Below are 57,671 nucleotides of genomic sequence, written 5' to 3' on the forward strand. Positions count from 1 at the left end.
GCACGGGGGGGGCCCCCCCCACCCCCCCCCCCCCCCGGGGGGGGCCCCCCCCCCCCCCCCGCGCCCCCCCCCCACCGCCGAGGGCTGCTCCGTGGCTACTTCTTGCCCTTGGAGCCGCCGCCGTCGTCACTCGAAAGGACCGAGATGAAGGCCTCCTGCGGCACCTCGACGGAGCCGACCATCTTCATCCGCTTCTTGCCCTCCTTCTGCTTCTCCAGCAGCTTGCGCTTACGCGAGATGTCACCGCCGTAGCACTTGGCGAGGACGTCCTTGCGGATGGCGCGGATGGTCTCGCGGGAGATGACCCGGGATCCGATCGCCGCCTGGACCGGGATCTCGAAGGCCTGCCGCGGAATGAGCTCCCGCAGCTTGGCGACCAGGCGCACCCCGTACGCGTACGCGGCGTCCTTGTGCGTGACGGCGGAGAACGCGTCGACGCGGTCGCCGTTCAGCAGGATGTCGACCTTCACCAGGTCGGAGGCCTGCTCGCCGGTGGGCTCGTAGTCCAGGGACGCGTAACCGCGGGTCTTGGACTTCAGCTGGTCGAAGAAGTCGAAGACGATCTCGGCGAGGGGGAGGGTGTAGCGGATCTCCACCCGGTCCTCGGAGAGGTAGTCCATGCCGAGGAGGGTGCCGCGGCGGGTCTGGCAGAGCTCCATGATCGCGCCGATGAACTCGCTGGGCGCGAGGAGCGTGGCGCGCACGACGGGCTCGTAGACCTTGTCGATCTTGCCCTCGGGGAACTCGCTCGGGTTGGTGACCGTGTGCTCGGTGCCGTCCTCCATGTCCACGCGGTAGACCACGTTGGGGGCGGTGGCGATGAGGTCGAGCCCGAACTCGCGCTCGAGCCGCTCACGGATCACGTCGAGGTGCAGCAGCCCCAGGAAGCCGACGCGGAAGCCGAAGCCGAGCGCGGCCGAGGTCTCCGGCTCGTATACCAGCGCGGCATCGTTGAGCTGCAGCTTGTCGAGGGCCTCGCGCAGGTCCGGGTACTCCGAGCCGTCCAGCGGATACAGGCCCGAGAACACCATCGGCTTCGGGTCCTTGTAACCGCCGAGGGGCTCGGTCGCGCCCTTGTTCAGCGAGGTGATCGTGTCACCGACCTTGGACTGACGGACGTCCTTCACGCCGGTGATGATGTAGCCCACCTCGCCGACGCCGATGCCGTCGGCCGGGGTCATCTCGGGGGACGACACGCCGATCTCGAGCAGCTCGTGCGTGGCCCCGGTCGACATCATCCGGATCCGCTCACGCTTGTTGAGCTGGCCGTCGACGACTCGTACGTACGTCACGACGCCCCGGTACGAGTCGTACACCGAGTCGAAGATCATCGCGCGGGCGGGCGCGTCCGCGACACCGACCGGCGGCGGGACCTCGGCGACGACCTTGTCGAGCAGCGCCTCGACGCCCATGCCGGTCTTCGCGGAGACCTTCAGCACGTCCTCGGGGTCGCAGCCGATGAGGTTGGCGAGCTCCTCCGAGAACTTCTCCGGCTGGGCGGCCGGGAGGTCGATCTTGTTGAGCACCGGGACGATCTTGAGGTCGTTCTCCATCGCCAGGTAGAGGTTGGCGAGGGTCTGCGCCTCGATCCCCTGCGCCGCGTCGACCAGGAGGATCGTGCCCTCACAGGCCGCCAGCGAGCGCGAGACCTCGTACGTGAAGTCCACGTGGCCCGGCGTGTCGATCATGTTGAGGACGTGGGTACTGCCCTTGTCGGGCCCCTCGGTCGGGGCCCAGGGCAGCCGCACCGCCTGGGACTTGATCGTGATGCCGCGCTCTCGCTCGATGTCCATCCGGTCGAGATACTGAGCACGCATCTGCCGCTGCTCGACCACTCCGGTCAGCTGGAGCATCCGGTCGGCGAGCGTCGACTTGCCGTGGTCGATGTGCGCGATGATGCAGAAGTTGCGAATCAGAGCCGGGTCGGTGCGGCTCGGCTCGGGCACATTTTTAGGGATCGCGGGCACGCAGGGTCCTGTCTCTTGAGGCCTTCTGCCTCAGGTCGGCCTCGGTTGGGATCAATACGTAGCCTCCATGGTCCCATGCGCGGGGGGCTGCGCTCGGTTTGGGCCGCCTGGATGACGGCTGATACCGTGGGCAGCTGTGTCTCTTGCCCTCTAAGCCCGAGGCACGCACTCAGTGACAATCACCGGTACGGGACCCTCACCGGATCCGTGCCTGAACCTGCAAAGGCTCATTTCGTGGCGAACATCAAGTCCCAGATCAAGCGGATCAAGACCAACGAGAAGGCTCGGCTGCGCAACAAGGCCGTGAAGTCCTCCCTCAAGACCTCGATCCGCAAGGCCCGTGAGGCCGCTGCCTCCGGTGACGTCCAGAAGGCCGTCGAGGCGCAGCGCGCTGCCGCGCGTCAGCTCGACAAGGCCGTCTCCAAGGGCGTCATCCACAAGAACCAGGCCGCCAACAAGAAGTCGGCGCTTGCTTCGAAGGTCGCGTCCATCCAGGCCTGAACCTGAACTGATCTGCCGTCGGTAGGACCCGGGCGGGCCCTCTCTCTCCGCCCCCGACCGACACCCAAGAGCCCGCACGCGATCTGCGTTCGCCACGCGGGTGCGGGCTCGCACAACGCTTGACCCGATGCCCCGCCCTTCCCCAGGGCGGGGCATCGGTGCGTTCTGCTGCGCATCTACAGCCCGTCCGGCGCTTAACTCCAGCCCGTCCGGCGTTTGAGGACACGGCCGAAGGCCGAGGGGGTCTGGGGCGCAGCCCCAGGGACGGGACGGGAAGGGGCGGCGGGGGCGACTTCCCCCGGCGACGCGCTGACGCGCTACCCGCGCCCGCCGCGCGCCCGGGCAGCCCGCGCCACGGTCACGACGGCCTTCTCCAACGCATACTCGGGATCGTCCCCGGCCCCCTTGACCCCCGCATCCGCCTCGGCCACCGCCCGCAACGCAACAGCGACCCCGTCCGGCGTCCACCCCCGCATCTGCTGCCGCACCCGATCGATCTTCCACGGCGGCATCCCCAACTCCCGCGCAAGATCCGCCGGCCGCCCCCCACGCGCGGACGACAGCTTCCCGATCGCCCGCACCCCCTGGGCCAACGCCGACGTGATCATCACCGGCGCCACCCCGGTAGAGAGCGACCACCGCAGCGCCTCCAGCGCCTCGGCCACCCGCCCCTCCACGGCCCGGTCGGCGACGGTGAAGCTGGACGCCTCGGCGCGCCCCGTGTAGTACCGCCCGACGACGGCCTCGTCGATGGTCCCCTCGACGTCGGCGGCGAGCTGCGACACCGCGGACGCCAGCTCCCGCAGATCACTCCCGATGGAGTCGACGAGCGCCTGGGAGGCCTCGGAGGTGGCGGACCGCCCGAGCGCCCGGAACTCGCTGCGCACGAAGGCCAGCCGATCCGAGGCCTTCGTCATCTTGGGGCAGGCGACCTCCCTGGCCCCGGCCTTGCGCGCCGCGTCCAGCAGGCCCTTCCCCTTGGCACCACCGGCGTGCAGCAGCACCAGCGTGATCTCCTCGGCGGGCGAGCCGATGTACGCCTTGACGTCCTTGACCGTGTCCGCGGACAGGTCCTGCGCATTGCGTACGACGACGACCTTGCGCTCGGCGAACAGCGAGGGACTGGTCAGCTCGGCCAGCGTCCCCGGCTGCAGCTGATCGGAGGTGAGATCCCGGACGTCGGTGTCCGCGTCCACGGCGCGCGCGGCCGCCACGATCTGCTGCACCGCGCGGTCGAGCAGCAGATCCTCCTGCCCCACCGCGACGGTGAGAGGAGCGAGCGGTTCGTCGTTTGCAGTCTTCCTGGCCATCGCGCCAAGCATCCCACGCGCCACTGACAACCCCGCCCCCACGGAACGGAGCCGGGGCCGGGGGCCGGGGGGGCGGGGGCGGGGGCGGGCGCCACTGGCCCGGGCACGGGGCCGACGGGCCCAGCCCTACGGTTCCTCGCGCCAGCCCTCCCACTCGGCCGCGAACTCGTCGAGCTCCGCGGCGGCCAGCCGCCCGGACGCGTCCTCGACGACCAGCAGCCACTGCGCGTCCTCGGCGTCGTCCTCACCGGCCAGCGCGTCCCGTACGAGCTGGGGTTCCTCGGCCACTCCGAAGCGCTCACGGAGCGCCTCCGCGGCCTCCTCTGCGGCGTCCCGGTCGGGCAGCACCAGTACGTGTCTCACATCGCTCACGCCACCATTTTCCGGCACGCCGGCGGCGCCGCCGCACGGGGCCGGCGGGTCGGCGGGTCGGCGGGTCGGCGGGTCGGCGGGTCAGCTCTTGGGCACGACCTGTATGTCGAGGTCGATGCGGACGCTGGAGCCGACGACGGCGATGCCCCTCGCCAGCATGGTCTGCCAGCTCACGGTGAAGTCGTCGCGGTGCAGCTCCGTGGACGCGCGGCAGGCGGCCCGGGTCTCGCCCTCCATGCCGGTGCCCACGCCCAGGTACTCGGCATCCAGCGTGACCGTCCGGGTCACACCGTGCAGCGAGAGCGCCCCGGTGACCGCCCAGCGGCTGCCGCCCTTGTGCACGAAGCGATCGCTGTAGAACTCCAGCGTCGGGAAGCGCTCGACGTCGAGGAAGTCCGCGGACCTGAGGTGGTCGTCGCGCATCTTGACGTTCGTGTCGATGGACGAGGCGTCGATGACGACGTGCATCGCGGAGTCCTCGACCCGCTCGCCCACCCGCAGCACACCGGCGAACGTGTTGAACCGGCCGTAGACCCGCGCCATCCCGATGTGCCGCGCCGTGAACCCGATCGAGGAGTGCGTCGGTTCGACCTCCCAGTCCCCCGGCGTCGGCAGCGGCGGCGGCGCGGACACCTGGAGCGTGACGTCACCGAGCGCCGCCTGCCCGCCCTCGGCCACGGTGGCCCCGCCGCGGAACGGCGCGTACCCCTCGGCCGACACCGCGAGCCGGTAGTCCCCCGCGGGCACGGTCGCCACGAACGAGCCGAACGGGTCGACGCCCCCGCTCACCACCTTGCGCCCCATCGCGTCGTTCACCTGGAACTCGGCGCCGCGCACCGGCTCGCTCACGGCATCGATGATCCGGCCGCTGAGCACCCCCGCGCCCGGCGGCATCGCCCTCCCCCCGAGGGCACTCGACTCTACTGACCGGTTAGTACGGTTTCTCCATCGGAGGCCGAACATGTCCTACCCACCCCAGAACGCCTGGACAACTACCTGATCTGCTGCATTCGACAAGCATTCGATCATCGTGTGCGGTTTCGAGGCAACATGCGCCCACATGACAAGAACACCGCCCTGAGCAGCATCGGAGCAGAGCCTCAGCAGCACCGACCGTGCTACGGGAACACCCGGAGCTCCCCGCCACCCCCTCCCACGACCGCGACCGCCCCGTCCCGGTCCGTCCTGAGCACGGCCGCACCGCGCGCCCGCAGCGCCGCCAGCGTGCTGGGGGCCGGGTGGCCGTACGGGTTGTCCCGGCCCACCGAGAGCAGTGCGACGCGGGGCGCGGCCCTGCGCAACAGCTCCGGATCCTGGTACGCCGAGCCGTGGTGGGCGACCTTGAGCACGTCGACCTGGGGCAGCCGGGCCCCGGCGGGCGTTCTCAACAGGGCGCGCTGCGCCGGTGGTTCGAGGTCGCCGAGGAGCAGCAGGGTCAGCCCCGCGACGCGGACGAGCAGGGTCACGCTCGCGTCGTTCGGCCCGTCCGGAGTCGGGGCCGGGTCCGGCGGGGGCCACAACACCTGCCAGTCGAGCGGGCCCGCCCTGCGCCGCTCCCCCGCCACGGCGCGCACCACCGGGACCCCGCGCCGGGCGGCCTCCCTCCGCACGAAGGCCACTTGGTCCGGCGGCTCCTCGAACCCGCTCGTCTCGATCTGCCCGACGGCCCTCCCCCGCAACACCCCCGCGAGCCCGGCCACATGGTCCGCGTGGAAGTGCGTGAGCACCACCGCCGGGACCCGGGTGACGCCCAGCGAGCGCAGGCACCGGTCGACGAGCAGCGGGTCGGGGCCGGCGTCCACCACCACCCCGGTCCCCGCCCCCGCCGCGAGCACCAGGGCGTCGCCCTGCCCCACGTCGCACATGGCCAGCCTCCATCCGGCCGGCGGCCAGCCCGTGACGCCCCGCACGAGCGGCGCGGGCCGTGTGACCACCAGGACGAGCAACAGCGCGCAGACCCCGCAGATCCACGGCGACGCGAGTGCTCTGCGCCCCACGAGCACGAGAACCGCCGTGCCGAGCGCGAGCAGCGCCCCGCCGCGCCAGCCACCCGGCCAGTCCATCCCGCTGCCGGGCAGGGCGGCCCCGGTCCTGGCTAGGTCCGCGATCCACCCCGTGGGCCAACCAGCGCACCAGGCAAGGGACTTCGCCACCGGCATCGCGAGCGGCGCCGTCGCCAGTGCCGCGAACCCGAGCACGGTCGCGGGCGCGACCGCGAACTCCGCGAGCAGATTGCACGGCACCGCCACCAGGCTCACCCGCGCCGCCAGCACCGCGACGACCGGAGCGCACACCGCCTGCGCGGCAGCGGCGGCCGCCAGGCCCTCGGCGAGCCGTGCCGGCACCCCGCGCCGGCGCAGCGCCGCGCTCCACCGCGGGGCCAGCGTCAAGAGCGCGCCCGTGGCGAGCACCGACAGCAGGAACCCGTAACTCCGCGCCAGCCACGGGTCGTAGAGGACGAGCAGCAGCACCGCCGTGGCCAGGGCGGGGAGCAGGGATCTGCGGCGCCCGGTGGCCACGGCGAGCAGCGCGATCAGCCCGCAGGACGCGGCCCGCAGCACGCTCGGCTCGGGCCGGCACACCACGACGAAGCCGAGCGTGAGGGCCCCGCCGAGCACCGCGGTCGTCCGTAACGGCAGACCGATCCGGGGTGCGAGTCCGCGCCGCTCGACCCGTTGCGCCATGCCCGGCGGACCGATCAACAGGGCAAGCAGAATCGTGAAGTTGGCCCCGCTGACCGCCATGAGGTGCAGCAGATCCGTCTCCGCGAAGGCGGCGTACAGCTCCGGTGTCACACGCGCCGTGTCGCCGACGACGAGCCCGGGCAGCAGTGCGCGCGCATCCGCGTCGAGCCCGCCGGTGGCCTCGCGCAGCCCCGCCCGCAACTCCCCGGCCACCCGCTGCGGCCGGCTCGGAGCCCCCACGACCCGAGCCCGCTCCCCACTCCCGACCCGCAGCACCGCCGCGACCCGATCGCCTTCGACCATCGGCGGCGCGAGACTTCCCCGCACCCGCACCCGAGTGCTGGGCAGCACCGCCAGCCAGGAACTGCCGTTTACTTGCGACGACTTGCCGGGCGGGCGCGGAGACGCAGCCCCTCTGCCGCCGCCTCGCCTCTCGTCTCCCTCTCCGCCTCCGCTGTCCCCCTTGCCTCCACCACCCACCACGACCAGCACAGGCGCCCTCGTCCGCACCGTGCCCCCGTCCGGGCCCGTCACCCGCACCACATCCGCCTCCACCAGCACCGACGTCGGCGTCGCATGGTCCCCGCGGATTCTCGGCCGGGTGAGCCTGGGATCGGAGGTCACCTCCAACTCGACGTCCACGCGGGCGAATTCGGCCCCGAGCTCGGGCACGGGCCCGCGCCGCAGGTCGGCCCCGTGCAGCCCGGCGGAGGCCGCCGCCGCGGCGATGCACAGGAGCAGCGCCGCCGCCGACGGGCCACGCCAGCGCCGCGCCGCACGCCCGACCCCACCACGCCCCGCGACCAACAGCCCCGCCCCACCGACCGCACACGCCACCGCCACGAGCCCCGCCCACCACGGCGAACCGGTCACCATCAGCGCCGCCGTGCCCCACGCCGCGAGCGCGGGCGGCACCAATCGCAGGTCCAGCGGCCCCTCTTGGCGAGGATGCGCGTCACCGAGCCGCCCGACCGTGGGCCCCGACTCCCGGCCACCCCTCACGATCGGGCGATTCACGACCCGGCGATTCGCGACTGGCCGATTCACGACCCGGCGACTCACGGTTTGGCGACTCACGGCCGTACGGCATTCTGCAGGTCCTCGAAGCGCCGATCACCGATGCCATTGACCTCCCGCAGCTCGTCGACGGAGCGGAAACCGCCGTGCTCCGTGCGGTAGTCGACGATGTGCTGCGCAAGTACGGGGCCGACGCCCGGCAAGGTGTCGAGCTGTTCCAGGGTGGCCGTGTTGAGCCCGATCGGACCCGCCGGGGCCGACGCCCCCGCCGGCCCGCCCGACGGCGCGGCGGCCGCTGCCGCCGCCGGCGCGCCCACCACGACCTGCTCACCGTCCACGAGGAGCCGCGCCCTGTTGAGCCCCTCGGTGTCCGTACCGGGGCGCAGCCCACCGGCCGCCCGCAAGGCGTCCGCGACCCGGGCCCCGGCGGGCAGCCGATGGATCCCGGGCCTCCGCACCTTTCCGCTGACGTCCACGACGACCCCCGCGGCACCGCTCTCCACGAGCCCCGACCCCGCCCCCGGTCCCGACCCCTGCCCCACCGCCGTCGGCGATGCCCCGCCACCCGAGGGCCCCACGGCTCGCGGCGCCGCCGCCCGCACCGTCTCGGGCGCCCGCACCGGCTGCGTACGCCCCGCCCAGAAGTGCTGCACCGCGAAGAGCCCCACCACGCCGACGAGAACGGCCAACGCCAGGGCCCCACGCCGCTCGACCCCGCACCGCGTCTGCACCCACAACGGCAGGCGGTCCCGCACGGCGAGCGCGGCACGCTCCCGCCAGGAGGGCGCCGGCGCCGAAGGAGGCTCGACCGACGACTCGGGCTCACGCGCCCACGACGGACCAGCGGCAGCCTCCGGCACAGGCACCCGCGCCGGCCGCGCCGACGGCGCCCCCGGCCCCGGTGGCGCGAACAGCGCCTCCGCCCGCAGCCGGGTCCGCTCCGCCTCGACCCGCCTGCGCCGCGCGCGCCGCCGCACCAGATGCCGCTGCCTCGCGCGACTGTCCGACGCGGGTCCGCGCCCCGGCCCGCTGGAGATGTGTGTCGTTCGTGTCCGTGATCGAAGTGCCATGTCACGAGACGTTAGGCACCGCGCCACCAACAAGTGGATCTTGCCCAATTCCCGGGGATTACCCAGCAGTTGTGGACAACTCCGTCACCCACACGGCCGACGAAGCAGGCAACCAGGCCCCGCCGCCCTACGTCCGCGGCGAGACCACGGCCCCCAGCAATCCCGGCCCCGTGTGCGCCCCGATCACCGCCCCCACCTCGCTGACATGCAGCTCGGCCAGGCCCGGCACGTGCTCACGCAGCCATTCCGCGAGCGCCTCCGCCCGCTCCGGCGCGGCCAGATGGTGCACGGCCACGTCCACCTGCGCGCTGCCCGCCCGCTCGGCCACGATCTCCTGGAGCCGCGCGATCGCCTTCGACGACGTGCGAACCTTTTCCAGGAGTTCGATGCGGCCGCCGTCGAGCTGGAGCAGCGGCTTGACCGCGAGCGCGGACCCGAACAGCGCCTGCGCGGCGCCGATCCGGCCGCCCCTGCGCAGATAGTCCAGCGTGTCGACGTAGAAGTACGCGGAGGTGCCCGAGGCCCGCTTCTCCGCCGCGTTCACCGCCTCGTCGACGGTGCCTCCCGCGTCGGCCGTCTCCGCCGCCGCGAGCGCGCAGAAGCCGAGGGCCATGGCCACCATTCCGGTGTCCACGACGCGCACCGGGACCGGGGCCTCGCGCGCGGCCAGCACCGCGGCGTCGTACGTCCCGGAGATCTCGGCGGACAGGTGCAGCGAGACGATGGCGGTGGCGCCGGCCTCGGCCACCTTGCGGTAGGTCTCGGCGAACTGCTCCGGGCCGGGTCTCGACGTCGTCACCGACCGGCGCTTCTGCAGCGCCTCCGCGACCGAGCGGGCGGAGATCTCCGTACCCTCCTCGAGCGCCCGGTCACCCAGGACCACGGTCAACGGCACCGCCGTGATGCCGTGGCGCTCCATCGTCCGCTGCGGCAGGTAGGCCGTTGAATCGGTGACGATCGCGACATGGCGGGACATGCACCGGAGGTTACCTGCCGAGGTGCTCCGGCGGCAGCCCGGCCCCTGCCTCCCGGCCATCGGACGACGCGCGTGGGTGGACGATCAAGTCGTGCTCTCCGGACGGGGTTTCTTCTCCCACGGATACGCGGGGCGTACACCTGGCGGAGTGATCGCGGCCCGGTTCTGCTCCTGATCCCGCCCCTGCCTGCGGTCCGTCCCCGGTGCCTGCCACGCGGGCTCCGGCTCGGGTCCTGCCCCGGATCCCGCTCGGGAGCCCGGCTCGGTCGTCCAGTGCCGCAGCGCGCCCGCCTCCAGGTCGATCTGCGAACTCAGTGCGTCGAGGTCGTCGCTCGCGAAGCGGCCGGCCCGGTCGCGGGCCGCGTGCCGTAGCGCGTCGGCGGACCGCGTGATCTGCTCCGTACGCGTCCTGAGCTCCGGCAGCACGCGCGCCACCTGCCCCTTGTCGGGCTCGCTTTCCAGGCGCTTCAGCTCGGCGTCCACCTCGTGCCCGTGCGCACTCAGGCGCTCGAAGAGGCCGAGGGACTCCTTGAGCGAGGCGTCCTCGGCCACGCGCGCGTGCAGCGCGTCCTGCGTGGCCCGCATGGAGGTGCGCAGATGCAGCCGCAGCTGCGCCAACTCGGCCGCCGTGCCGGGCTGCACATAGCTCTTGGCGCGCAGCGTGGTGTCCTCCACCGCCCGCCGCGCCTGCTCGACCTTGCGGTCCACCCCGCGCTTGGCCGCGCCGACCGCCTTCACCGTCACGTACCCGCCGAACGCCAAAAACGCGACGAAGATCAGCGCAATGATCAATAGCACGGCTTCCATAGCGCGCTCTCCTCAAGGTCGCCCCGCCCAACCGGTCTCTCCACCGTAAACGGAGCGGGCAGGCCGAGGGTTCCAGCGGAACCCCCAACCTGCCCGTAGGGAACAACCCTGAGCCCGTGTCCCGAAGCTACGCGGGCACGATGTTCACCAGCTTCGGCGCCCGCACGATGACCTTGCGGATGCCGGCGCCGTCCAGCGCGGCGACGACCTTCTCGTCGGCCAGGGCGATCTTCTCCAGCTCCTCGTCGGAGATCGACGGGGGGACCTCCAGGCGGGCCTTGACCTTGCCCTTGATCTGGACGACGCAGGTCACGGCCTCGTCGACCACGTACTGGGGGTCGGCGACCGGGAAGTCCTGGTGGACCACGGAGTCGCTGTGGCCCAGCTTGCGCCACAGCTCCTCGGCGACGTGCGGGGCCAGGGACGCGACCAGCAGCACCAGGCGCTCGGCGACGGAGCGCGGCAGCGAGCCGCCCGCGTACGACTTGACCAGGTGGTTGTTCAGCTCGGTGACCTTGGCAATCGCCGTGTTGAACCGCATGCCCTCCAGGTCGCCGCGCACGCCGTCGATCGCCTTGTGCAGGGCTCGCAGCGTGGCCGGGTCGATGTCCGCCTCGGGCACGTCGACGACGGTGACCTCGCCGGTCGTCTCGTCGACGATATTGCGCCACAGGCGCTGCAGCAGCCGGAACTGGCCGACCACCGCGCGCGTGTCCCACGGCCGGGAGACGTCCAGCGGGCCCATCGCCATCTCGTACAGGCGCAGCGTGTCCGCGCCGTACTCGGCGCAGATCTCGTCCGGCGTGACGGCGTTCTTCAGGGACTTGCCCATCTTGCCCAGCAGGCGGGTGACCTTCTCGCCCTGGTAGTAGTACGCGCCGTCGCGCTCCTCCACCTCGGCGGCCGGTACGGCGATCCCGCGTGCGTCCCGGTAGACGTACGCCTGGATCATGCCCTGGTTGTACAGCTTGTGGAACGGCTCGGCCGACGAGATGTGGCCCAGGTCGAACAGCACCTTCGACCAGAAGCGCGCGTACAGCAGGTGCAGCACGGCGTGCTCGGCGCCGCCCACGTACAGGTCGACACCGCCGGTGGGCATGCCCTCGCGGGGTCCCATCCAGTACTGCTCGATCTCCGGGTCGACCAGCTTCTCGCTGTTGTTCGGGTCCAGGTAGCGCAGCTCGTACCAGCACGAACCCGCCCAGTTGGGCATCGTGTTGGTCTCGCGGCGGAACTTGCGCGGCCCCTTGCCGTCGCCCAGGTCCAGGGTGACGTTGACCCAGTCCTCGTTGCGCGACAGCGGCGTCTCGGGCTGCGTGTCGGCGTCGTCCGGGTCGAAGGTGCGCGGGCTGTAGTCCTCGACCTCGGGCAGTTCCAGCGGCAGCATCGACTCGGGCAGCGCGTGGGCGATGCCGTCCTCGTCGTAGGCGATCGGGAAGGGCTCGCCCCAGTAGCGCTGACGGCTGAACAGCCAGTCGCGCAGCCGGAAGTTGACCGTGCCCGCGCCGATGCCCTTGCGCTCCAGCCACTCGGTCATGCGGGCCTTGGCGTCGGCGACACCCAGGCCGTCCAGGTTCACCTCGTCGCTCGCGGAGTTCACCAGCTTCGCGTCGCCCGCGACGAACGCGTCGTCCCAGGTCGAGGGGTCGGTGCCGCGGTCGTCGCTCGGCTCGACCACGCAGCGCATGGGCAGCTCGAAGGCGCGCGCGAAGGCGAAGTCGCGGCTGTCGTGCGCCGGCACGGCCATGATCGCGCCGGTGCCGTAGCCCATCAGTACGTAGTCGGCGATGAAGACCGGGACCTGCTCGCCGCTGACCGGGTTGGTCGCGAACGCGCCCGTGAAGACGCCGGTCTTGTCCTTGGCCTCGGTCTGGCGCTCGACGTCGGACTTGGCGGCGGCCTGCTTGCGGTAGGCGGCGACGGCCTCGGCGGGGGTCGCGTGACCGCCCGTCCACACGTCGTGGGCGCCCTCCGGCCAGGCGGCCGGGGTGATCTTCTCGACCAGGTCGTGCTCGGGGGCCAGCACCATGTAGGTGGCGCCGAACAGGGTGTCCTGGCGGGTGGAGAAGACGGTGATCTTCTCCTCGCCGGAGCCATCGGCGTCCGGAACCGCGAAGTCGATCCGCGCGCCCTCGGAGCGGCCGATCCAGTTGCGCTGCTGCAGCTTGATCGCCTCGGGCCAGTCCAGGCCGTCCAGGTCGTCGATCAGGCGGTCCGCGTAGGCCGTGATGCGCATGTTCCACTGGCGCAGCTTCGACTTGAAGACGGGGAAGTTGCCGCGCTCGGAGCGGCCGTCGGCGGTGACCTCCTCGTTGGCCAGGACGGTGCCCAGGCCCGGCGCCCAGTTCACGGGCGCATCCGAGGCGTACGCCAGGCGGTACTCGCCCAGGATGTCGGCGCGCTCCGCCTCGTTCAGCTCGCTCCAGGAGCCGCCGCCGGGAACGGCGCGCTCACCGGTCTCGAACTGCTTGACCAGGTCGGCGATCGGACGGGCCTTCCGCAGGTCGTCGTCGTACCAGGAGTTGAAGATCTGCAGGAAGATCCACTGCGTCCACTTGTAGTACTCCGGGTCGATCGTGGCGAACGACCGGCGCTTGTCGTGGCCCAGGCCCAGCCGGCGCAGCTGCACCTTCATGTTGACCATGTTGGCCTCGGTCGACGTGCGCGGGTGGGTGCCCGTCTGCACGGCGTACTGCTCGGCGGGCAGGCCGAACGCGTCGAAGCCCAGGGTGTGCAGCACGTTGTGGCCCGTCATGCGCTGGAAGCGCGCGAAGACGTCCGTGGCGATGTAGCCCAGCGGGTGGCCGACGTGCAGGCCCGCACCGGAGGGGTACGGGAACATGTCCATGATGAACTTCTTGGGCCGCGACGCGACCTGCGGGTCGCCCGCCAGGTCACCGCTCGGGTTCGGCGCCTCGTACGTGCCCTCGGCGTCCCAGAAGTCCTGCCAGCGTGCCTCGATGTCGGCGGCCATGGCCGCCGTGTAGCGGTGCGGCGCGACCGCCGCCTCGGAAGCGGCGGCGGAATTCGTCTCGCTCATGATCCTCAAAGCTCCATCGATTGTCTCTGCCAGCGGCCAGTGCTCAGGAAGTCCCGTGCTTAGGAAATGAAAAAACCCCTCGCACAGGAGGGGACGCCGCGCCGATTCCGACCTCACGCCCTGGGGGCGGGTCGGGACTGATCAGCGCGGCTCGCTAAGCAGAAGGCGTACGGCACGCATGGCGTCAGGGTACCGCAGCCCTCGCTCGGCCCGCGACGGGCTTCCACGCGCCCCACCGCACCCCAGGGATTACTCGGCGTACCGCCCACTATCGGGACAACGCAAAGACCAAACATCTCGTAGATAACAGCGAGATAACTCAAACCTCGTACTGCCCGGTATGCCTCGATCTAGAGTGCGGGCCGTGGGACCACCGTGCCGAACCGTTCGGAGTCACCCCCATGAACCCTCGAACCCCTCACTCCCTGAACTCCCTTCGCACACCGAGGAGTTCACGTACTCCCGGTGCCAGCCGTCGCAGGAGAACAGGGCTGCTCATCGCGGGAGTCCTCCTCCTGTTACCCGTGCTCGTGTCCACGGGAAGCGACGCCGTGCGGGCGACGCTCGACTTCGGCGCGGGCGTGCTCTGCCTGGTCTCGCTGACCGCGTCCGTCGTCTGGGGCCTGGTCGCCTCCGACCGGGTCTTCCTCACCTCGCGGCAGCGGCTGCTCGCGCAGGCCGTGCACCGGATCACCGCGGTCTCCTCGCTTGTCTTCCTGCTGCTGCACATCAGCGTGAAGCTCGCGCTCTCGCACGTGACGCTGCTCGGTGCGCTGATCCCGTTCTCCGGGGGCTTCAACGGCAGCGCGGGCCTGGTCGGACTGGGCGTGACCGCCGGACTCCTCATGATCGCCACGGGCGTCACGGGCGCGCTGCGCAGCTCCATGGCCTCCCCCGCCCGGCTCGCCACCCGCTGGCGCGCGACCCACATGCTCGCCTACCCGGCCTGGTGCTTCGCCCTCATGCACGGCCTGTACGCGGGCCGCCCCGCGAAGGCGTACGTGACCGTCCTGTACTGCCTGGCCCTGGTCGCGGTCGCCGGCGCGATCGCGCTTCGGGCGTCACCGCAGGCGGTACGGCGCAAGGTGGCGGTGCGCATCCTCGAATTCCTGGACGCCGGACCGCGCGCGGGCGGCACCAGGCGGGCCGGGTCGCCCCTCCCACAGCCCCGCAGCGAGCCCGCACCGGCCGCCCCGGGGCCCCGCCCGGAGCCCGCACCGCAGCCCACCTTCGAACCCGCTCCCCCGCCACAGGCCGACATCGGCTTCGCGGCCGCCTACCGCGCGGTGTCCTCCCTCCCCCGCGAGGAGCTGCCCACACAGTCGGTCCCGTACGTGCAGCAGTACGCGGAACCCGTGCCCCCCATGCCGGCCGCCCCCACCGAGCGCTGGCCCGCCCCCTCCCCGCCACCACCGGCCCCAGCCCCGCCCTCCCAGTACGACCCGACGTACGACACCCCCTACGGAGGCGTGCCCGGCTACCCCGCCTCCTACGGGGACGGCGTGAACACCGGCGCCTACGAAGACGTCTATAAGGAAGCACCCGACTACACGGAAGCGCCCGATCCCACTGAACCGCTCCCCGGCCCCTACCAAGCACCCGCTTCCGGCGAGCCCTGGACCATGCCCTACGGAGGCACGCAGTGAACACCGCACTGCCCGACGTCCCGGAGGTCCGGGTCGTCGGACTTCCCCAGCTCACTTCGGGGTTCGACCTCGTGGAGCGGCTCGACCTCGACATGCACCTGAAGGTGCACGGCCCGCTGCAGCCCATGGCCGGAGAACCGCTCGCACAGCTGGCCCAGGCGATATCCCTGCGCGGTCGCGGCGGCGCGGGCTTCCCCTTCGCCAAGAAGCTCCGCGCGGTCGCGGAGTCGGCGATCCGGCGCGGAGTGCGCCCGGTGGTCGTCGTCAACGGCAGCGAGGACGAGCCCGCCTGCCGCAAGGACACCGTGCTGATCAACCGGGCCCCGCACCTGATCCTGGACGGCGCCCTGCTCGTCGCTGAGGCGATCGGCGCGCGCACGCTCGTCATCGGCGTGACCCGCGACAGCACCGAGGCGTCGATGCAGGCGGCCCTCGCCGAGCGCGGCCTGACGAACCGTCGGGGCGCACCGCTGCGCGCACGCGTGCAGCGCAATCCGGTGCGCATGGTCACCGGGGAGTCCTCGGCCCTGATCCGCTCGGCGGACGGCGGCCCGCCCATGCCGCCGGGCCGCAAGGTCCGCGCCTCCGACTCCGGCGTCGGCGGCGCCCCCACGCTCCTGTCGAACGCGGAGACCTTCGCCCAGCTCGCCATCGCGACCCGCACGGGGGCCGAGCGCTACTGCCGCACGGGCCTGCACGACGAGCCCGGCACGGTCCTGTTGACGCTCTCAGGGGCGGTCGCCCGCCCGATGGTCCTGGAAGTGCCGTCCGGCGTCCCGCTGCGCTACGTACTCCAGCTCGCGGGCGCTCCCCCGCTCCCCCAGGGCGTCCTCACGGGCGGCTATCACGGCAAGTGGCTGGACGGGGTCGGCGCGCAGGACGCCATCGTCTCCCGCGCCTCCCTGGAGGCCTCGGGCGGCGCCCTGGGCGCCGGGGCGATCCTGCCGATCGGGCCCGACACCTGCCCGCTCGGCGAGGCCCTGAAGGTGGCGCAGTGGCTGGCCTCGGAGAGCGCGGGCCAGTGCGGGCCCTGCTACCTGGGGCTGCCCGCCGCGGCGCGCGGCCTGGAGGACGTGCTGAACGGGGGCGGCCCGACCGCCCTGGAGGCGCTGCGCGAGGTCACGCACGCGGTGAAGCGGCGCGGGGCGTGCAAGCACCCGGACGGTTCGGCGGCGTTCATCGAGTCGACGATCTCGGCGTTCACGGACGACCTGGCCGCGCACGTCCTGGGCGCCGGCTGCGGCCGCCCGGTGCTCGGTGTGCTGCCGCTGCACGCGGAGGCACCGGCGGCCTCGACGCCCAGCGGCAAGCGGCTCGCCGTCGACTGGACGCTGTGCCGGGGCCACGGCCTGTGCGCGGACATCGTGCCGGAGCTGCTGCAACTGGGACCCGACGGCTTCCCGACGGTCGCGGAGGCGGCGGTCCCCGCCTACTCGGAGGCGAACGCGGTACGGGCCGTGCGCCGCTGCCCCGCGCTGGCGCTGCGGATCGAGGAGGACGCCTCCGCGGCCCCGCAGGACCGGAGGCCGGCACGCCCCGCACTCCCGCCCGGCCGCAGCCGCGCCCGGAGGTAGCCGACACAAACGAAAGGCGGGCCATCCGAATCGGATGGCCCGCCTTCACGTTCCTGTGGAGCTAAGGAGAATCGAACTCCTGACCTCCTGCATGCCATGCAGGCGCTCTACCAACTGAGCTATAGCCCCGTGCTTTGGTCCTCCGGGGCTTCCTTGTCGGTCTCCCCGGCGGCGTCGCCAACATTACACGGTCACCGGGGTGCATCACCAAATCGTTTCCCTTCCGCCCCCTTCTGTACGGAAAAGTCGCCGTTGACGGCTACTAGTGTTCCCTCATGTGACTGTGCTCGCCCTGCCCCGCACCCGCCACGCACCGGCTGCGCTCGGAGCCTGCCTGCTCTCGTTCGCGGCCTTCGTGATCGCCCAGCACGCGGCCGACGTCTCGATGATCGATCTGATGGTCTACCGGGCGGAGGGCTGGACGGTCCGCACAGGTGGCGACCTGTACGCGATGCGCGCGACCTACGCCGACCTGCCGACCACCTACCCGCCGTTCGCCGCGCTGCTGTTCCTGCCGCTGACGTTCCTGGACGTGGTGACCATGAAGGTCGCCGCGACCGCCCTGAACCTCGCCCTCCTCTTCGGTCTCGTGCATCTCTCCCTGCGTCTCGTGCGACGCCACGCGCGCGTGGAGCACGCGTTGTGGGTGGCGGCCGCCGCCGTGTGGTGCGAGCCGGTGTGGACGACGCTGCGCTACGGGCAGGTCAATCTGCTGCTCGCCGTGCTCGTCCTGTGGGACCTGACACGCCGTCCCGGGCACCGCTGGACGGGCGTGGGGATCGGCATCGCGGCGGCGATCAAGCTGACGCCCGCGCTGTTCGCCGTCTTCCTGTTGTGCACGGGGCTCGCACAGTTGGCGCGGGGCGGGGCCTGGCGGCCCTGGGTGCGCGGGGCCTGTGTGGCGGTGGGCTCGTTCGTCTGCGTGACCGTGCTGACGGCCGTCGTCCTGCCGCACGACTCCCGGCACTTCTGGACGCGGATGGTCTTCGAGTCGGACCGCCCCGGCCACGCCGAGGAGACCGGCAACCAGTCGCTGCGCGGCGTACTGGCCCGGCTGCTGCACACCGGAGATCCCGGGGCCTGGTGGGCGCTTGCCGCCGTCGTGACGGCCGTCGTCGGACTCGCGGTCGCGGTCGCGGCGGCGCTGCGCGGGCGCCGCGCCCAGGCGGTGGTGGCGTGCGCGACGACGGCACTCCTGGTCAGCCCGGTCTCGTGGTCCCACCACTGGGTCTGGTGCGTGCCGTTGGCGCTGCTCGTGTGGGAGTCGGGCCGCCAAAAGGCCGCGCTCGCCCTGGCCTTGACGTTCTGCACCTACGCGCTGTGGTGGGTGCCGCACACCGACGGGCGGCCCGAACTCCACCAGAACGTAGGGCAGTCGATGCTTTCGGCGCTCTACGTAGGAGTGGCCTGCGCCTTCGTGGCGTACTCCGCGGTCAGGCTCTGGCGAACGAATAGAAGCGCTTGAGCGTGCAGTGCTCGTCCAGGAGCCGGCCGTAGATCGGCTCGCCCTCCAGCTCGCGGTACGTCTCGATCGGGTCGCCTTTTATGATCAGCGCCCGCGCGCATTCCTCGCACCAGTACTGGTAGTCGGGGTTCAGCGGCTCCATGTCACGGACGATGGGCGTACCGCTGCCGCACCAGTCGCACTTCCTCCTGTGTGCACCCATGTGTTCCGCTCAGCTCCAGCTGTGGCCGCAGGCCGTGCACACGTACGAGATCCCGCCGTTGTCGCCGAGCATCTGCGCGACGTGGGAGGAGCCGCAGGACGGACAGTTGAGGGACGGGACGTCTTCGGAACCGGCCGGGGGCTCGGCGGATATCGCTGCCATGCCGAGGAAGCGATCGGCTTCCTCGTTGATGCTCAAGGGCATCGCGCACTCCCTCCCCAGCGGGCCGCCTTCGTCGGTCGGACACAGCCCCGTTCCGGCCGTCCGATTCTGCCACGGCGGAAGCGACCCGGTCAGCGACGCCCGCGTACCAGTCCGGACACGACGTCCGCTGAGGTATACGCCCCGGGCGCCCCGGGCAGTTCAACCCGGCCGAAAATCGGCAACGAAAAATCCCGCCCCTTACGGGACGGGATCTTTGATTCCTGTGGAGCTAAGGAGAATCGAACTCCTGACCTCCTGCATGCCATGCAGGCGCTCTACCAACTGAGCTATAGCCCCTCGCGTTCTTCCCCCTCCGGGCTTTCCCCCGGCGGGCCGAACAAGAAGAACTTTAGCCTGCGACCTGCCGGAAAGTGAAATCCGGCCCCGGGCGCCTAGTCGTCGTCGCCGAGGACGGGTTCCGGCAGGGTGCCCGCGTTGTGCTCCAGCAGACGCCAGCCGCGGGCGCCCTCGCCGAGGACGGACCAGCAGCAGTTCGACAGGCCGCCGAGCCCCTCCCAGTGGTGGGACTCCAGGCCGAGCAGCCGGCCGATGGTGGTGCGGATGGTGCCGCCGTGGCTGACCACGACCAGCAGGCCGTCGTCGGGCAGCTTGTCCGCGTGCCGAAGCACTACGGGGGCGGCCCGGTCGGCGACCTCGGTCTCCAGCTCGCCGCCACCGCGACGCACGGGCTCGCCGCGCTTCCACGCGGCGTACTGCTCGCCGTACCTGGCGATGATCTCCTCGTGCGTGAGGCCCTGCCACTCACCGGCGTACGTCTCGCGCAGGCCCTCGTCGTACGTGGCTTCGAGGCCGGTGAGCGCGGTGAGTTCGGCGGCCGTGGCCGCGGCCCGCCTGAGGTCGGAGGCGACGATCGCGTCCGGCCTCAGGGAGGCGAGCAGCCGGGCCGCGCGGCGGGCCTGGCCGACGCCGTCCTCGGTCAGCTCGATGTCCGTGGTGCCCTGGAAGCGGCGCTCCAGGTTCCAGGAGGTCTGGCCGTGCCGCCACAGGACGACGCGCCGCCCCCGAGGTGAGGCGCTGGTCACAGCACCTCACCACCGAGCTCACGCATCTCCTCGGCGGCGGCCTCGCGCTCCTTGGCGTGCTCCTCGCCCTTGCCGCGGGTGGCCTTGGCCTCCTCGGGCAGGTCGATCTCGGGGCAGTCCTTCCACAGGCGCTCGAGGGCGTAGAAGACGCGCTCCTCGCTGTGCTGGACGTGGACGACGATGTCGACGTAGTCGAGCAGGATCCAGCGGGCGTCACGGTCGCCCTCGCGGCGCACCGGCTTGGCGCCGAGCTCCTTGTTCAGCTTCTCCTCGATCTCGTCGACGATCGACTTGACCTGGCGGTCGTTGGGCGCCGACGCGAGCAGGAAGGCATCCGTGATGGACAGCACATCGCTGACGTCGTAGGCGATGATGTCGTGCGCGAGCTTGTCTGCGGCCGCCTGCGCGGCGACGTTGATGAGCTCGATGGAACGGTCAGTGGCGGTCACTACAAGGCTTTCCGTAGGCGGTCTGAATCCCCTGAAAGATCCCTCAGGGGGGTACCCCAAGGGTCTCACGGCCCGCCGACACGCCTCACGGCCTTACCGGCGGCCCCACGCGCGCGGGGCGCCGGGCCACCGGTGGGCGGTCACTGACCGGTGTAGTTCCGGCCCAGCACCACGGAGACGTCCGCGTTCCTCGCCGCCTTGCCCTTGGTCACGGCCGACGTCGGCAGGCCCAGGGTCTTGGCGACCTCCACGGCGTCCTTCTTGTGCGAGGCGTCCGCGTACGTCACCCGAGAGCTCGCGATCGCCGTTCCGGTTCCACCGGACACGAACGTGTAGCCGCCGTTGACCAGGGCGACGCGGGCCTTCTCGGTGCGGGCCTTGTCACCGGTGGCGTTCTCGATGCCGACGCGCAGCGAGTCACCGTTGGACGGGGACTTCACGGTGCCGCCCAGCACGTTCTCGACCACCGAGTCCGCGGTGGACCGGGAGATGGCGCCGCCGGGCTGCACCGGCAGCACCTCGCTCTTGTAGTCGCCCTCCTTGGCCCGGTCGGCGAGCTTGGCGAGGAAGGCGCCGAGGTCCTTCTCGGTCAGCGACGGGTCGAGGATCTGGGCGAGCGTCTGCACGGTCGTCGTCGCGGCCTGCGGGTCGGACGACAGCTTGCGCAGCACGCCCTGCATGACCTGACCGAACCGCTCGAGCTGCGCCGTCTGCGGCTCGCCCTTGGCCCGGTACGTCGCGTACGCCACGGCCGCCGGGCCGCTGAGGGTCTGGTCCGCGCCCTTGTGGACGAGCACGGTGCCCTTCTTGGCGGGGTCGGGCACGGTCGCGTTCGTGGTGACGTCGATGTTGCCGACGAGCTCGACGAGGTTGTTGAGGTACGGGGTGTCGAGCCGCCAGGTGCCCTGGATGTCGGTGCCGAGCAGGGTGTCGAGGCCGTCGCTTGTGCCGGAGGAGCCGTCCTCGTCGACGGACTTGGCGAGCGTGGTGCTCGTACCGTCCTCGTCGGACAGGGCGAGGGAGTTCGGCAGCAGGACGGAGGTGGCCCGCTTCGTGGTGGTGTTGTTCACGAGCAGCGCCGTGGACGTCTCCCCGCCCTTGGTGTTGTGCAGGTGGACGACGATGACGTCACGGTTCTGCGGACCGACCGCGGAGGCCGCACCCGCCTTCGCCGCATCCTTCGAAAGGAACGGCAGCTTGCCCTGGTACCAGAGGTAGCCGGCGCCGCCGACCAGGCACAGGGCGAGGACGACGACGAGGGCGATGCCCCGGCTGCGGCTGCGGCGCCGCGCCTCCTCGCGCCGCTCGGTGCGCGATTCGGTGAACTTCAGCCAGTCGATGACGTCTTCGGAGTCCTCGTCCGGCTCCTCAACGAACTCGAACTGCTCGGTGCGGTAGTCGCGATCGGGCTGCTGGGCCTGCTGCGGCGCGGGCGCCGGGGCCTGCTGCGGGATGTACGCGGTGGCCTGCTGAGTCTGCTGGGGCTGCTGCGGCTGTTGGAACTGCTGCGGCTGCTGAGGCTGCTGGTACTGCTGCGGTGCCCCGCCGTAGGTGTCGTACGACGGGGACTGCTGGGGCTGTTGGTGCTGCTGCCCGGTCGGCTGCTGCTGCCCGCCCGCGTACGGGTCGTAGCCGTACCCATACGCGGAGTTGTGCTCGTACGACGGCGCCTGCTGGACCGGCCGGTAGACCGGCTGGCCGAACTCGTCATAGCCGACCAGTTCGTAATTCTGCTGGTCGTAACCGTCGTATCGGTCGTTCACCGATGCCCCTCTCGGCGGTGCAGGGTTCAGTCGCCTCGGTACAGCTGGCGCTTGTCGATATAGCGCACCACACCGTCCGGCACCATGTACCAGATGGGGTCACCCTTGGCGACCCTGTCGCGGCAGTCCGTGGACGAGATGGCGAGGGCGGGAACCTCGACGAACGAGACGCCGCCCTCCGGCAGACCCGGGTCGGCGAGCGTGTGGCCCGGCCGGGTGACTCCGATGAAGTGTGCCAGGGAGAACAGTTCCTCGGTGTAACGCCAGGTGAGGATCTGACCGAGAGCGTCGGCACCCGTGATGAAGAAGAGGTCGGCATCGGGGTTGAGCTGACGCAGATCGCGCAGCGTGTCCGTCGTGTACGTCGGACCACCGCGGTCGATGTCGATGCGGCTCACCGAGAACTGCGGGTTCTCGGCGGTCGCGATGACCGTCATCAGATAGCGGTCCTCGGCCGGAGAGACCTTCTTGTCGCTCTTCTGCCAGGGCTGCCCGGTGGGTACGAACACCACCTCGTCGAGGTCGAACTGCGCGGCGACCTCACTTGCCGCCACCAGGTGTCCGTGGTGGATCGGGTCGAACGTTCCGCCCATGACGCCGAGGCGTCGCTTGGCCGGTGAGGCCCACTCGCGATCCGGGCCGCCGGCCGGGCTGTTGACCGGGCCGGTAGGCATGTCCTGCGCTCCCATGCGTGCAGAGCCTACTGGCCCGTTCCCAGTGCTTCCGTCCGGGTCAGCGGTCGCGGTTGAAGCGGGTGGTGATCCACAGCAGCAGGATCAGGATGATGAAGGCCGCACCGCCCGTCACGAGGGGGCTGAGGCTTTCGTGGTTGCCGCCGTTCTCGCCCTCGGCAGCGAGAGTGGCGAGCTGGGCAGCGGTGCTGTGGAGGCTCATCTTCAGCAGGACCTATCCGGTGTGGGATCGGGATAAAGACTTCTGACCCATCGTAAGCGGTGGGGTCAGTCGTCGCTCTTGTAGCCCCGCAACAAGAACCAGGCGAGGAGGGCCGCGCCCAGCACGCCCACAATCAGCACGGTGCGCAACAGGTTCCCCGCGCCCTGCTCGGACGCCGCACTGATGACGTGATCGATGTGCTCCATGACGGTTCGCTCCTTCGGTGTGCTGCCCCGTCACGGTATATCCGCCTAGTGTGGACTCCACCTTGGGGGCACACCGGATACGGCGGGACACGTCGCACACACGGAACATGGGGGAAGTCGGATGCCCGACGAACCGAACGAGCAGCACGAGAACGTACCCAGCAGGCAGCGCCGGCGCTTCCCGGGGATCTCCTCGCGGGCGTACGAGCACCCCGCGGACCGCTCGGCGCTCGTCGCGCTGCGCAAGCTCAGCGGGTTCGACACGGTCTTCAAGGCGCTGAGCGGACTGCTGCCCGAGCGCAGCCTGCGCCTGCTGTTCCTGTCGGACTCGGTGCGGGTGTCCGACGAGCAGTTCGCGCACCTCAACACGATGCTGCGGGACGCCTGTTACATCCTGGACCTGGAGAAGGTCCCGCCGATGTACGTCAATCAGGACCCGCAGCCGAACGCGATGTGCATCGGCCTGGACGAGCCGATCATCGTCGTCACCACGGGACTTGTGGAACTCCTCGACGAGGAGGAGATGCGGGCCGTCGTCGGCCACGAGGTGGGCCACGCGCTGTCCGGCCACTCGGTGTACCGGACGATCCTGCTGTTCCTGACCAGCCTCGCTCTGCGCGTCGCGTGGATCCCGCTCGGCAACCTCGCGATCATGGCGATCGTGACGGCGCTGCGCGAGTGGTTCCGCAAGTCCGAACTCTCCGCGGACCGAGCCGGGTTGCTGGTCGGCCAGGACCTCCAGGCGTCGATGCGCGGCCTGATGAAGATCGCGGGCGGCAACCATCTGCACCAGATGAACGTGGACGCGTTCCTCAAGCAGGCCGAGGAGTACGAGGCCGGGGGCGATCTGCGCGACTCCGTGCTGAAGATCCTCAACGTGATGCCGCGCTCGCACCCGTTCACCACGGTGCGCGCCGCCGAGCTGAAGAAGTGGGCGGAGAGCCGCGACTACCAGCGCCTGATGGACGGTCACTACCCGCGCCGCACCGAGGACAAGGACACCTCGGTGACGGACTCGTGGCGCGAGTCGGCCTCGCACTACACGGATTCCGTGAAGACGTCGAAGGACCCGCTGATGAAGCTGGTCAGCGACATCGCGGGCGGCGCGGGCGACCTGGGCGGCCGGATGCGGCGCGGTTTCGGCGGCTTCGGCGGCACGGGTGGCGGGGGCGCCAGCGGGAACCACGGCACCGACGACGACAGCAACGGCACGGGCAACGGCAACGGCGAGCGCTGATCCCGAAGCCCGAACCGGCTGACCCCGCAGAGCGGACTACACGTGCGGCTGCGCGTCCGGCGCGAGCGCGCCGCACAGCGCGGTCGCACTGTCCGTCGCGTACGGGTCGGTGCCGGCCGGTCCGCCCTTCTTCGCGCTCTGGCCCGCGAGCAGCGGATGCAGGTACCCGGCGGAGTCGGACGAGCAGGCGAGCGGGCCCGCCTGGACGTACGAGACCAGCAGCTCGGTCTGGTGGTTGCGCAGGTCCTGGCGGTCGAAGCGGAAGTGCATGGAGCGGCGGACGGTGAACAGGGAGGCCTTGGCCTTCTTGCCGTCGGCCGCCTTCGCCGTGGGCCGCAGCGCGTAGACGAACGTGTGGTCCGAGGTCACTTCGAGGGTGTTCGCGTCGGTCTCGGCCACATGCAGCGCGCCGCGGACCCGGATGCGCGAATCGGCGAGGGCGGCCTGCGACGGGTCGAAGCGGACGAGCCAGCCGGTGGCCGCGTGCCGCCCGTCGGTGACCGGCCTGTTGACGCTCTGGTCGAACTGCGGGAGCTGCTGCGGGTCGATCAGCATCCGCACCGGGCGCACGGCGCCGCGCGTGAGCACGTCGGGGTCGAGCGAGGAGTCGACGAGGTAGTCCTTGGCCGTCGTCAGCGCGGTGACGACCTGGCTGTCGGAGAAGTGCGCGGTGGCCTTGGGGTCGTCCGGGAGATCGATGGCGCGGGCGGCGTACTTGAACCGGGCGGCGGGGCTGTGCTCGTACAGCTCGTGCACGGACTCGGAGCCGGGGACGCGGCCCGTCGGGGCGAGGGGTATGACGGTCATGCGCAGCGGTTCGGTGTTCCGGGCGACCGGGGCCGTCCGGTACGGGCTGCGTACGCCCATGTAGACCGCGGTACCGAAGGCGACCACGATCAGGACGACGAGTATGACGGCCTGCCGGGTGAGGCCCCGGCGCAGCACGGGCAGGCGGCGCACGGCCGGCGAGTGGTCGCCGATGCGCTCCTGCGCGGAGAACTCCTGGAGCCGGGCAGCCTTGACGAACGATTCGTCGAACACGACGGATCGGTACTCTTCCTCGCTGCCGCCACTACCGGGACCGCTGTCCGGTGTCCCCTCCGGTGGGTCTCCTGGCCCGCTCATACCTTCAGGGTAGGTCTCCCCGACGCCAGGTAAACGCCCTGGTGCACGGTCAACTTCCAAGGCCCCCGTGCGAGCGCCCCGAGCGCCCCCTCACGGGGTCCGCGGAACGGCCGAAACCGCCGGTTGCGAATAGTCCGCGGAGGCGGAGGGCGAGCCCGGAACGTTCTTCTCCAGTTCGGTCGTCGCGGGCGGCGGGACCTCGTCCTGGCTGCCCGAGGACGCGCCCCGGTAGACGGCCGTGAAGGCGAGGGCGACCATGCCGATGCCCATCAGCAGGGCGAGCGCCCAGGCCACGGGCCTGCGCCAGCGGATACCGCCCGCGGGACGGCTTTCGCGGCCGAGCTCCTCCTCGTACAGCTCGTCCGACTCGTCCCCGTAGCAGCCGAATTCGCCGTCTTCGCCGCGGCCGTACCCGTCCACGTCGTCGTAGAACTCGTCGTCGGGAGACGGCCGGATGCGGGTCCTGCGGGCCTCGGCCTCCTGGGCCTCGGCGCGCGCCTGCGCAGCGGCGAGCAGCCGCTCGACCGCGGTGGGCTCATGGACCTCGGCAGCCTTGATGAAGTCCTCGTCGAAGACCACGGAGGCGAACTCTTCGTCCCAGCCCCCGCGGTCGTGGTCGTCGTCGGGCTCCCAGCCGTCCGGGAACGGCGAGCCCCCCACGTCCTCCGGCACCTGTCCAGCGTAGACCGAAGGGGTCAATTTGGGCAGACGGTACGGGAATTCACCGGGTGCGAACCGTGCGCGTCGGCGGGTGTCAGCGGGTGTGGCCGTCGCCCGTGACGATGTACTTCGTGCTCGTCAGCTCCGGCAGCCCCATGGGTCCGCGGGCGTGCAGCTTCTGCGTGGAGATGCCGATCTCGGCGCCGAAGCCGAACTGGCCGCCGTCGGTGAACCGCGTCGAGGCGTTGACCGCGACGGTCGTGGAGTCGACGAGCTGCGTGAAGCGGCGGGCGGCCTGCTGCGAGGTGGTGACGATGGCCTCGGTGTGGCCGGAGGACCACAGGCGGATGTGCTCGACGGCCCGCTCCATGTCGTCGACGACCGCGGCCGCGATGTCGTAGCTGAGGTACTCGGTCTCCCAGTCGTCCGGGGTCGCCTCGACGACCTCCGCCTTCGACTTCGGGGCGTACGCGAGGATCCGCGGGTCGCCGTGCACGGTGACGCCCGCCTCGGCGAGCGCGTCGAGGGCGCGGGGCACGAACGCGTCGGCGATGTCCTGGTGGACGAGGAGCGTCTCGGCCGCGTTGCACACGGAGACGCGGTGCGCCTTGGAGTTGACGAGGATGTCGACCGCCATGTCGAGGTCGGCGTCGGCGTCCACGTAGACGTGGCAGTTGCCGGTGCCGGTCTCGATCACGGGGACGGTCGAGTTCTCGACGACGTTCTTGATGAGCGAGGCGCCGCCGCGCGGGATGAGCACGTCGACGAGGCCGCGGGCGCGCATCAGCTCGGTCACCGAGTCGCGGCTCTCGCCGGGGACGAGCTGGATCGCGTCGGCGGGCAGCCCCGCGCCGCCGACGGCGTCGCGCAGCACGCGCACGAGCGCGGTGTTCGACTCGTACGCCGACGAACTGCCGCGCAGGAGCACCGCGTTGCCCGACTTGAGGCAGAGGGCGGCGGCGTCGACCGTGACGTTCGGACGGGCCTCATAGATGATGCCGACGACGCCGAGCGGGACGCGGACCTGGCGCAGGTCGATGCCGTTCGGGAGGGTGTTGCCGCGCACGACTGTGCCGACCGGGTCGGGCAGGGCGATGACGTCGCGCACGTCGGAGGCGATCGCGCGGACGCGCTCCGGGGTGAGCGTGAGCCGGTCGATGATCGCCTCGGGGGTGCCGGCCTCACGGGCCTTCGCGATGTCCTTGGCGTTGGCCTCGACGATCTCGGAGGTGCGCACCTCCAGCGCGTCCGCGATGGCGCCGAGGGCGTCGTCCTTCTCGGCGCGCGGCAGCGAGGCGAGGTCGTGGGCCGCGGACCTGGCGCGGTACGCGGTCTGGGTGACCGGGGTCATCGAGTCGTACGGGGTGAGCGGCAGCGTCATGCTCCGCAGGATATCGGGGGCGTGGGGGCGGTCCAGGGGGTGTTTCGGGGGGTGAGACGTGGCTTGAAATGGCCTGGGGCACAGGGGGTGAGGTTTCCGCCTCGGGGCGGCTACTTGGTGTTGCGCGCGCCCACGCGGCGGAGCCGCAAATCGACACAGCCCCGCGCCCCTTGGCTCAGAACGGGTGGACGCCGACCGGAGTGGCCGGCAGGGGGCCGTAGCCCTCGGCGATGCGTTGGTGGTAGGTCTGGCGGTCGATGACCTCCAGGCCGACGATTTCCCAGGGTGGGAGCTGCGACGTGCGGCGGTGTTCGCCCCACAGGCGCAAGGCCACCGCCGCCGCGTCGTGCAGGTCGCGGGCCTCTTCCCAGTAGCGGATCTCCGCGTGGTCCACCGCGTAGCGGCTCGTCAGCAGGAAGGGGTGGTCGTGCGCGAGCTGTTCGAGGCCGCGGCGGACCTCCGCGAGCGGCGCCTCGGCGCCGGAGACGCTGAGCGTGACGTGCCACAGACGGGGGCCTTGCTCGGCGCTCCCCTCAGCGGCCTCCCCCGCGGTGTCCTCCTCGTACGCGTCTCCCGCGGCCACGCTCGTCAGCGCCCGCTCCGCCGACCCTCGGGGCCCTGTGGACCCGGCCCCCGGGCGCGCTCGTCTCACGACGGCCTCCTTTGCGCAATGGTCGTGCGGACCTTCCCTGAATGAACTCCCTGCCTCAAGAGTTGAGCAGGACACGGAGCTTCTTGGGGCGGTTTTGGGGAAGGTCCCCCACGGGTGGCAGGCTTTCGGCCTTTCACACAGGGGATTTCGAAGGCGCGCGGCCCGTTTCAAGCCTGGAGGATGACCAGGTCGTCCCTGTGTACGACTTCCCGCTCGTAGGCGGGACCGAGGTCGCGGGCCAGCTCACGCGTGGAGCGGCCGATCAGCTGCGGGATCTCCTTGGCGTCGAAGTTGACGAGCCCGCGGGCGACCGCGCGCCCCCGCTCGTCGCGCAGCTCGACCGGGTCGCCCGCGCCGAACTCGCCCTCCACGGCCGCGATCCCGGCGGGCAGCAGCGACTTGCGCCCCTCCACCACGGCTCGTACGGCGCCGTCGTCGAGGGTGATCGCGCCCTGCGGCGTCGAGGCGTGCTGGAGCCAGAGCAGGCGGTCGGCGCTGCGGCGGCCCGTGGAGTGGAAGTACGTGCCGGTGTCGCGGGCGGCGAGGGCGTCGGCGGCGTACGAGGCGGAGGTGAGGACCACCGGGATGCCGGCGGCCGCGGCGATCGAGGCGGCCTCGACCTTGGTGACCATGCCGCCGGTGCCGACGCCCGCCTTCCCGGCGGAGCCGATCTTGACGTGCGCTATGTCGGCGGGGCCGCGCACCTCGGCGATGCGGGAGCTGCCGGGCTTCGCGGGGTCGCCGTCGTAGAGGCCGTCGACGTCGGAGAGGAGCACCAGCAGGTCCGCGTGCACGAGGTGGGCGACGAGGGCCGCGAGCCGGTCGTTGTCGCCGAAGCGGATCTCGTCCGTGGCCACCGTGTCGTTCTCGTTGACGATCGGGAAGGAGCCCATCGCCAGGAGCTGGTCGAGGGTGCGCGACGCGTTGCGGTGGTGGGCGCGGCGGGCCATGTCGTCGCTGGTCAGCAGGACCTGGCCGACGCGGACCCCGTAGCGTGCGAAGGAAGCGGTGTAGCGGGCGACCAGGAGGCCCTGTCCGACGCTCGCCGCGGCCTGCTGGCGGGCGAGGTCCTTGGGGCGGCGGGTCAGGCCCAGTGGGGCGAGTCCCGCGGCGATGGCACCGGAGGAGACGAGGACGATCTCCTTCTCCCCGCCTCCGCGCTGCTTCGCCAGGACGTCGACGAGCGCGTCGACGCGGTCGGCGTCCAGGCCCCCCGCCGCCGTGGTGAGTGACGACGATCCGACCTTGACGACGATCCGGCGGGCATCCGCCACGCCCTGCCGTGACGTACCCGGCCCTGCCCCAGTTGTAGCCCCTGACATGCCTGGCAATGTACGTGACCTGCCCCTTCGACCGCTCCTGGGTTTCGAGGTGCGGACAGGGCCGTGGACGCCGGGTAACCAAGAGAGGGAGTTGGTCCCTGTCCTTTCACGCCATTTGCCCTTGTTTCCCCTGCTTACAGGCCTGGAGGATTGCTAGCGGGCCACTGAAAGTCATACGGTCAGTGGTCAGCATTCCGCGAGGTGGACCTCCCCCACGGTCCCCCCACCCTCCGAGACCCCCTGCCAGGAGCCCAGCCCGTGCCCTCCGCCGGACGTGCCTCGCGCCGCCTCGTGCAGCTTTCCGCGCTGTTCACGATGTTCGCGCTCTATGTGGCCCAGCTCGTCAGCGCGCTCGTTCCGTACGTTCCCGTCTTCGTCGCCGCGAGCGCGGCCGGACTCGCTCTAGACACCTACCTGCAGTACAAGCAGCCGGGGCTGCTCTCGCTGCTCGGCAAGATCCGCTTCGACGTCACGGTGCGGCAACTGCTGCGCGACATGCTGATCTTCGTCGGTCTGCTGCGCATCAGCGGCATCAACCCGCTCGACGAGCAGGCTCCGCTGCTGGTCATGGTGCTCGCCATGTACCTGCTGCACTTCGCCTGCCAGGCGGCCGCGGTCCTCGTACGCCGCTCTCGTACGCTGCCGATCGTCACGCGCAACATCGACGCGTCCGCGCTGAACCTGTGCAAGTCGCCGCCGCGCCTCCTTGCCCGGCGCGCGGCGCACCGCCTGCTGACCTTCGCGATCCCGTCCACGCTCGGCCTGGTGATCACGGCGGCGACGACCAACGCCGTGTGGGGCGTCATCGGCATCGGCGTCTCGATCGTCCTCTTCCTCTTCGGCACGATCTTCCTCGGTACGTGGCTGCTGCCGAAGAAGCGTCCGGTGAGCGACGCCAAGGTCATGGAGTGGCTCGACGCGTGGCTGGCCGAGTACCGGCCGACCGTCGGCATGTACTTCTCCGGCGGCACCACCTCCGCGTACCAGGCGAACATGTGGCTCTCCACGCTCGCCGACGTCGACGGCAAGCCGCTGCTCGTGCTGCGCGAGCGCTTCATGGTGAACAAGATCGACGCCACCGACGTGCCGATCATCTGCTTCCCGAAGGTCGCCACGATGTTCTCCCTGGAGAACTCGACGCTGAAGATGCTGCTGCACCCGGCGAACGCCGCGAAGACCTCGCAGGTCCTGCGCATCCCCACGATCAAGCACGCCTTCATCAACCACGGCGAGTCCGACAAGCTCTCGTCCTGCAACCCGTACGCGAAGGCGTACGACGAGGTGTGGGTGGCCGGTCCCGCGGCGCGCGACCGCTACCAGCTCGCCGACGTCGGCGTGGACGACCGGGACGTCGTCGAGGTGGGCCGCCCGCAGCTGGCTCCCATCAAGCTGGCGGAGGGCCGCCCGGCCACGGGTAAGTACACGACGGTCCTGTACGCCCCCACCTGGGAGGGCTGGGACGGCAACCCGGGCAACACCTCGGTCATCCTGGCCGGCGAGAACATCGTGCGACACCTGCTCGCCGACCCCAAGGTCCGGCTGATCTACAAGCCGCACCCGATGACCGGCTCGCAGGTCCCCGCCGCCGGTGAGGCCAACAAGCGGATCATGGCGATGATCGAGGAGGCCAACACCCGCCGCTCCGGCGCGCGTCCCGGCCCCGAGGCCGCCGTCGAGCTGGAGCGCCGCTTCGAGGCGCTGAACGAGCTGACCTCCACCAAGTTCCCCAAGGGCACGGACGAGCAGGAGCGGATGCTGCTCCAGGGCCGGCCCGACGGGGACCGGGCGGCGGCGGTGGCCGAGGCGACCGCGGCGTGGGAGGAGGCGTACTGGGCGTCGTTCCCCGAGTGGGAGCACCTGATCATCACCCAGGCGCGGCCCGCGATCTTCACCTGCTTCAACGCGGCGGACGTCCTCATCTCCGACGTCTCCTCGGTCGTCTCCGACTGGCTGAGCAGCGAGAAGCCGTACGCGGTGGCCAACACGTCCGGCCTCACGGAGGACGAGTTCCGCACCGGTTTCCCGACGGTGCGGGCCGCGACGGTCCTCGCCCCCGAGGCGACGGAGGTCCCCGAGCTGCTCGCGGTCGTCCGCGGCGAGGCGGAGGACACCCACGCCGAGGCCCGTGTGGCCCTGAAGGAGCACCTCCTCGGCCCCTCGGACCCGCCGTCCATCGACCGCTTCAACGCCGCGGTACGCGCCCTGTGCGCCAAGGCCGACGAGCGTCGTGCGCGGATGGCTGCGCGTGGCGAGGACGAGGTGCCGCCCACCCGTGAGGACTCCGTCGAGGAGGCCGCGGCCGAGGCGGAGGCCGCGGAGGCGGCGACCGAGTCGGAGCCGGAGGACACGGTCACGGCGTAACGCCTTTGCGGCGCGCGCGACGCGGGGCCCGGGAGCCGTCTCCCGGGCCCTTCCGCGTTTCCGCCGTCCGCGTGTGGGCCGGTCCGCGTGTACGCCGGTCCGCGTGTGCGCCACGGGGCTCCGCGGCTCAGCCGTCGGCGGGGCTGATGGTGCCGAACCGGCGTTACGGCCCCGGGGCTCCGCCCCCGGACTCTGCTGCTCAATCGCTGCAGCGGCTTGAGGCGCTCGGCCCTGCGTGAGTTGCGGTCTGCGGTGCCCCACGCCGCGGGGTTCTGCCCCGGCCGCCGCGCCTCAATCGCTGGCGAGGCTGAATGTGCCGAACCGGCATTACGACCTCGGGGCTCTGCCCCGAACCCGCGGCTCTCGTTCGAAGGGCGGGGCTTGATGTGCATCCGCCCCACGCCATGGGGCTCTGCCCCGGACTCTGCTGCTTGATCCTGCGGTTGCTTTCGGTCTGCCGCGCCTCACGCCACGGGGCTCCGCCCCGGACCCCGCGCCTCAATCGCCGGCGAGGCTGAATGTGCCGAACCGGCGTCACGGCCACGGGGCTCTGCCCCCGGACTCTGCTGCTCAATCGCTGCAGCGGCTTGAGGCGCTCGGTCCCACTTGGCTTACGGACTGCCGTCCCCCGCGCCACGGGGCTCCACTCCGAACCCCGCGCGTCTCGCCCCAGAGCGGGACTTGAATTGCCACGCCCGCCCCCAGGCAATGACCCGGCTGCTCCGCCCATCTCCCACCCGCCCGCCCCCTCCGGGGGCTTCGGTCCGACGGGTGCCGCCAACCACCTTGGGCAATCCGCCGACAGGCACGGCTCCACACCCGGGACGACGAAAGGTGCCCCCGCCCCCTGGGCGATCAGCCGTCGGCCGCGGCACCCCACCCGTCGCAGTCGGCGCCGTCACTGCCTTGGGCAACACCCACCACGACTCCCCACCCCAGCGGCCGACACCGCCCCCGCCTTGGACGATCCGGCCCCGACCACGGCTCCCCACCCATTGCGGTCGACCGCCCGCGCCGTGGGTGATCTGCGCCAACCACGGATCCCCACCCGTTGCGGTCGGCCGCACGCGCCTTGGGCAATCTGCCGCCAGGGGCGGCAGGGTGGGCAAGGCGGCACCCCGGCGCCGCGCACCCACGACGCGGGGCCCGGCCCCGGAACGGCCAGCACCGCACACCGGCCCCGGCGAACTCCCGCCCCCGGGCGGCTGCGCCCCCGCCACTGGGCGAAGCCCCCGGAGGGGCGGGCGGAGGGAGGTGAGCGGGTGTCGGCGCAGCCGGGGAAGGACCGGTGCCGCGCGACAGCCACCTCAGGCCTCGGCCACGGCACAGCCCCGTACCCCCGATGCCGCGTAACTCCTCACGGCGGACGTCGGTCGCGGCACAGTCCCGCAGGCGCAGCCGGAAAGAGACCGGTGCCACGCGCCGAACGCATCGGCGCCGAACCCGGCAAACCTCCAGGCCCCGGTGCCGTGCGCCCAGCACCACAGGCACCAACCCCGGCACAGCTACCAAGCCCCGCGACGGGCCCAAGCCCCCGGAGGGGGCGGGCGGGAGGGAGATGACCGAGCACCGGCGCAGCCGGACAGGGACCGGTACCGCGTGCCGAACGCAGGGGCGCCGCCCCGGCAAAGCTCCTGAACCCGGTGCCGCGCACCCAGCACCACAGGCACCGGCGCCGGCGCGGCGACCGGGCCCCGGACGGGCCGAAGCCCCCGCAGGGGGCGGGCGGGAGGGAGATGACCGAGCACCGGCACAGCCGGACAAGGACCGGTGCCGCGCGACAGTCACCTCAGACGTCGGCCACGGCACAGCCCCGCACCCCCGGTGCAGCCGCACTCATGACGCGGGGCCCGGCCACGGCACAGCCCAGGTGCCCCACACCCACCCCACCGGCCCCAACAACAAAGCGGGCCGCACCCTTCGGTGCGGCCCGCCCAAATGTCCCGGTCCCCGGAGGCCAGACGCCCCGGTCGCCGGAGGCCAGCCGTTAGAACGGCTCGAAGTCGTCGAACTCCTGCTGCGACTCGTCCCGCTCCGCCTGCCGATCCCGGCGCCGCTGCGCCGCCGGCCGCGGCGCCTCCATACGGTGGTCCTCGCCACGCCGACCGAGCATCTCGGCGCCCGCCATCATCGTCGGCTCCCAGTCGAAGACGACCGCGTTGTCCTCGGGACCGATCGCGACGCCGTCACCGTGCCTGGCGCCCGCCTTCATCAGCTCGTCCTCGACACCGAGACGGCTGAGCCGGTCCGCGAGGTAGCCGACGGCCTCGTCGTTGTTGAAGTCGGTCTGGCGCACCCAGCGCTCCGGCTTCTCACCGCGCACACGGAACAGCGGCTCGCCGTCGGCGTCCTCACGCTTGACCGTGAAGCCCGCGTCGTCCACGGCCTTGGGCCGGATGACGATCCGGGTCGCCTCGTCCTTCGGCTTGGCGGCACGCCCCTCGGCCACCAGCTCGGCGAGCGCGTACGACAGCTCCTTGAGGCCCTTGTGGGCGACGGCGGAGACCTCGAAGACGCGGTAGCCGCGCTCCTCCAGGTCCGGGCGGACCATCTCGGCGAGGTCCTGGCCGTCGGGCACGTCGATCTTGTTGAGGACGACGAGGCGCGGCCGGTTCTCCAGGCCCGCCCCGTACTCCTTGAGCTCCGCCTCGATGACGTCGAGGTCGGAGACCGGGTCGCGGTCGGACTCGAGCGTCGCCGTGTCGAGCACGTGCACGAGGACCGAGCAGCGCTCCACGTGCCGCAGGAACTCCAGGCCGAGGCCCTTGCCCTGGCTGGCGCCGGGGATGAGGCCCGGGACATCCGCGATCGTGTAGACGGTCGAGCCGGCCGTCACCACGCCGAGGTTCGGGACCAGCGTCGTGAACGGGTAGTCCGCGATCTTCGGCTTGGCGGCGGAGAGCACCGAGATCAGCGAGGACTTCCCGGCACTCGGGTAGCCGACGAGCGCCACGTCCGCGACGGTCTTCAGCTCCAGCTGGACGTCGCCCTCGTCGCCCGGCACACCGAGCAGCGCGAAACCGGGCGCCTTGCGGCGGGCCGAAGCGAGCGCCGCGTTGCCGAGGCCGCCGCGACCGCCCTGCGCGGCGATGTACGTGGTGCCCTGGCCGACGAGGTCGGCGAGCACATTGCCCTGCTTGTCGAGGACGACCGTGCCGTCCGGCACCGGCAGGATCAGGTCCTGGCCGTCCTTGCCGGAGCGGTTGTCGCCCGCACCGGGCGCACCGTTGGTGGCCTTGCGGTGCGGCGAGTGGTGGTAGTCGAGCAGCGTCGTGACGTCCTGGTCGACGACCAGGATCACGTCACCGCCACGGCCGCCGTTGCCACCGTCCGGGCCGCCGAGCGGCTTGAACTTCTCCCGGTGAACGGAGGCACAGCCGTGGCCCCCGCTACCCGCGGCGACATGAAGTTCGACGCGGTCCACGAAGGTGGTCATGGTTCAGTGCCTCCAGAAACGTACGGAAATGTCTCTACTTCAACACGCGAAAGGCGGACCCGCTTCCCCGATGGGGAAGTGAGGTCCGCCTCGCGAAAAAATCCAGATCAGAAAGCCCTCAGGCGTTTCAGACGACCGGGACGATGTTCACGACCTTGCGGCCACGGTGGGTACCGAACTCCACCGCACCGGCGTCAAGGGCGAACAGGGTGTCGTCCTTGCCACGGCCGACGCCGTTGCCCGGGTGGAAGTGGGTGCCGCGCTGGCGGACCAGGATCTCACCGGCGTTGACGGCCTGACCGCCGAAGCGCTTCACGCCGAGCCGCTGAGCATTGGAATCGCGCCCGTTCCGAGTGGACGATGCGCCCTTCTTGTGTGCCATCTTGTCTCAGTCCCTTACTTCGCAGCCGTGGGGATACCGGTGACCTTGATCGCCGTGTACTGCTGACGGTGACCCTGGCGACGGCGGTAGCCGGTCTTGTTCTTGTAGCGAAGGATGTCGATCTTCGCGCCCTTGTGGTGGTCCACGACCTCGGCCTGGACCTTGATGCCGGCCAGCACCCACGGGTCGCTGGTCACGGCGTCGCCGTCGACAACGAGCAGCGTAGAGAGCTCTACGGTGTCGCCAACCTTGGCGGTGGGAAGCTTGTCAATCTCAACGATGTCGTCGACAGCAACCTTGTGCTGGCGACCACCGCTGCGCACGATGGCGTACACGCGGATCTCTCTTTCGCTCGGAACGGAACGCCCGCAGTCCAGCCGCGCGAGGCGGCCTCTCCCGGATTTCACGAGGAACTCCGGGAGGAAAAAGGTTTACGGGAGTAAAGCGCGTCGATGGACACGCCGACGGTCAAGGTTACGGGGCGCCCCACAGAAGGGCAAACCGGCCCCTTGACCGACGTGCTCACGTGGTCTTGACCTCACCGTCCTGCGGGAGCACCTTGACGCCCTTGCACAGGTTCGTGTTGTCCGATACCCCCGGGTACGCGACGCCCCACACCTTGTTGAAGTGCGTGCGGTACGTGTCGTGCACGGAGTCGTCGTCGATCTTGACGTACGCCTCGTCGTTCTCGCGCAGCGCCGGGTTCGAGGCGTTCTGCGAGCCGGTGAACGTGATCTTGTTGCGCGCGCCGTCGTACATGCCGTCGATCGCCACGTACTTGGTGTGGATGATGAACGGCGTCCCGATCTTGGAGCCGGGGTTCAGCGGGTCCCGGTCGTCGTTGTAGCAGCGCACCGGCGGGGCGCCGGTGGTGTGCATCGACTTCCAGGTGCCACTGTCGGCCGTCGCGTACTCGATCTGGACCGTGCAGCCCGCCTTCTTCAGCGAGACCAGCTTGTCGGCGATGGCCTGCCGGGTGATCTGGAAGATCGCGGCGCGCACGATCGTCTTCTTCGTGGTGCCGGTCGCCGCGTCCTTGTAGGTGCACGAGACGTTGTTGAGCACCGAGTGCAGCGTGTCCGTGGAGTTCGTGGTGCCGGCCCGCGGGAAGAAGTACGCCTTGTAGTGGCCGTTGCTGACCGTGCGGTAGTCCCAGTTCGCCCAGTCCTTGGCGACCATGTCGTCGAAGTAGTCCGAGTACGCGCCGTACAGGACCGGGTTGTTGGGCAGCTGGAGCGCGTCGTTGAAGAACTTCGTGCTCGCGGACGGCGTGGAGTTCGCCGTGGTCTGCACGACGACGTTCGTGGCGCCCTCGACGGCCGAGAAGAGCCAGAACTTGTTGTGCATGATCGACTTCCCGAACTTCGGGTCGCCGAGGCAGGACTTGTCCGTGGGGCACAGCTGCACGAAGGACGGGTTGGCGCGGTTGGTGCCGAACAGCTGGACCAGCTGCGAGTACACCGTGTTGTCCGGCCGGTCCGTCCTGCTCGTCGAGTCGAGCACGATCTGGACGCGTACGCCGCGGTCCCTGGCACGCTTCAGAGCGTCGACGATCGTCTGCTCCCACACGTGGAAGACGGCGACCTTGATGGTCGAGCCGGGCAGCGCCGCGTCCGTCAGCTCGACGAGCCTGGTGCGGATGGCGTACTGCTCCTGGGGGGTGCCCAGCGGATCGTTGAAGATCGGCCCCTCGGTCCAGGTCCGCCCCTCGTCCGCCTGCGCGGTTCCCGCGCCGACCCCCGCCTGCACCCCCGCCGCCGTGAGCACGGTGGCCAGGGCCACCATCTGCCGCCCGCCCTTGACCTGCTTCGCGGCACGGTGCCTGCCCGTGCCTCTGAGACGCACGTGCGCCATCACAACCCCTCCCCTGACACGAGTACACGTCTCCCCAACGCCCACCCATGTCCTTCACTTGTACGACTGCACGATTTTTACAGGCAGTTGGCCGTGCACCAAGAGGCGGGGGTCGAATCGAGCGTTCTTCGAGACCTCTCACATCGCCCACGTCGCCGAAAACCACGGCAATGACCGACTTGCCCATACATACGGCGACGCCCCGCACAGCAGCGCTGTGCGGGGCGTCGTCACTCGGTCCGGGCGGAGCCTCAGGCCTCGTCGTCGGCCGCGGCCGAGACGGACGGCAGCGACTGCTGCTCGGCCGCCGCGGTCTTCTTCGCGGTCGTCTTCTTGGCCGTCGTCTTCTTGGCGGTGGTCTTCTTCGCCGCCGTCGCCTTCTTGGCCGTGGTCGCCTTCTTGGCGGCCGTCTTCTTGGCCGTCGTCTTCTTGGCAGCCGTCTTGGTCGCGGCCTCATCGGTCGCGGCCTCGTCGGTCGCTGCCTCGTCGGACGCGGCCGTCTTGGCGGCAGCCGTCTTACTGGCGGCCGTCTTCTTGGTGGCGGCCTTCTTCGCCGTCGCCTTCTTGGCCGTCTTACGGGCGGCCTTCTTGGCGGCGGGCGCCTCGGCAGCCTCCTCCGGTGCGGCGTCCTGGACGGGCGCCTCGGCGGCCTCCTCCGAAGCCGAGGGGACGACCACGACGGCCGTGTCCTCGGTGGTGGTGGTCGGCGCGGTCGCCTTGCGGACGGCGCGACGGCGCGGGCGGGCCGGGGCCGCGGCCTCGGTCACCTCGGCCTTCGGCGCCTCGGGCTCGACGGCCTTCGGCTCCTGTACGGGCTCGGCCTTGACCGGCTCCGTGACGGTCACCGCGGCGGCCTCCTCCGAGGAGGCCTTCGGGGAACCGGCGGGAGCGGACGCCTTGCGCGTGGCACGGCGGCGCGGGCGCGGCGCGGGGGCCTCGTCCTGCACGGGCTCGCGGGCCGGGGCCGGCTCTGCGGCCTTCGGCTCCTCGACGACCGGCTCGGGCGCCGGAGCCTCGGCCTCGGCGGCCTTCCGCTCCTCCGCCTGCGCGGCCCGCTCGGCCCTCGACTTCCGTCCGGACCTCGCCGGCTTCTCGGCCTCCGCCTGCGGGGCACCGGCCGGGGCCGACGCACGGCGCGTGGCGCGGCGGCGCGAGCGGCCACGACCCGCGGCGGCCTCGGCCTCCGCGGCGCTGGAGTACAGCTCCTCGTCCGGGACGAACTCCGGCTCGGGCAGCGCCACCGGGGCGGCCGCCTCCGCGGCGACCTCGGCCTCGGTCTCGGTCTCCGGCTGCTCCACCGCCGGAGCCTCGTGCGTCTCGTGCTGGTGGTCCGCGCCGTTGCCGCCGCGGCCGCGCTTCTTGCGCTTGCCGCCGCCGCCATTGGCAGTGGGCTGCTCCATGTGCACGATGACGCCGCGGCCGTTGCAGTGCACGCAGGTCTCGGAGAAGGACTCCAGGAGGCCCTGGCCGACGCGCTTACGGGTCATCTGGACCAGGCCGAGCGAGGTGACCTCGGCGACCTGGTGCTTCGTACGGTCCCTGCCCAGGCATTCGAGCAGGCGCCGCAGCACGAGGTCCCGGTTGGACTCCAGGACCATGTCGATGAAGTCGATGACGACGATGCCGCCCAGGTCGCGCAGCCGCAGCTGGCGGACGATCTCCTCGGCCGCTTCGAGGTTGTTCCTCGTCACGGTCTCTTCGAGGTTGCCGCCCTGGCCGGTGAACTTACCGGTGTTGACGTCGACGACGATCATCGCCTCGGTCTTGTCGATCACCAGGGAGCCGCCGGACGGCAGCCACACCTTGCGGTCGAGCGCCTTGGCGAGCTGCTCGTCGATCCGGTACGTCGCGAAGACGTCGACCTCGGACGTCCACTTGGTCAGCCGGTCCGACAGGTCGGGCGCCACGTGGTTGACGTAGCCGTGGATGGTGTCCCACGCCTCGTCACCGCTGACGATGACCTTGGAGAAGTCCTCGTTGAAGATGTCACGCACGACGCGGACGGTCATGTCCGGCTCGCCGTACAGCAGGCTCGGCGACGAGGTCGAGATCTGCTTCGACTTCTTCTGGATCTCCTCCCACTGCCCCTGCAGACGCTCGACGTCGCGGCGCAGCTCGTCCTCGCTCGCGCCCTCGGCGGCGGTGCGCACGATGACGCCCGCGTCCTCGGGGACGATCTTCTTGAGGATGCCCTTCAGGCGCGCGCGCTCGGTGTCGGGCAGCTTGCGGCTGATGCCGGTCATCGAGCCCTCGGGCACGTAGACCAGGTAGCGGCCGGGCAGCGAGACCTGGCTGGTCAGGCGGGCGCCCTTGTGGCCGATCGGGTCCTTGGTGACCTGCACGAGCACGGACTGGCCGGACTTGAGGGCGGTCTCGATGCGGCGCGGCCCGTTGGCCATGCCGAGCGCCTCGAAGTTGACCTCACCGGCGTAGAGCACCGCGTTGCGGCCCTTGCCGATGTCGATGAAGGCGGCCTCCATCGACGGCAGCACGTTCTGGACCTTGCCCAGGTACACGTTGCCGACGTAGGAGGTCGACTGCTCCTTGTTGACGTAGTGCTCGACGAGGATGTCGTCCTCGAGCACGCCGATCTGGGTGCGCTCGCCGTGCTGGCGGACCACCATGACGCGCTCGACGGCCTCGCGGCGCGCCAGGAACTCGGCCTCGGTGATGATCGGGACGCGGCGGCGCCCCTGCTCCCGGCCCTCGCGGCGGCGCTGCTTCTTGGCCTCCAGACGCGTGGAGCCCTTGATGGACTGCACCTCGTCCGAGGACGTCGACCGCTCGGCCTTCTCTTCCTTCTTGCGCGGCTCGCGGACCTTGACGACCGTGCGCTCCGGGTCGTCGGTCGGCTGCTCGCCGTCGGAGGCGCTGTCACCGGCGCGACGGCGACGGCGACGGCGGCGACGGCTGCTGCTGGAGCCGCCGGAACCGGCGGAGTCGTCGCGCTGCTCGTCGGAATCGGACCGGTCGTCCTCGGACTCCTCGGCGGCCTGCTCGGCGTCGTCGTCCGACTCGTTGTCGTTCTCGGCGTCGTTGTCGATGTCGCCGGACTCGCCGCGGCGACGGCGGCGGCCACCCCGGCGACGGCGGCGGGCCGGGCGGTCCCCGTGCTCGTCCTGCTCGTCGTTCTCGCCGTTCTCCTCGGACCGCTGGTCCTGGACCTCGGGCTCGGGCTCCGCGGCCTCGGTGACCTCGGCGTCCTTGGCGGCCTCGGGCGCGGCGGGCTGCTCGTCGGAGGCGCGACGGCGGCGACGACGGCGCGGCCCCTGCTCCTCCTCGACGACGGCGGCGGCCGGCGTGGGCTCGGGCGCGGGCGTGGGCTCGGGCTGCTTCTCGACGGCGGCCTCGGCCGCGGCAGCGGCGGCGGCCCGCTCCGGCGTCTGGAACATCGGCTCGGTGAAGACGGGCGCCTGGAACGTGGCGATGGAGGCCCGCTTCGGGCGCGCCTCGTCGGCCTGCTCGTCCCGGCCGGCCCGCGCCGGCTTCGATCCGGACCTGGCGGACTTCGTGGCCTTGGTGGCCTTCGGCTCGGCGAAACCGCCGGCGGCCTTGCGGGTGGCGCGGCGTCGACGGCGCGGCGACTCGTCCTCCGCGTTCTCGGCGTTCTCGGCGTTCTCGGTGTTCCCGGCGGCCTCTGTGGTCTCCGCGGTCTCGGCCTGCGTCGTCTCTGCGGCGATAGCGTCGGAGATCTCGGGCGGACCGGCGGGCGCGCTGGGCGCGGAAGCGCCACGGGTGGCGCGGCGACGGCTGCGACGCGGGGCCGCGGGCTCCTCGGCGGCGGCCGGCTCCGGCTCGGCGACGGGTTCAGCAGCGGCCTCGGCCTGCGGCTCCTCGGTGGAGGCGGCGGCCGGAGCGGCCGGGGCCTCCGGAGTCGACACGGTGCGGGTGGCGCGGCGACGGCCGCGACGCGGGGCCGCGGGCTCCTCGGCGGCAGCCGGCTCCGGCTCGGCGACGGGCTCGGCGACGGCCTCGGCGGGCTCCGCCACCACGGTCGTCGTCTCTGCCTGCGCGGCGGGTGCACCGGTGGGCGCGGAGGCGCGCCGGGTCGCGCGGCGGCGCGGGCGGGCGGCGGGCGCCGGGGCCTCGGCCGCGGAAGTCTCGGGGGTCTCGACGGGCGCCTCTGCGGCGGCCGGAGTCTGGGTGGCAGTGGCCGGTATGGCCACAGCGGCGTCCTCGGTGCCTGCGGTCGCCGCTACCGGCGGGCCCGCGGGGCGGGACGCGGCCCGGCGCCGACGGCGCGGGGGCAGGGTGTCGCTGGGGCTGTCCAGCTGAGGGTTGGTGGCTTCGGTCTCGGGCATGCGGGTGGATCTCCCGTCGGGCCTCCGGGCGCCGCGCCTGATCCGTGACCGGTGACGTCTGCGGCTCACGCGCATCATGTCGAGCGCGGTGCCGCCGGTCCGGGGCGCGGGCGCCGCACGGAGGCTCTCTGTCTGTTCTCGCCGGTTCCGGTACGCGATGTACGTACGGCCTGGCGAAAGTCCTTGGGTGGGTGCGCTGCCCGACCCAGATGGCTCCCGAGTACAAGGGCGGCGCTACGACGACCGCCTTACGCGGGACCTTCCACGGCAGGCGCCGTCGCGGTGGCAGTTCCTGCGGCCGCCTTTTGTGGGGCGGCCCGGTCTGCCTCGCGGTCGAGCGCGAGCGGGTCGGTCACCGTGCCTGTCTCTTCGTCGAAAGGCCCCTGCGCCAGCCTGGTCACCGCTGCGGGGACCGGCGGCGCCAGGTCGGCCACGGCGCGGAGACCGGACAGGACGTCGTCGGGTCGTACGGCAGGCGTCACGTGCCGAACAACCAGCCGCAGTATCGCACAGGCGGCCTCGCTGGGCCTATCAGCCGGACCAGCCGAAACGTCGGAGACCTCGAGCGCGTCCAGGCTGACGACGGCCTCACGGGCGTCGAACGTCCGGATCCCGCTCTTTGTCTTCCTCTGTACCTCGACGGTCTCGGCGGCGCGGAACGCCTCCGCGGCGCGCGCGGCCTCCTCGACGCTCACGCCGTCGAGCCGCAGCTCCCACACGGAGGCGGCGAGCCGGTCGGCGAGGCCCGACGTGCGGGCCTCGACGGCGTCCACGATGTCGAGGCCCGTGGGCATCGACTCGTCGAGGAGCACCCTGAGCTTCTCGGGGTCGCGCGGCGCGGTGAGCGCGATCTCCAGGTACTCGGCCTCACTGCCCGTGCCGGTGGGCGCGGCATTGGCGTAGGACACCTTCGGGTGCGGCGTGAACCCCGCCGAGTACGCCATGGGTACCTCGGCGCGGCGCAGCGCACGCTCGAAGGCGCGCTGGAAGTCACGGTGGCTGGTGAACCGGAGGCGGCCGCGCTTGGTGTAGCGCAGTCGGATGCGCTGCACCGCGGGTGCGGGCGGCGGGCCTACGGGCTGTCGCTTGCCCAGTGTCCTAGTCCTTAATGAATGCGGTCTTCGTGGGTGCGGTCGTACTACTGTCAAGACTACGTCCCTGCGGGCCGCCCGGTTCCCGCAGGTCGCTGACCTGCGGTTGCGTCCGCGGCGCCGGGGTGCCGAACAGCAACCGGCGCACATCGGCCCGTGCCTGCCGGGCCGCGGCACGGACGCTCGCGGCGACGCGCGCGACGGGCCGCAGCACGTAGTCGCGCACGACGTGCCCGACCGGGGTGAGCACGGTGCGGTAGACCCAGCGCAGCGGATCCACGATCAGCCACCGCAGCGCCCGGCCGACGGCACGGGACACATACCCGGCCACCCGCCACGCAACCCGCAGCGCGTCCCAGATCTCACGCCCGATGGCACCGAGCACCCGGCCGACCGGCACGAGGACGTAGCGCCACACCGCGAGCAGCGGCACCACGACCAACACCCGTACGAGCCAGGCGAGTCCACGGCCCAGCGGCACCAACACATAGTCCCGCAGCGCCCTTCCGACGGGCGCGAGGACATGGACGTACAGCCACACGGCGGGGACGACCAGCAACACCCGCCCCAGCCACAGGAGTCCACGGCCGAGGGGCGCGAGCACGTAGCGCCACAGCATCAGGAACGGCCACACCAGGAGTCCGTACAGCACCCAGCCGATCGCCCGCGCGAACGGCAGCAGCAGCCACCTGCCCACGAAGCGGCCGACCGCCACGAGCGCGTCCCATACGAGGCGCAGGGGCACCACGAGGACGACCATCAGGATCCGCAGCGGCAGCCGGATCGCGGCAACAAGGCAGCCTTCGGGGGCCGGTTCAGGGGCCTGTTCGGGGCGCTTCTCCAAGTCCATGTCTCTCCAGACGCTCATGACGCCTTCGCGGATGCGGCCCGGCATGGCTCGATCAACTCGCACGTCGTATCTTCGGGGCAGTCTGCAAAACCGCAGTTCTACCTGTAGGGGGAGGAATTACGCATGATCACGCTTACCAAGGAAGACGGCCCCGCCGACCTGGACGGAGTGACCCATCTGTCCATCGGGGTGTCCTGGGACCCCACCGCCGGCAGCAGCGGAGGCGTCCTCGGCGCGCTGCGCCGCAAGCAGGGAACGGACCTCGACCTGATCGCCATCGCGATGCAGGGCGGCGATCCGGTGCGCCTGGCCGGCCTCGACTCACTGGACCCGATGGGCAACGGCGCCCTCGTCCACAGCGGCGACAACCAGACCGGCAAGGGCGACGGTGACGACGAGACGGTCACCGTCGAGTTCTCGCGCCTCCCGCAGCAGATCACGTCGATCGTGTTCGTGGCCGCCGCGTACAAGAAGGGCAGCTCGTTCCAGAAGGCCCGCAACATCAGCTTCAAGGTGTACGACGCGACGGGCGGCAGCACGCAGCAGGTCGCCGACATCTGGCCGAGCCTGATGACCAGCGACAACGGCTGCGCGGTCGCCAAGGCGATGCGCGTGGGCAGCTCCTGGAAGCTGGAGGTCATCAACACGCCGGGCAAGATCAAGCAGGGTGACGAGCGCGCCCTGATGCGGTTCGCCGCCGGGCAGTAGCCCAAGTACCGCGAAGGGGCGGCCGGTTGGAGAACCGGCCGCCCCTTCGGGTTGCGCGCTACTTGACGACGGTCAGCGGCAGCAGCTTCTTGCCCGTCGGGCCGATCTGGATGTCCGTGTCCATCGCCGGGCAGACGCCGCAGTCGAAGCACGGGGTCCAGCGGCAGTCGTCGACCTCGGTCTCGTCGAGCGCGTCCTGCCAGTCCTCCCAGAGCCAGTCCTTGTCGAGACCGGAGTCCAGGTGGTCCCAGGGCAGGACCTCCTCGTACGTGCGCTCACGCGTCGTGTACCAGTCGACGTCCACGCCGTACTCGGGCAGCGTCTTGGCGGCGCAGGCCATCCAGCGGTCGTAGCTGAAGTACTCGCGCCAGCCGTCGAAGCGGCCGCCGTCCTCGTAGACGGCGCGGATGACGGAGCCGATGCGGCGGTCACCGCGCGAGAGCAGTCCCTCGACGATGCCGGGCTTGCCGTCGTGGTAGCGGAAGCCGATGGAGCGGCCGTACTTCTTGTCGCCGCGGATCTTGTCGCGGAGCTTGGCCAGCCGCTCGTCCGTCTCCGTGGAGCTGAGCTGCGGCGCCCACTGGAACGGCGTGTGCGGCTTCGGGACGAACCCGCCGATCGACACCGTGCAGCGGATGTCGTTGCCCGCGACCTCGCGGCCCTTGGCGATCACGTTGGCCGCCATGTCCGCGATCTGCAGGACGTCCTCGTCGGTCTCGGTGGGCAGGCCGAGCATGAAGTACAGCTTCACCTGGCGCCAGCCGTTGCCGTACGCGGTCGCGACGGTACGGATCAGGTCCTCTTCGGAGACCATCTTGTTGATGACCTTGCGCATGCGCTCACTGCCGCCCTCGGGGGCGAAGGTGAGGCCGGAGCGGCGGCCGTTGCGCGTCAGCTCGTTGGCGAGGTCGATGTTGAAGGCGTCCACGCGGGTCGACGGGAGGGACAGACCGATCTTGTCCTCCTCGTACCGGTCCGCCAGGCCCTTCGCGACGTCACCGATCTCGGAGTGGTCCGCGGAGGACAGCGAGAGCAGGCCGACCTCCTCGAAGCCGGTCGCCTTGAGACCCTTGTCGACCATCTCGCCGATGCCGGTGATGCTTCGCTCCCGCACGGGGCGCGTGATCATGCCGGCCTGGCAGAAACGGCAGCCGCGGGTGCAGCCGCGGAAGATCTCGACGGACATCCGCTCGTGGACGGTCTCGGCGAGCGGCACGAGGGGCTGCTTCGGGTACGGCCACTCGTCGAGGTCCATGACGGTGTGCTTGCTGACCCGCCACGGGACGCCCGACTTGTTGGGCACGACGCGGCCGATGCGGCCGTCCGGCAGGTACTCGACGTCGTAGAAGCCCGGGATGTAGACGCTGCCGGTCTTCGCGAGGCGGAGCAGGACCTCCTCGCGACCGCCGGGCCGGCCCTCGGCCTTCCACTGACGGATGATCTCCGTCATGTCGAGCACGGCCTGCTCGCCGTCGCCGATGATCGCGGCGTCGATGAAGTCGGCGATCGGCTCGGGGTTGAAGGCCGCGTGGCCGCCCGCGAGGACGATCGGGTCCTCGACCGTGCGGTCCTTGGACTCCAGCGGGATGCCGGCCAGGTCGAGCGCGGTCAGCATGTTCGTGTAGCCGAGCTCGGTGGAGAAGCTGAGCCCGAAGACGTCGAACGCCTTCACCGGGCGGTGCGAGTCGACCGTGAACTGCGGGACCTCGTGCTTGCGCATGAGTTCCTCGAGGTCCGGCCACACGCTGTACGTGCGCTCGGCGAGGACGCCCTGGCGCTCGTTGAGCACCTCGTAAAGGATCATGACGCCCTGGTTGGGCAGACCGACCTCGTACGCGTCCGGGTACATGAGCGCCCAGCGGACGTCGGTCTCCTCCCACGGCTTGACCGTGGAGTTCAGCTCACCGCCGACGTACTGGATCGGCTTCTGCACATGGGGCAGCAAGGCTTCGAGCTGCGGAAAGACAGACTCCACCGTCGAGGCGGCGGCATCGGCAGGCATAACCGTTGACCTTCGTGAGCTGACAGGGGTGACCATCAAGCCTAACCCGCCGAAAGCTCCTGCTTCTCCGCCCGTGCCCAGACCCCCGGCAGCTCCCGCTCCCGGTCGGCTGCCGCGGCCTGCTCCTGCCCGTACAGCAGGCCCCAGGTGAAGGCGGTCTCCCCCGCCGCATGCGCCTGGATCCCCAGCTGACGCAGGGCCTCCCGGGCGACGACGGAGTCCTGGTGATCACCGAGCACGCTCTGTACGCCCTTCATGCGCTTAGCGAACTTCTTCGCCTGCTTGCCGAGGACGGGCCGGGCCGCCTCCCCGGCGTAGCGGGCGCGCTTGGCGGCCTTGCGGGCCTCGTGCAGCGCGACGTCGCGGCGCGTGCCCGGTTCCAGGGACAGGGCGTGCTCGACGCGGGCGGCGAGGCGGGCCTTGTCCTTGCGGGCGGCCTTCGCGAGGACCTCGGCGGCGGGCTTGTCGGCGGCGGGCAGCAGCGGCGGATCGGCGAGCAGCGCGTCCAGGCTGTTCAGCAGGGCCAGGTACCGCCTGCCGTCGAGTACGGCGACGGTGTGGCGGCGCGAGCCGTGGCGGCGGGCGACGGCCCAGATCCGCAGCCGGCCGCGGACCGGGCCGAGCAGCAGCGTCCTGGGCATCGCGTCGATCCGCCCGGTGAGCCGCTCGGTGAGCACCTCGCGGTCCCGGTCGATGCCCAGCTCGGCCGCGAGCCACTTCAGCTCCTCGGCGACGGGCCCGGTCACGGCCGGGTCGAGCACCTTCTTGTACGTCTTGAACGCGCTGCGGATACGTCGGGTGGCCACGCGCATCTGGTGCACCGAGTCCGGCAGGTCGCGGCGCACGGCGGGGTCGAGCTCGACGAGGGCGTCGCGCTGGGCGCGGAGGTGGGCGAGGACGCGGGCGCCTGCGGTGTCCGGGCCCGGTTCCGCTCCGGCTCTGGCGGGTGCCTCCGGCTTCGTACGGTGCTCGGCCCCGGTCTCCTCCAGGGCGCGGGCCAGCTTCGACGCGGAGGCGGACCGTTCGACGCCCGCCTTGCGCAGCCGCTTCTCGACCTTGCCGAGGAACGCCGGGTCGGCGCCGTCCGCCAGTTCGACCTCGATCTCGGTCCAGGCGGTGGCCCGCTCCCCGTCGGCCCGCTCGGCGCGCACGGCGTCGACGCACACCTCGGCGAGCAGCGAGCCGTCGGCGTCGGTCAGGTGGGACACGTCCCGCGAGGACCGGAGCCGGACGACCGGGATGAGCTCGTCGCCGCGGACCCGGGAGCGTACGAGGCCCGCGAGGGCGCGCGGCATGGTGTCGGACGGTGGGGCCTGCACCTCGTCGCGGACGCCCTCGCTCAGTGAGACCGGCAGTTTCAGGTGCCAGCCCGCGTCGTCGCCGCCGCTGCGGCGGCGCAGGGTGATCCTGTCCTCGGCGAGGCGCTGGTCCTCGGTGTCGTAGTAGACGGCGTCGAGTTCGACGACGCCCTTGTCGATGACGGCCGATACGCCTGGGACCTTGAGCAGGTCGGGCAGCCGGAACTGGTCCGTCGGGGCGTCGTACTTTCGCTCGATCTCGCGCTTTGTCTCCGCCATAACCTGAATTTAGGCGCCTGCGGCGACGGGGCCAAGGTCCCGGAGCTCCGCCCCGGACCCCGTGCCCCGAACGCCGGAGGGGCCGGCTACGCCGACATCGGCCTCTGTACCTTGATCGATTGCAGCAGCCCGACCGCCACCCACACCGCGAACATCGATGAACCGCCGTACGACACGAACGGGAGCGGGAGGCCCGCCACCGGCATGATGCCGAGCGTCATGCCGACGTTCTCGAAGGCCTGGAAGGCGAACCAGGCGATGATGCCCGCCGCGACGATCGTGCCGTACAGCTCGCTCGTGCCGCGCGCGATCTTGCACGCCCGCCACAGCACCACACCGAGCAGCAGCAGGATCAGGCCCGCACCCAGGAAGCCGAGCTCCTCACCGGCCACCGTGAACACGAAGTCCGTCTGCTGCTCCGGCACGAACTGGCCGGTGGTCTGCGAGCCGTGGAAGAGGCCCGCGCCCGAAAGCCCGCCCGAACCGATCGCGATACGCGCCTGGTTGGTGTTGTAGCCGACGCCCGCCGGGTCGAGCGCGGGGTTGGCGAAGGCCGCGAAGCGGGCGATCTGGTAGTCGTCCAGGACGCCCAGCTTCCAGACCGCCACCGCGCCCGCCGCGCCGACGCCGATGAGCCCGAGCACCCACCGGTTCGAGGCGCCCGACGCGAGCAGCACGCCGAGCACGATCATCACCATCACCATGACGGACCCGAGGTCCGGCATCAGCATGACGATCAGCATCGGCACCGCGGCGAGGCCGAGGGCCTGCAACACCGTGCGGTGGTCGGGGTGTTCGCGGTCGCCCGCGTCGACGCGGGTCGCCAGCAGCATCGCCATGCCCAGGATGATCGTGATCTTCACGAACTCGGAGGGCTGCAGCGAGAATCCGCCGCCGATGACGATCCAGGCGTGCGCGCCGTTCACGGTGGCGCCGAGCGGGGTGAGCACGAGGAGCACGAGGAAGACGGAGATCCCGTACAGGATCGGCACCGCCGTGCGCAGCGTCCGGTGCCCGAGCCAGATCGTGCCCGCCATCAGCGCGACGCCGATGCCGGTGTTCAGCAGGTGCCGGAACAGGAAGTAGTACGGGTCGCCCTGGTTGAGCTCGGTCCTGTTGCGCGTGGCCGAGAAGACGAGCGCGGCGCCGATGAACGACAGCGCGATCGCCGAGAGCAGTATCGGCCAGTCGAGCCTGCGCAGCACCGAGTCGCGGGCCATGAGCCGCGTCATGGTGGAACGCTGCGGCCCGTAGCCGGAGACGGAGAAGCCGTTACCGGTCACGGTCAGTCCCTCCTGCTGTTGCCGTAGGAGGAGGTGGGCAGCGTCGCCGCCAACTCCTGCTGGGCGGGCGTCGTGTCCTTGGCCGGCCGGAACGGCTTGATCTCCGGGGCGTCGATCGAACCGTCCTTCTGGATCTTCGGCAGGTTCTTCTGCGGCTCGGGCAGCAGGGCCTTCTTCTTGTTGATGCCGCCCTTGGCGTCGACTCCGTAGAGGGCGTCGTAGATCTTGCGGACGGCGGGGCCGGAGGCTCCGGAACCCGTACCACCCTGGGAGATCGTCATGACGACCGAGTAGTCCTTCGTGTACGTCGCGAACCAGGAGGTCGTCTGCTTGCCGTAGACCTCGGCCGTACCGGTCTTGGCGTGCATCGGGATCTTGTTCTGCGGCCAGCCGCCGAAGCGCCAGGCGGCGGTGCCCCGGGTGGCGACGCCCGCGAGGGCGTCGTTGATCTGGCGCTGGGTCTGCTTCGTCATGGGCAGCTTGCCCGCCGGCTTCGGGGCGATCTCGCTGACCTGCTTGCCGTCGGGGCTGATCACGGCCTTGCCGACCGCGGGCTGGTACAGGGTGCCGCCGTTGGAGATCGCTCCGTAGATCCTGGCCATCTGGATCGGCGTGACGAGGGTGTCGCCCTGGCCGATGGAGTAGTTGACCTCGTCACCGGCGCGCATCACGTTGCCCTGGCGGCAGTTCTCCCAGTTGAGCCGCTCGACGTAGGAGCCGCCCTTCTTGCCGCCCTTGCACCAGGCGTCCTTGTTGGCCTTCCAGTACTGCTGCTTCCACTTCCGGTCGGGGACCCGGCCCTCCACCTCGTTGGGCAGGTCGATGCCGGTCTCCTTGCCGAGGCCGAACTGGTGCGCCGTCTTGTAGAAGGCGTCGTCGGCGTTGACGCCGCCCTTCGGGTTGATCCCGCCGAGCTTCTGCCACTCCCGGTGGGCGAGGCGGTAGAAGACGGTGTCGCAGGAGACCTCGAGCGCCTTGCCGAGGTCGATCGAGCCGTACCCCTTGGACTCGAAGTTCTTGAAGACCTGGCTGCCGATCGAGTACGAGCTGGAGCACTCGTACCTGTTGCTGAAGTCGTAGCCGGCGTTGACCGCGGCCGTGGTCGGGATGACCTTGAAGATCGAGCCGGGCGCCGACTGGCCCTGGATCGCCCGGTTCAGCAGCGGGTAGTTGGACTTCTTGCCGGTGAGCCTCGCGTAGTCCTTGCCGGAGATGCCGCCGACCCAGGCGTTCGGGTCGTACGTCGGGTTGGAGGCCATGGCGACGACGCGGCCGGTCTTGGCCTCCATCACCACGACCGAGCCGGAGTCGGCCTTGTAGTTCTCGCCGGTGTTCTTGTCGAACTCGTGCCGGGCGGCCTTCATCGCCGCGTCCAGCTCCTTCTCGGCGACGGACTGCACGCGTGCGTCTATCGACGTGACGATGTTCGCCCCGGGCTCGGCCTTGTCGCTCTCGGCGCGGCCGATGACGCGGCCGAGGTTGTCGACCTCGTAGCGGGTGACGCCGGCCTTGCCGCGCAGGTCCTTGTCGTACGTGCGCTCGAGGCCGCTGCGGCCGACCTGGTCGGAGCGCAGGTACGGCGAGTCGGAGTTCTTGGCCTTCTCGATCTCCGCGTCGGTGACCGGGGAGAGATAGCCGAGGACCTGCGCGGTGTTGGAGCCGCCGGGTCCCGCGTAGCGGCGCACGGCGGTGGGCTCGGCGGTGATGCCGGGGAAGTCCTCGCTGCGCTCGCGGATCTGCAGGGCCTGCTTGGGCGTGGCCTCGTCGGTGATCGGGATCGGCTGGTACGGCGAGCCGTTCCAGCAGGGCTGCGGCGTCTTCGCGTCGCAGAGCCTGACCTTCTCCTGCACCTGCTTGGGCTTCAGCCCGAGGACCTTGGCGAGCTTGGCGAGGACGGCCTTGCCCTCGTCGTCCATCTTCATCAGGTCGGTGCGGGAGGCGGAGACGACGAGCCGCGTCTCGTTGTCGGCGAGCGGGATGCCGCGGGCGTCGAGGATGGAGCCGCGGGTGGCGGGCGTGACGACCTGTTGGACGTGGTTCCCGGAGGCCTCCTTGGCGTACTCGTCGCCGTTGCGGATCTGGAGGTACCAGAGGCGGCCGCCGAGGGTGAGCAGGAGGGAGAGGACGAGGATCTGGAGGATGATGAGGCGGATCTGGACGCGGGGTGTCCGGCCCGTCTCGGGGATGTTGGTCACGGTGGCGTGCTCCCCCTCTCAGTACGAGGACGTGTACGAGTACGAGTAGGTGTACACGCCGAAGCTGTGCGTGCCTGCGCTGTCGTCGGTCAACTGCCGTGCGCTCACAGGCGCTTGACCCCCTTGATGCGGCCCGCACGGGAAGCGCGTGCCTTGACCGTCCGCATCCGCAGGCCGCCGCTCTTGCCACCGACGCTCAGGCCCGTGCCACCGCCGGAGAGCCAGCCGGAGGAGACGTCGGCGGCCTTGGCGGAGCTGCCGGAGGTCTCGCCCAGCGGATCGTTCTCCGCTCGTCTGGCGAGCGCCATCACCCCGGGTACGACGAACGGGGCGAGCAGCAGGTCGTAGAGGGCCGCGGTGAAGATGAGGCTGCCGAGGCCGACGTCGCGTGCGGCGGTGTCGCCGACGAGCGCGCCCACGCCCGCGTACAGCAGGGTCGTGCCGATGGCTGCGCCGACGACCACGAGCATGGGGCCCGCGGCCGAACGCAGCTGGCCGTTCTCGGGCTTGGCGAGGCCCGCCAGATAGCCGATGACGCAGAGCACGAGGGCGTAGCGGCCGGCGGCGTGGTCAGCGGGCGGGGCGAGGTCGGCGAGGAGTCCCGCGCCGAAGCCGACGAAGGCGCCGCCCACGTGCCCGTACACGAGGGCCAGGCCGAGGACGGTGAGGAGCATCAGGTCGGGTACGGCGCCGGGCAGTTGCAGCCGGGCCAGGACACAGACCTGGAGGACGAGGGCCACGACGACAAGGACCGTGGAGAGCAGCATTCGGTTGAAGCGCATGATTCCTTGCTCCTCCTGCTACTGCTGCTGGTCTGCGTTGTTGTCTGCGGCGTTCTCGCCGTTTCCGGCGTCGGCGCCGTCGCCCTCGCCGTTCGCGCCCGGGGTGGCCGTCACGGTCACGGTGGGCGTCGGCTTGGGCTTGGCGGGTTTCTTCGGCAGCACCGTGTCCCTCGGGTCGGTGCGCGGCGCCTGCACGACCACACCGACGATGTCGAGCTTGGTGAAGCCGACGTACGGCTTCACGTAGACGGTGCGGGTCAGGTCGCCGCCGGAGGGGTCGACGCGGACGACGCGGCCGACCGGGACGCCGGGCACGAACGGCTTGTCGGCCTGCGAGCCGAAGGTGACGAGCCGTTCGCCCTTGCTCACCTTGGCCTTGCCGTTGAGGAGCTGGACGCGCAGCGGGCGGTCGCCCTGCCCGGAGGCGAAGCCCAGCTCGTCGGACTTCTCCATCCGGGTGCCGACGGTGAAGTCGGGGTCGTTGGCGAGCAGCACGGTCGAGGTGTTGGGGCCGACGGTGGTGACGCGGCCGACCAGACCGTCGCCGTTGAGCACCGTCATGTCGCGCTTGAGGCCGTCGTTGGCGCCGGCGTCGATGGTGACGGTCCAGGAGAAGCCCTGCGCGGCGCCGATGGCGATGACCTGGGCTCCCTTGATGCCGTACTGGCCCGCGCCCGCCGTCTTCAGCATGGCGTCGAGCTGGCGGACCTTGCTGCGGTTGCGGTCGCCGCTGCCGAGCTTGGCCTTCAACGCGGCGTTCTCTTGCTCCAGTTGGCCGATGCGGTTGTGCCGCTTGTCGGAGTCGCGGACCGCGCTTATGGCGTTGCCGATCGGGTCGACGGCGCCCGACACCCCGTTCTCCACCGGGCCGAAGACCGTGGCGGCCGCGTGGCGGGCACCGTCGACCGGCGAGTCCTCGCCGCCGCGGATGTCCACCGTGATCAGTGCGAACGCGATGGCGATCAGCAGCACCAGGAGCAGCCGGCTCTCTCGTGTGTCCCTCACGTGCGGCGGCCGTGCCTTCCTCTATCGATTGCGTCGAGCGGTACTCGGTTGTGTCGAGCGGTGCGTCGGAGGATTTCTTATGCCTTGCCTATATATCAACGATCCGCCGTACGAGGTGGCAGGCACTCGTACGGCGGACCCTCCCCGTCAGGTGTACGACACACTCATCTGCGCGGCGAGGCGTCCAGAACCTGCTGGAGCGCCTCGAACTCCTCGACGCACTTGCCGGAACCGAGCGCCACGCTGTCCAGCGGGTCCTCGGCGATATGGATCGGCATGCCGGTCTCGCGGCGCAGCCGCTCGTCGAGACCGCGCAGCAGGGCGCCGCCACCGGTGAGAACGATGCCGCGGTCCATTACGTCACCGGACAGCTCCGGCGGGCACTTGTCGAGGGTGGTCTTCACGGCGTCGACGATCGCGTTGACCGGTTCCTCGATCGCCTTGCGGACTTCCGCCGCCGAGATGACGACGGTCTTCGGCAGCCCCGACACCAGGTCGCGGCCGCGGATCTCGGTGTGTTCGTCGGAGTCGAGGTCGTACGCGGAGCCGATCGTGATCTTGATCTGTTCGGCGGTGCGCTCACCGAGGAGGAGCGAGTACTCCTTCTTGATGTGCTGGATGATCGCGTTGTCCAGCTCGTCGCCCGCGACGCGGATGGACTGCGCCGTGACGATTCCGCCGAGCGAGATCACCGCGACCTCGGTGGTGCCGCCGCCGATGTCCACCACCATGTTGCCCGTGGCCTCGTGGACCGGGAGGCCGGAGCCGATGGCCGCGGCCATGGGCTCCTCGATGATGTGCACCTGGCGGGCACCGGCCTGCGAAGAGGCCTCGATGACCGCGCGGCGCTCGACGCCGGTGATGCCGGACGGCACACAGACGACGACACGGGGCCGGGCGAGGTAGCGCCGCTTGTGCACCTTCAGGATGAAGTAGCGGAGCATGCGCTCGGTGATCTCGAAGTCGGCGATCACGCCGTCCTTCAGCGGGCGGACCGCCACGATGTTGCCCGGCGTACGCCCGATCATCTTCTTGGCTTCGGCACCGACCGCGAGGATGCCACCGGTGTTGGTGTTGATGGCGACCACGGACGGCTCATTGAGCACGATCCCTCGACCCCTGACGTACACCAGCGTGTTGGCGGTCCCGAGGTCGACAGCCATGTCACGGCCGATGAACGACATTGAGTTCCCCATCAGGATTCGTCTGGCCTTCCCAAGTGGAGCGTTTGATGGCTTGTCAGGTAGGCGAGAGGTGGACGCGGTGTGGCGTGGAGGCTCCATCGTAGTCTCGCCTGCACGATCACGGCGCGAGGGTCTTCGCCATTGTCAGCATGGGAGTCCCCGCCCCGCTAATGGGGACGTCCCGACGGAGGAGTGCGTTCCCCCAATTGGGCCGCATATGCAAAAGAGCGGCCCGAATTCTCGGGCCGCTCCTGGTCAGTGGCGCTCCGTGACTGACGCGGCATCAGAAAACGAACTCGCCGGTCTCATGGAGCGGACACCGGGTGTCTCACGCGAGTGGGCCGAAGTCCGGAATACGAGAAGACCGGATTTCCGACCCTTCATCCCGTTACGCGAAATCCGGGAAGAAAAGCTTCAGCTCGCGCGCCGCCGACTCCTCGGAGTCGGAGGCATGGATCAGGTTCTCACGAACGATGGTGCCGAAGTCACCACGGATCGAACCGGGCGCGGCGGCGATCGGGTCCGTGGGACCGGCCAGCTGGCGTACGCCGTCGATCACGCGCTCACCCTCGACGACCAGCGCGACCACAGGTCCCGAGGACATGAAGTCGACCAGCGGCTCGTAGAACGGCTTGCCCTTGTGCTCGCCGTAGTGCGCCTCCAGCGTCTCCTGGCTCAGGCTGCGCAGTTCGAGCGCGCTGATCGTCCAGCCGGCCTTGCGCTCGATGCGGCCGATGATCTCGCCGATCAGGCCGCGGCGGACGGCGTCGGGCTTGAGCAGGACGAGCGTGCGCTGGGTCATTCGCGGGACTCCTTGTAGGCCTAGATGTGCGGTGACGCCCGAGGTTACAGGGCGTGACCACCGGCCCGGCAGGCGGGCGGGCGGCACCGCGCCCGCCCCCTCCTACGCCTCCGCCTGCGCGGCCCACCGCGCCTTCGCCTCGTCGACCTTGCGGCCGAAGTGGACCGAGGCCCACCACAGGCCCGCGAAGCAGGCGCCGAGGAAGAACATGACCGGGACGAAGAAGCCACTGATGATCAGGGCGATCTGCAGCGCCCAGCCGAGCTGCACGCCGCCCGGCCGCGTCACCATGCCGCACAGCAGCACGCTGAGCAGCATCGCGACGCCGCTCACCGTCCACACCAGGGTGGCCGACAGATCGGGGTCCTTCATCGCGACGAGCCCGGCGAAGCCGATGACGAAGAACTCGGCGAGCAGGGTCGAGGAACAGAGAATACGCACGGCGATCAGCCCTTCCCCAGGAGCAGCCGGGCTTCGCCGACCGTGATCACGGAACCGGTGACGAGCACTCCCCCGCCCGCGTACTCGCCCTCTTCCTCGGCGAGCGTGATCGCGGCCTCCAGCGCGTCGTCGAGGCGCGGCTCGACCTGGACGCGCTCGTCGCCGAAGACCTCCACCGCGATGCCCGCCAACTCGTCGGCGTCCATGGCCCGGTGGCTGGAATTCTGCGTGACGACGACCTCCGCGAAGATCGGCTCGAAGGCCTCCAGGAGCCCCCGTACATTCTTGTCGCCGCTGGCGCCCACGACACCGATGAGGCGGCTGAAGTCGAAGACCTCGCCGATCGCCTCCGCGGTGACGCGCGCGCCCGCCGGGTTGTGCGCGGCGTCGAGCACGATCGTCGGCGAACGGCGCACGACCTCCAGGCGGCCCGGCGACGTGGCCGAGGCGAACGCGGTGCGGATGGTGTCGATGTCGAGCGGGCGCGCGTGCTGCGAGCCGATGCCGAAGAACGCCTCGACGGCGGAGAGCGCCACCGCCGCGTTGTGCGCCTGGTGCGCGCCGTGCAGCGGCAGGAAGATGTCCTCGTACTCGCCACCGAGCCCGCGCAGGGTCACCAACTGGCCGCCGACGGCCACCTCGCGGCGTACGACGCCGAACTCCAGGCCCTCGCGGGCCACGGTCGCGTCCGTCTCCACGGCCTTCTTGAGGATCACCTGCGCCGCGTCCACCGGCTGCTGCGCCATGATCACGGAGGCGTCCTGCTTGATGATCCCGGACTTCTCGCCGGCGATCTCGCCGGGCGTCTCACCGAGCCGGTCGGTGTGGTCGAGGTCGATGGGGGTGATGACCGCGACCGATCCGTCGATCACGTTCGTCGCGTCCCAGCTGCCGCCCATGCCGACCTCGACGACCGCCACGTCCACCGGGGCGTCCGCGAAGGCCGCGTAGGCCATGCCGGTCAGCACCTCGAAGAACGAGAGGCGGTACTCCTGCCGGGCGTCGACCATCTCGACGTACGGCTTGATGTCGTCGTACGTCTCGATGAAGCGCTCGTGGTCGATCGGGGCGCCGTCGAGGCTGATCCGCTCGGTGATCGACTGGACGTGCGGCGAGGTGTACCGGCCGGTGCGCAGGTCGAAGGCCGTGAGCAGGGCCTCGATCATGCGGGCCGTGGACGTCTTGCCGTTCGTGCCCGTGATGTGGATCGAGGGGTACGCGCGCTGCGGCTCGCCCAGCACGTCCATCAGCGCCGCGATGCGGTCGACGGAGGGCTCGAGCTTCGTCTCGCCCCAGCGGGTGGCGAGCTCCGCCTCCACCACCCGCAGCGCCTTCTCCACCTCGGGGTCCTGCGGGCGGGCCGGGATGCCGTCGCCCTGCGGCGGGGCGGACTGGGTGCGCAGGGTGCGGCTGCCGGCCTCGATCACCGCGAGGTCGGGGTCGCGGGTGGTCTCTTCGCCGACGATCTCTTCGAACTGGTCGGCGTCGTCGGGGTTGTCGGGGAAGCCGGGGTCGCTGCTGTCGCGCGGGGGGAGGTCACTCACGCACGCCAGTCTACGGAGGTCCACCGACAGCGCGCCCGACGCCACCCGACGTCCCGTTTCGGGACTTTGGGCCTGTCCGTTTCGGGACCTTGGTCCCTCCGGAACGTCCTTCCGCCCGGCAAACTTGCTGATCATGGACATAGGCATCGATCTCGGCACCGCCAACACCCTTCTCTACGTGCGCGGTCAGGGGATCGTGCTGAACGAACCCTCGGTCGTCGCCGTGAAGGCCGGTTCCGGCAAGGGCGGCTCCGGCAAGGGCGGTGGCCGCGGTGACGTGCTCGCCGTGGGCAGCGAGGCGAAGGA

The 57,671-nt window shown here is 70.9% G+C and carries 47 protein-coding genes and 2 tRNA genes (1 of these 49 running past the window's edge); 8 read left to right on the forward strand and 41 right to left on the reverse strand.

Annotated elements, in window-relative coordinates:
* Positions 1-95 precede the first annotated feature (95 nt).
* Positions 96-1,967: a translation elongation factor 4 gene (lepA, locus tag ACYSUO_RS10525; protein ID WP_461775803.1), complete on the reverse strand. Its 1,872-nt coding sequence runs from the start codon at positions 1,965-1,967 to the stop codon at positions 96-98.
* A 234-nt stretch (positions 1,968-2,201) separates the two neighbouring features.
* Here lepA and rpsT point away from each other — a divergent pair, with 234 nt between their 5' ends.
* Positions 2,202-2,468, forward strand: coding sequence for a 30S ribosomal protein S20 (gene rpsT, locus ACYSUO_RS10530; protein ID WP_385757032.1), 267 nt, complete (start codon positions 2,202-2,204; stop codon positions 2,466-2,468).
* A 317-nt stretch (positions 2,469-2,785) separates the two neighbouring features.
* Here rpsT and holA read toward each other — a convergent pair whose 3' ends face one another.
* The 8 genes from holA to leuS form a co-directional block, all read right to left on the reverse strand.
* Positions 2,786-3,778: a DNA polymerase III subunit delta gene (gene holA, locus ACYSUO_RS10535; RefSeq protein WP_461775804.1), complete on the reverse strand. Its 993-nt coding sequence runs from the start codon at positions 3,776-3,778 to the stop codon at positions 2,786-2,788.
* A 126-nt stretch (positions 3,779-3,904) separates the two neighbouring features.
* Positions 3,905-4,150: a hypothetical protein gene (locus tag ACYSUO_RS10540; protein WP_426903685.1), complete on the reverse strand. Its 246-nt coding sequence runs from the start codon at positions 4,148-4,150 to the stop codon at positions 3,905-3,907.
* Positions 4,151-4,231: 81 nt separating this feature from the next.
* On the reverse strand, positions 4,232-5,113 hold the full coding sequence (locus ACYSUO_RS10545; RefSeq protein WP_461775805.1) for a YceI family protein: 882 nt from the start codon (positions 5,111-5,113) through the stop codon (positions 4,232-4,234).
* A gap of 155 nt (positions 5,114-5,268) precedes the next feature.
* Positions 5,269-7,851, reverse strand: coding sequence for a ComEC/Rec2 family competence protein (locus ACYSUO_RS10550; RefSeq protein WP_461775806.1), 2,583 nt, complete (start codon positions 7,849-7,851; stop codon positions 5,269-5,271).
* A gap of 56 nt (positions 7,852-7,907) precedes the next feature.
* Entirely contained in the window at positions 7,908-8,921 is a 1,014-nt protein-coding gene (locus ACYSUO_RS10555) for a helix-hairpin-helix domain-containing protein (RefSeq protein WP_461775807.1), read from the reverse strand.
* Between the two features lie 127 nt (positions 8,922-9,048).
* Complete coding sequence (locus ACYSUO_RS10560; protein WP_461775808.1) at positions 9,049-9,897, reverse strand: DegV family protein; 849 nt, start codon at positions 9,895-9,897, stop codon at positions 9,049-9,051.
* Between the two features lie 84 nt (positions 9,898-9,981).
* Positions 9,982-10,704 (reverse strand): hypothetical protein, encoded by a 723-nt coding sequence (locus ACYSUO_RS10565; protein ID WP_461775809.1) that lies wholly within the window; start codon positions 10,702-10,704, stop codon positions 9,982-9,984.
* Positions 10,705-10,831: 127 nt separating this feature from the next.
* A complete protein-coding gene (gene leuS, locus ACYSUO_RS10570) occupies positions 10,832-13,744 on the reverse strand; it encodes a leucine--tRNA ligase (RefSeq protein ID WP_461775810.1) in 2,913 nt (970 codons plus the stop codon).
* Between the two features lie 530 nt (positions 13,745-14,274).
* On the opposite strand from leuS, the gene ACYSUO_RS10575 reads away from it, so the two are divergent.
* Together ACYSUO_RS10575 and ACYSUO_RS10580 are read left to right on the forward strand one after the other, a co-directional pair.
* Complete coding sequence (locus ACYSUO_RS10575) at positions 14,275-15,390, forward strand: cytochrome b/b6 domain-containing protein (RefSeq protein WP_461775811.1); 1,116 nt, start codon at positions 14,275-14,277, stop codon at positions 15,388-15,390.
* On the forward strand, positions 15,387-16,964 hold the full coding sequence (locus ACYSUO_RS10580) for an NADH-ubiquinone oxidoreductase-F iron-sulfur binding region domain-containing protein (protein ID WP_461775812.1): 1,578 nt from the start codon (positions 15,387-15,389) through the stop codon (positions 16,962-16,964). Before ACYSUO_RS10575 ends, ACYSUO_RS10580 begins: the two co-directional genes overlap by 4 nt.
* 56 nt (positions 16,965-17,020) lie before the next feature.
* Here the strand turns inward: ACYSUO_RS10580 and ACYSUO_RS10585 are convergent.
* Positions 17,021-17,093, reverse strand: a tRNA-Ala gene (locus tag ACYSUO_RS10585).
* A gap of 148 nt (positions 17,094-17,241) precedes the next feature.
* Here ACYSUO_RS10585 and ACYSUO_RS10590 point away from each other — a divergent pair.
* On the forward strand, positions 17,242-18,429 hold the full coding sequence (locus tag ACYSUO_RS10590; RefSeq protein ID WP_461775813.1) for a glycosyltransferase 87 family protein: 1,188 nt from the start codon (positions 17,242-17,244) through the stop codon (positions 18,427-18,429).
* Here ACYSUO_RS10590 and ACYSUO_RS10595 read toward each other — a convergent pair.
* The 9 genes from ACYSUO_RS10595 to ACYSUO_RS10635 all read right to left on the reverse strand — a co-directional run bounded on the left by ACYSUO_RS10595 (position 18,398) and on the right by ACYSUO_RS10635 (position 23,190).
* Complete coding sequence (locus ACYSUO_RS10595; protein ID WP_266719727.1) at positions 18,398-18,631, reverse strand: hypothetical protein; 234 nt, start codon at positions 18,629-18,631, stop codon at positions 18,398-18,400. The two genes, ACYSUO_RS10590 and ACYSUO_RS10595, sit on opposite strands and share 32 nt — an antisense overlap.
* A 9-nt stretch (positions 18,632-18,640) precedes the next feature.
* Positions 18,641-18,835 carry a hypothetical protein gene (locus ACYSUO_RS10600; RefSeq protein ID WP_461775814.1) on the reverse strand — a complete coding sequence of 65 codons (195 nt, stop codon included), beginning with the start codon at positions 18,833-18,835 and terminating at the stop codon, positions 18,641-18,643.
* 224 nt (positions 18,836-19,059) lie between these two features.
* Positions 19,060-19,132, reverse strand: a tRNA-Ala gene (locus ACYSUO_RS10605).
* Positions 19,133-19,227: 95 nt separating this feature from the next.
* The gene (locus ACYSUO_RS10610; protein WP_461775815.1) at positions 19,228-19,878 is read right to left on the reverse strand and encodes a histidine phosphatase family protein; all 651 of its coding nucleotides are present in this window, start codon (positions 19,876-19,878) and stop codon (positions 19,228-19,230) included.
* Complete coding sequence (gene rsfS, locus ACYSUO_RS10615) at positions 19,875-20,327, reverse strand: ribosome silencing factor (protein ID WP_266719721.1); 453 nt, start codon at positions 20,325-20,327, stop codon at positions 19,875-19,877. The genes ACYSUO_RS10610 and rsfS overlap by 4 nt, the downstream gene beginning before the upstream one ends.
* 140 nt (positions 20,328-20,467) lie before the next feature.
* Complete coding sequence (locus ACYSUO_RS10620) at positions 20,468-22,090, reverse strand: LCP family protein (RefSeq protein ID WP_461775816.1); 1,623 nt, start codon at positions 22,088-22,090, stop codon at positions 20,468-20,470.
* 26 nt (positions 22,091-22,116) lie between these two features.
* Positions 22,117-22,779 (reverse strand): nicotinate-nucleotide adenylyltransferase, encoded by a 663-nt coding sequence (gene nadD, locus ACYSUO_RS10625; protein ID WP_461775817.1) that lies wholly within the window; start codon positions 22,777-22,779, stop codon positions 22,117-22,119.
* Between the two features lie 43 nt (positions 22,780-22,822).
* Positions 22,823-22,984 (reverse strand): hypothetical protein, encoded by a 162-nt coding sequence (locus tag ACYSUO_RS10630; RefSeq protein ID WP_327663392.1) that lies wholly within the window; start codon positions 22,982-22,984, stop codon positions 22,823-22,825.
* A 65-nt stretch (positions 22,985-23,049) separates the two neighbouring features.
* Positions 23,050-23,190: a hypothetical protein gene (locus ACYSUO_RS10635; RefSeq protein WP_327663391.1), complete on the reverse strand. Its 141-nt coding sequence runs from the start codon at positions 23,188-23,190 to the stop codon at positions 23,050-23,052.
* A 121-nt stretch (positions 23,191-23,311) separates the two neighbouring features.
* Between ACYSUO_RS10635 and ACYSUO_RS10640 the strand changes: the two genes are divergently transcribed.
* Positions 23,312-24,427: a M48 family metallopeptidase gene (locus ACYSUO_RS10640; RefSeq protein WP_461775818.1), complete on the forward strand. Its 1,116-nt coding sequence runs from the start codon at positions 23,312-23,314 to the stop codon at positions 24,425-24,427.
* A gap of 36 nt (positions 24,428-24,463) precedes the next feature.
* On the opposite strand, the gene ACYSUO_RS10645 is transcribed toward ACYSUO_RS10640, so the two are convergent.
* The 5 genes from ACYSUO_RS10645 to proB form a co-directional block, all read right to left on the reverse strand.
* Positions 24,464-25,552, reverse strand: a complete 1,089-nt coding sequence (locus ACYSUO_RS10645; protein WP_461775819.1) for an SCO2583 family membrane protein — start codon at positions 25,550-25,552, stop codon at positions 24,464-24,466.
* 90 nt (positions 25,553-25,642) lie between these two features.
* Entirely contained in the window at positions 25,643-26,224 is a 582-nt protein-coding gene (locus ACYSUO_RS10650) for an SCO2584 family spore wall biosynthesis protein (RefSeq protein ID WP_461775820.1), read from the reverse strand.
* 82 nt (positions 26,225-26,306) lie between these two features.
* Positions 26,307-27,593: a glutamate-5-semialdehyde dehydrogenase gene (locus tag ACYSUO_RS10655; protein WP_461775821.1), complete on the reverse strand. Its 1,287-nt coding sequence runs from the start codon at positions 27,591-27,593 to the stop codon at positions 26,307-26,309.
* Between the two features lie 175 nt (positions 27,594-27,768).
* Positions 27,769-28,245 (reverse strand): hypothetical protein, encoded by a 477-nt coding sequence (locus tag ACYSUO_RS10660; protein ID WP_461775822.1) that lies wholly within the window; start codon positions 28,243-28,245, stop codon positions 27,769-27,771.
* A gap of 167 nt (positions 28,246-28,412) precedes the next feature.
* A complete protein-coding gene (gene proB, locus ACYSUO_RS10665) occupies positions 28,413-29,567 on the reverse strand; it encodes a glutamate 5-kinase (protein ID WP_461775823.1) in 1,155 nt (384 codons plus the stop codon).
* Between the two features lie 258 nt (positions 29,568-29,825).
* Between proB and ACYSUO_RS10670 the strand changes: the two genes are divergently transcribed.
* Entirely contained in the window at positions 29,826-31,928 is a 2,103-nt protein-coding gene (locus ACYSUO_RS10670) for a hypothetical protein (protein ID WP_461775824.1), read from the forward strand.
* A 1,987-nt stretch (positions 31,929-33,915) separates the two neighbouring features.
* On the opposite strand, the gene obgE is transcribed toward ACYSUO_RS10670, so the two are convergent.
* The 7 genes from obgE to ACYSUO_RS10705 form a co-directional block, all read right to left on the reverse strand.
* On the reverse strand, positions 33,916-35,364 hold the full coding sequence (gene obgE / locus ACYSUO_RS10675; RefSeq protein WP_461775825.1) for a GTPase ObgE: 1,449 nt from the start codon (positions 35,362-35,364) through the stop codon (positions 33,916-33,918).
* Between the two features lie 127 nt (positions 35,365-35,491).
* Complete coding sequence (rpmA, locus tag ACYSUO_RS10680) at positions 35,492-35,746, reverse strand: 50S ribosomal protein L27 (protein ID WP_266719696.1); 255 nt, start codon at positions 35,744-35,746, stop codon at positions 35,492-35,494.
* A 14-nt stretch (positions 35,747-35,760) separates the two neighbouring features.
* Positions 35,761-36,081: a 50S ribosomal protein L21 gene (rplU, locus tag ACYSUO_RS10685; RefSeq protein WP_266719694.1), complete on the reverse strand. Its 321-nt coding sequence runs from the start codon at positions 36,079-36,081 to the stop codon at positions 35,761-35,763.
* 187 nt (positions 36,082-36,268) lie between these two features.
* Positions 36,269-37,600, reverse strand: a complete 1,332-nt coding sequence (locus ACYSUO_RS10690) for a phospholipase D-like domain-containing protein (RefSeq protein WP_461775826.1) — start codon at positions 37,598-37,600, stop codon at positions 36,269-36,271.
* 251 nt (positions 37,601-37,851) lie between these two features.
* The gene (locus tag ACYSUO_RS10695) at positions 37,852-41,901 is read right to left on the reverse strand and encodes an Rne/Rng family ribonuclease (protein ID WP_461775827.1); all 4,050 of its coding nucleotides are present in this window, start codon (positions 41,899-41,901) and stop codon (positions 37,852-37,854) included.
* Between the two features lie 248 nt (positions 41,902-42,149).
* Complete coding sequence (locus tag ACYSUO_RS10700; protein ID WP_461775828.1) at positions 42,150-42,953, reverse strand: TIGR03936 family radical SAM-associated protein; 804 nt, start codon at positions 42,951-42,953, stop codon at positions 42,150-42,152.
* 46 nt (positions 42,954-42,999) lie between these two features.
* The gene (locus ACYSUO_RS10705) at positions 43,000-43,860 is read right to left on the reverse strand and encodes a hypothetical protein (protein WP_461775829.1); all 861 of its coding nucleotides are present in this window, start codon (positions 43,858-43,860) and stop codon (positions 43,000-43,002) included.
* A gap of 105 nt (positions 43,861-43,965) precedes the next feature.
* On the opposite strand from ACYSUO_RS10705, the gene ACYSUO_RS10710 reads away from it, so the two are divergent.
* On the forward strand, positions 43,966-44,550 hold the full coding sequence (locus ACYSUO_RS10710; protein WP_461775830.1) for a TerD family protein: 585 nt from the start codon (positions 43,966-43,968) through the stop codon (positions 44,548-44,550).
* 58 nt (positions 44,551-44,608) lie between these two features.
* Here the strand turns inward: ACYSUO_RS10710 and ACYSUO_RS10715 are convergent, their stop codons facing one another.
* The 10 genes from ACYSUO_RS10715 to folC form a co-directional block, all read right to left on the reverse strand.
* A complete protein-coding gene (locus ACYSUO_RS10715) occupies positions 44,609-46,552 on the reverse strand; it encodes a TIGR03960 family B12-binding radical SAM protein (RefSeq protein WP_461775831.1) in 1,944 nt (647 codons plus the stop codon).
* A gap of 41 nt (positions 46,553-46,593) precedes the next feature.
* The gene (locus tag ACYSUO_RS10720; RefSeq protein ID WP_461775832.1) at positions 46,594-48,129 is read right to left on the reverse strand and encodes a CYTH and CHAD domain-containing protein; all 1,536 of its coding nucleotides are present in this window, start codon (positions 48,127-48,129) and stop codon (positions 46,594-46,596) included.
* 86 nt (positions 48,130-48,215) lie between these two features.
* Complete coding sequence (gene rodA, locus ACYSUO_RS10725; RefSeq protein ID WP_461775833.1) at positions 48,216-49,412, reverse strand: rod shape-determining protein RodA; 1,197 nt, start codon at positions 49,410-49,412, stop codon at positions 48,216-48,218.
* Between the two features lie 2 nt (positions 49,413-49,414).
* Positions 49,415-51,607, reverse strand: coding sequence for a penicillin-binding protein 2 (gene mrdA / locus ACYSUO_RS10730; RefSeq protein WP_461775834.1), 2,193 nt, complete (start codon positions 51,605-51,607; stop codon positions 49,415-49,417).
* 104 nt (positions 51,608-51,711) lie between these two features.
* A complete protein-coding gene (gene mreD, locus ACYSUO_RS10735; RefSeq protein ID WP_426903654.1) occupies positions 51,712-52,389 on the reverse strand; it encodes a rod shape-determining protein MreD in 678 nt (225 codons plus the stop codon).
* Between the two features lie 18 nt (positions 52,390-52,407).
* Complete coding sequence (gene mreC, locus ACYSUO_RS10740; protein ID WP_461775835.1) at positions 52,408-53,394, reverse strand: rod shape-determining protein MreC; 987 nt, start codon at positions 53,392-53,394, stop codon at positions 52,408-52,410.
* 164 nt (positions 53,395-53,558) lie between these two features.
* On the reverse strand, positions 53,559-54,578 hold the full coding sequence (locus ACYSUO_RS10745) for a rod shape-determining protein (protein WP_266719674.1): 1,020 nt from the start codon (positions 54,576-54,578) through the stop codon (positions 53,559-53,561).
* A 388-nt stretch (positions 54,579-54,966) separates the two neighbouring features.
* The gene (gene ndk / locus ACYSUO_RS10750; protein ID WP_461775836.1) at positions 54,967-55,380 is read right to left on the reverse strand and encodes a nucleoside-diphosphate kinase; all 414 of its coding nucleotides are present in this window, start codon (positions 55,378-55,380) and stop codon (positions 54,967-54,969) included.
* A 102-nt stretch (positions 55,381-55,482) separates the two neighbouring features.
* Positions 55,483-55,821: a DUF4233 domain-containing protein gene (locus ACYSUO_RS10755; protein WP_461775837.1), complete on the reverse strand. Its 339-nt coding sequence runs from the start codon at positions 55,819-55,821 to the stop codon at positions 55,483-55,485.
* A gap of 5 nt (positions 55,822-55,826) precedes the next feature.
* Entirely contained in the window at positions 55,827-57,365 is a 1,539-nt protein-coding gene (folC, locus tag ACYSUO_RS10760) for a bifunctional tetrahydrofolate synthase/dihydrofolate synthase (RefSeq protein WP_461775838.1), read from the reverse strand.
* 133 nt (positions 57,366-57,498) lie between these two features.
* On the opposite strand from folC, the gene ACYSUO_RS10765 reads away from it, so the two are divergent.
* Positions 57,499-57,671 carry the 5' portion of a rod shape-determining protein gene (locus tag ACYSUO_RS10765; RefSeq protein ID WP_461775839.1) on the forward strand. It continues 868 nt past the right edge of the window, so only the first 173 of its 1,041 coding nucleotides appear in the window; the start codon lies at positions 57,499-57,501; the stop codon falls past the right edge of the window.

Source organism: Streptomyces sp. UC4497 (assembly GCF_054871485.1).

Bases quoted from the DNA above. Each gene is read 5' to 3' on its own strand.
- holA (WP_461775804.1), bottom strand. From the start codon at position 3,778: ATGGCCAGGAAGACTGCAAACGACGAACCGCTCGCTCCTCTCACCGTC.
- ACYSUO_RS10545 (WP_461775805.1), bottom strand. From the start codon at position 5,113: ATGTTCGGCCTCCGATGGAGAAACCGTACTAACCGGTCAGTAGAGTCG.
- ACYSUO_RS10555 (WP_461775807.1), bottom strand. From the start codon at position 8,921: ATGGCACTTCGATCACGGACACGAACGACACACATCTCCAGCGGGCCG.
- ACYSUO_RS10560 (WP_461775808.1), bottom strand. From the start codon at position 9,897: ATGTCCCGCCATGTCGCGATCGTCACCGATTCAACGGCCTACCTGCCG.
- ACYSUO_RS10565 (WP_461775809.1), bottom strand. From the start codon at position 10,704: ATGGAAGCCGTGCTATTGATCATTGCGCTGATCTTCGTCGCGTTTTTG.
- leuS (WP_461775810.1), bottom strand. From the start codon at position 13,744: ATGAGCGAGACGAATTCCGCCGCCGCTTCCGAGGCGGCGGTCGCGCCG.
- ACYSUO_RS10595 (WP_266719727.1), bottom strand. From the start codon at position 18,631: ATGGGTGCACACAGGAGGAAGTGCGACTGGTGCGGCAGCGGTACGCCC.
- ACYSUO_RS10600 (WP_461775814.1), bottom strand. From the start codon at position 18,835: ATGCCCTTGAGCATCAACGAGGAAGCCGATCGCTTCCTCGGCATGGCA.
- nadD (WP_461775817.1), bottom strand. From the start codon at position 22,779: ATGGGAGCGCAGGACATGCCTACCGGCCCGGTCAACAGCCCGGCCGGC.
- ACYSUO_RS10630 (WP_327663392.1), bottom strand. From the start codon at position 22,984: ATGAGCCTCCACAGCACCGCTGCCCAGCTCGCCACTCTCGCTGCCGAG.
- ACYSUO_RS10635 (WP_327663391.1), bottom strand. From the start codon at position 23,190: ATGGAGCACATCGATCACGTCATCAGTGCGGCGTCCGAGCAGGGCGCG.
- ACYSUO_RS10640 (WP_461775818.1), top strand. From the start codon at position 23,312: ATGCCCGACGAACCGAACGAGCAGCACGAGAACGTACCCAGCAGGCAG.
- ACYSUO_RS10645 (WP_461775819.1), bottom strand. From the start codon at position 25,552: ATGAGCGGGCCAGGAGACCCACCGGAGGGGACACCGGACAGCGGTCCC.
- ACYSUO_RS10655 (WP_461775821.1), bottom strand. From the start codon at position 27,593: ATGACGCTGCCGCTCACCCCGTACGACTCGATGACCCCGGTCACCCAG.
- proB (WP_461775823.1), bottom strand. From the start codon at position 29,567: ATGTCAGGGGCTACAACTGGGGCAGGGCCGGGTACGTCACGGCAGGGC.
- obgE (WP_461775825.1), bottom strand. From the start codon at position 35,364: ATGACCACCTTCGTGGACCGCGTCGAACTTCATGTCGCCGCGGGTAGC.
- rpmA (WP_266719696.1), bottom strand. From the start codon at position 35,746: ATGGCACACAAGAAGGGCGCATCGTCCACTCGGAACGGGCGCGATTCC.
- ACYSUO_RS10690 (WP_461775826.1), bottom strand. From the start codon at position 37,600: ATGGCGCACGTGCGTCTCAGAGGCACGGGCAGGCACCGTGCCGCGAAG.
- ACYSUO_RS10695 (WP_461775827.1), bottom strand. From the start codon at position 41,901: ATGCCCGAGACCGAAGCCACCAACCCTCAGCTGGACAGCCCCAGCGAC.
- ACYSUO_RS10705 (WP_461775829.1), bottom strand. From the start codon at position 43,860: ATGAGCGTCTGGAGAGACATGGACTTGGAGAAGCGCCCCGAACAGGCC.
- ACYSUO_RS10710 (WP_461775830.1), top strand. From the start codon at position 43,966: ATGATCACGCTTACCAAGGAAGACGGCCCCGCCGACCTGGACGGAGTG.
- ACYSUO_RS10715 (WP_461775831.1), bottom strand. From the start codon at position 46,552: ATGCCTGCCGATGCCGCCGCCTCGACGGTGGAGTCTGTCTTTCCGCAG.
- ACYSUO_RS10720 (WP_461775832.1), bottom strand. From the start codon at position 48,129: ATGGCGGAGACAAAGCGCGAGATCGAGCGAAAGTACGACGCCCCGACG.
- mreD (WP_426903654.1), bottom strand. From the start codon at position 52,389: ATGCGCTTCAACCGAATGCTGCTCTCCACGGTCCTTGTCGTCGTGGCC.
- ACYSUO_RS10745 (WP_266719674.1), bottom strand. From the start codon at position 54,578: ATGTCGTTCATCGGCCGTGACATGGCTGTCGACCTCGGGACCGCCAAC.
- ndk (WP_461775836.1), bottom strand. From the start codon at position 55,380: ATGACCCAGCGCACGCTCGTCCTGCTCAAGCCCGACGCCGTCCGCCGC.